Below are 57,671 nucleotides of genomic sequence, written 5' to 3' on the forward strand. Positions count from 1 at the left end.
GCCAGAACAGTCTTTGACGGTCCCTTGAGCTAAAACCGATCCTCGCCATCCGGCACGCGCTCGTGCCGGTCGTAGGCAGGAGAAGTGGAGGCAGGAATGCAGGGTCAAGGGGTGCTGTTCGGGCAGGTCGCGGTGGTCCTCGGCATGGTGGTTGCCGGGGTCTGGAGCGCGACCCAATGGACCGCCGCGGCCCTGGGCTATCAGGTGCGCCTGGGCGCGCCCTGGTTCGACCTCCACGGAATGCGGGTGTACCACCCGTGGCGTCTGTTCGAGTGGTGGTTCTTCTACGATGCCTACGCCCCCGGCGTCTTCGATATCGGAGGCGCGATCGCCGGCGGCAGCGGCTTGCTGGCCGTGGTGGTCGCCATCGCGATGTCGGTCTGGCGCTCCCGCCAGTCGCGCCTGGTCACGACGTATGGATCGGCACGCTGGGCGAATGCGGAAGACATCCGCAAAGCCGGCCTCACCCAGCCGGCCGGCGTGTTCCTCGGCCAGCATGATCGCCAGTACCTGCGCCATGAGGGCCCGGAACACGTTCTGACCTTCGCCCCGACGCGCAGCGGCAAGGGTGTCGGCATGGTGGTGCCCACGCTGCTGTCCTGGCCGGCGTCCGCCGTCATCCACGACATCAAGGGGGAGAACTGGCAGATCACGGCCGGTTGGCGCAGCCGCTTCAGCCATTGCCTTCTGTTCAATCCGACGGATGCGAAGTCGGCGGCCTACAACCCGCTGCTGGAGGTCCGACGCGGCGCGCACGAGGTGCGCGACGTACAGAACATCGCGGACATTCTGGTCGATCCCGAAGGCGCCCTTGAGCGCCGCAACCATTGGGAGAAGACCTCGCACGCGCTGCTGGTGGGCGCGATCCTCCACGTGCTGTACGCGGGCGAGGACAAGACGCTGCGCGGCGTTGCCAACTTCCTGTCCGACCCGGCCAGCCCGTTCGAGCTGACGCTGCACCGGATGATGACCACGCGGCACCTCGGTGATGGCCCGCACCCGGTCGTCGCCTCCGCCGCACGCGAAGTCCTGAACAAGTCGGACAACGAGCGTTCCGGCGTGCTGAGCACGGCCATGTCGTTCCTCGGCCTGTACCGCGATCCCACGGTGGCGGAAGTGACGGCGCGATGCGACTGGCGCATTGCCGACCTCATCTCCGCTGAGCATCCGGTATCGCTGTACCTGGTCGTGCCGCCCTCGGACATCTCGCGCACGAAGCCGCTCATCCGGTTGATCCTCAATCAGATCGGACGGCGGCTGACGGAATCGTTGGATGGCTTCGATGGTATCGAGCGTCGCCACAAGCTGCTGCTGATGCTCGACGAGTTCCCGGCGCTTGGGCGCCTGGACTTCTTCGAGACGGCGTTGGCCTTCATGGCCGGATACGGCATCCGCAGCTTCCTCATCGCGCAGTCGCTCAACCAGATCGACAAGGCGTATGGGCAAAACCATTCGATTCTGGACAACTGCCATGTGCGGGTGACGTTCGCGACGAACGACGAGCGCACCGCCAAGCGGATCTCCGAGACGCTGGGCACGGCCACCGAACTGCGCGCGCAGCGCAACTATGCCGGTCACCGTCTCGCGCCGTGGCTGGGCCACTTGATGGTGTCGCGCCAGGAAACGGCGCGCCCGCTGCTCACACCCGGCGAGGTGATGCAACTCCCGCCCGACGAGGCCGTGGTGATGGTCGGCGGCAGTCCGCCGATCAAGGCCAGGAAGCTGCGCTACTACGCGGACGCCAATTTCAAGCGCCGTGTGATGCCGCCACCGCCGCTGGCGCCTGGGCGCTACGCGGACGCGCCGCCGTCGCGACCGGACGACTGGAGCGGGCTGGCGATTCCCGCCGTGGCCGCCAGCGCTGCTTGCGGCCCGGTCGCCGCCGATGCGGTGGACGGCGGTGATGACGGCGGCCCGCGCCGGCAGCCCGAGCTCGCCGAGGTCACCGAATACAGCGCCGACCCGCTGCCGACGGGTAGCGACCTGGGGTTGCTCGACGACGACGACCCACCGCTGCCGCTTCCCAGCCAGCTCGATCCGGCCATGCAACGGACGGCCCGGCTTGCCTCCCTTGACCCTGACGACGGAATCGACCTATGACCCAACACCGCCTCAATCTCTTCATCCAACCCGAGCATGCCAAACGCCTCGATGAGCTGGCGGCGAAGAAGGGGGTATCCAAGTCTTCCATCGTCGCGGCGGCACTGGCGGCCTGGCTGTCAACGGATGCAGGAGAGCAGCGCGAAGCGGCCATCGCCAAGCGCCTGGACCGCCTGTCGCGGCAGTTGGAGCGCCTGGAGCGCGACCAAGCCATTCTGATCGAAACGTTGGCGCTGTACGTGCGCTACTTCCTGACTGTGAGCACGCCTCTGCCCGAGGCCCATCAAGAGGCGGCGCGGGCGCAGGGCAGGGCGCGCTTCGAGCAGTTCGTGGAGCAACTGGCCCGCCATCTGCTGCGTGGCCGCAGCCTGGTGCGCGACGTCGTGGGGGAAATGCAGCCCGACTCCGCGCGCATGGAGGATGCGGTGGCAGCAGCCGAGGTGCAGGAGCGCGCGTCGTGATGCCCGCGCCACGTACCTCGACGGCGACCACGCTCGATCGCCGCGTGCGCATGCTGCGCACCGCCATGGGGCCGGTGATTGGCGCCGCTCTGGCCGATGCGGACGTGGTGGAGGTGATGCTCAATCCCGACCGCTCCCTCTGGGTGGACAGGCTGTCCCGCGGTCGTGTCCCGTTGGGGGTCGAGCTGTCCGAGGCCGACGGGGAACGCATCATCCGCCTGGTGGCAACGCACGTCGGCGCGGAGGTGCATCGCGACAGACCGTTGCTGAGCGCCGAGCTGCCGGAGACGGGAGAGCGCTTCGAGGGCGTGTTGCCGCCGGCATCGCCGGCGCCGGTCTTCGCGCTGCGCAAGCACGCCGCGCACGTTATCGGGCTGGAGCGTTACGTGGCCGATGGCATCCTGGGCGCGGAGCAGGCGGACTTCCTGCGCCGTGCCGTGCGCGAGCGGCAGAACATCCTGATCGCCGGCGGCACCAGCACCGGCAAGACCACGCTGGCCAACGCGCTGCTCGCTGAAATCGCCACCACGGGCGACCGGGTGTTGGTGCTTGAAGACACCGTGGAGCTGCAATGCCTGGCACGCGACCACGTGCCGTTGCGCACGCGGGCTGGCGTCGTCTCGATGACGGACCTGGTGCGCTCCGCGATGCGCCTGCGGCCCGATCGCGTGGTGGTCGGCGAGGTGCGCGGCGGCGAAGCGCTGGACCTGGTCAAGGTGTGGGGCACTGGGCATCCGGGGGGCATCGCCACCATCCATGCCGGTTCCGCACATGGTGCGCTGCTGCGCCTGGAACAACTCATCCTCGAAGTGGCGTTGAACGCCCCACGCGCCTTGATCGCCGAGGCGGTGAACGTCGTCATCCACATCTCCGGACGCGGCCACAAGCGCCGCGTCGAAAGCATCGCCCGGGTCGTCGGCTTCGATGGCTCGGGCTACCGCCTGGCGGACGCGCTGGAAGCCCCGTTTCCGGAGCTGCCGCTGGAATCCTCCCTGTCCACTGAACCATCTGGAGAACTGCCATGACGCAGGCGCATCTTCCTGCCTTCCGTAATTCCGTACATCCGCACTCCCGGCCCGCGCGGCCGGATCACCTCGCCGTGCCAGCAGTGCGTGGCATGGCGCTCGCGGTCCTGCTGCTGGGGCTGGCCGGCGCGGCCCAGGCCGCCGGCTCGTCGATGCCGTGGGAAGGGCCGCTGCAGTCGATCCTGGAATCCATCCAGGGCCCGGTCGCACGCATCGTCGCCGTCATCATCATCATCTCGACGGGCCTGGCCCTCGCGTTCGGCGACACCTCGGGCGGCTTCCGCAAGCTGATCCAGATCGTCTTCGGCCTGTCCATCGCGTTCGCCGCGTCGTCGTTCTTCCTGTCCTTCTTCAGCTTCTCCGGCGGGGCCGTCGTATGACGGCGGCCCATGACGCAGCGCCGGGCACGGAGCAAGACGCCTTGCCGGGCTTCGAGGTGCCGCTGCATCGCTCCCTGACCGAGCCGATCCTGCTGGGCGGCGCGCCGCGCGCAGTCGCCATCGCGAACGGCACGCTGGCCGCCGCAGTGGGCATGGGGCTACAGCTCTGGCTGCCCGGGCTGCTCCTGTGGATCGCCGGTCATTCCCTGGCGGTGTGGGGGGCGCGCGTCGATCCGCAGTTCATGCAGGTCTTCGCCCGCCACGTGCGGCATCGGCCGTTGTTGGACGCGTAGGGAACCGTCGCATGCTGAACCTTGCCGAATACCGCAAGCGGCCGGCGATGCTGGCCGACTGGCTACCCTGGGCCGGGCTGGTGGCGCCCGGCGTGGTGCTCAACAAGGATGGATCGTTTCAGCGCACGGCACGCTTCCGTGGACCCGACCTGGACAGCGCGACGCAGGGCGAGTTGATCGCCACGTCGGCGCGCTTGAACAACGCGCTGCGCCGGATGGGATCGGGCTGGGCGCTGTTCATCGAGGCCGAGCGGCTGCGCGCCGCGGGCTACCCATCCTCGGTGTTCCCTGAGCCACTGTCGTGGCTCGTGGACGAGGAGCGCCGCGCCGCGTTCGAGGAGTCGGGCAGCCACTTCGAGAGCAGCTATCACCTGACACTCGTCTATCTGCCAGCGGAAGAGTCGCGCGCGCGAGCGGCCAGGCTGCTCTACGAGAGCCACGCCAGCAATGGCGTGGACTGGCGCGAGCGGCTGCAGGCTTTCGTCGCGGAAACCGATCGCGTTTTCGATTTGCTCGATGGCGTGATGCCGGAGATCGCGTGGCTGGACGACGCGGCCACGTTCACCTACCTGCATGCCACCGTCTCCACCCGGCGCCATCAAGTAGCCGTGCCGGAGGTGCCGTTTCATCTGGATGCGCTGCTGGCCGACGCACCGCTGGTCGGTGGTCTGGCGCCGATGCTGGGCGACCGGCACCTGCGTGTGGTGTCCGTGCGCGGCTTCCCGTCGTCCACCTGGCCCGGCGTGCTGGACGACCTCAACCGGCTTGGGTTCGCCTACCGCTGGTCCACGCGCTATCTCTGCATGGACAAGGCCGAGGCAGAGAAAGAACTGCGACGGCTGCGCCGGCAATGGTTCAGCAAGCGCAAGAGCGTCGTTGCACTGCTGCGCGAAACCATCTTCCAGCAGGAGACGCCGCTGGTCGATACGGATGCCAGCAACAAGGCAGCGGACGCCGACGCGGCCATGCAGGAGCTGGGCAGCGACCATGTGTCCTACGGCTACTTCAGCGCCACGGTGACCGTACTGGATGCCGATCCGGACGTGGCCGACGAGAAGCAGCGCATGGTGGAGCGCGCCATCCAGGCGCGAGGCTTCGTCACGATCCCGGAAACGCTCAACGCCGTGGATGCGTGGTTGTCGTCCATCCCGGGCAATGCCTACGCCAACGTGCGCCAGCCGATCGTGTCCACGTTGAATCTGGCGCACATGATGCCGGTCTCCGCCGTGTGGGCCGGGCCGGAAAAGAACGACCATCTGGATGGCCCGCCGCTGGTTGTCACTCGCACGGACGGCGCCACGCCGTTCCGGCTGGTGACGCACATCGGTGACGTGGGCCACACGCTAGTCGCAGGTCCGACCGGCATGGGCAAGTCGGTGTTGCTCGCAACGCTGGCGATGCAGTTCCGTCGCTACCGCGGCTCGCGCATCTTCGTGTTCGACATGGGGCGCTCCATGCGCGCCACGGTGCTCGGCCTGGGCGGCGAACACTACGAGCTCGGCGCGGAGGCCGCGGACCGCCCGGGCGGTGGCGTCGCTTTCCAGCCGCTGGCACGCATCGACCAGGAGGGCTACCGAGCCTGGGCGGCCGAGTGGATCGAGGGCCGGCTGCTGCACGAGGGCGCGGCTGTCGGCCCCGACGAGAAGGCCGCGATCTGGTCCGCCCTGGGCAGCCTGGCGGGCGCGCCGGTGGAGCAGCGCACGATGACGGGCCTGTCGGTGCTGCTGCAGTCCAACGCGCTGCGCCAGGCCATTGCGCCCTACGTGCTGGGCGGCGCGCACGGCCACCTGCTGGACGCTGACCGCGACCGTTTGGGCACTGCCGACGTGCAGTGCTTCGAGATGGAGGAACTGATGCATAGCCCCGCGGCGGTGCAGGCCGTGCTGCGCTACCTGTTCGCGCGCTTCGACGAGCACTTCGACGGGGCCCCGACGTTGCTGATCCTGGACGAGGCGTGGCTGTTCCTCGACGAGCCGGCCTTCGCCGCGCGCATCCGCCAGTGGCTCAAGACGCTCAGGAAAAAGAACGTCAGCGTCGTGTTCGCTACGCAGTCGCTGGCCGACATCCAGGAATCGAGCATCGCCCCCGCGATCATCGAAAGCTGCGCCAGCCGCATCTTCCTGCCCAACCCGCAGGCCACCGAGCCGCAGATCCGCGGCATCTACCAAGGCTTCGGCCTCAACGCGCGGCAGATCGAGATCGTCGCCAACGCCGCGCCGAAGCGCGACTACTACTACCAGTCGCGCCTGGGCAACCGGCTGTTCGACCTCGACCTGGGGCCGGTCGCGCTGGCCTTCGCCGGCGCGTCCATGCCTCAGGACCAACGCGACATCGACCGCGTCCTCGCCGAGCACGGCACGCCCGGCTTCGCGAGCGCCTGGCTGCGCCATCGCCGCCTCGATTGGGCGGCCGACTTGCTGCGTGAGTACCCGGGCACCGCACCGGGCGGTGCCTACACCTCCACCCATCCATAGGAGACCTCCATGAAAACCCATGCCCCCAAGATCGCGGCCCTGACGGCCGCCTGCATCCTCGCCCTCGGTGCCGCGCAGCCCGCGCATGCGCTGTTCGGTGCCGGTGACATCGTGCTGGACCCGACCAACCTGGTACAGAACACGCTCACCGCCGTCCGCACGCTGGAGCAGATCAACAACCAGACCCGGCAACTGCAGAACGAGGCGCAGATGTTGATCAACCAGGCGCGCAATCTCGCGAAGCTGGACTTCAATATCGTCAACCGGCTGCGATCCACGCTCGCTACCACCGAGCGCCTGATCGCCGAGGCCCAGGGCCTGGCCTACGACGTGCAGAACATGGACCGCGAGTTCGCTCGGCTGTACCCGCAGCAGTACGCCGCCACGGTCAGCGGAGACCAGATGTACCGCGATGCGCGCGAGCACTGGAAGAACACCCTGGACGGCCTGCACACCGCCATGCGCATGCAGGCGCAGGTCTCGCAGGCCCTGCGGGACGACGAAAGCGCACTGGCCGACCTGGTCAACCAGAGCCAGTCGGCCACGGGCGCGCTGCAGGCCATGCAGGCGACCAACCAGTTGCTGGCCCTGCAGGCCAAGCAGTCCATCCAGGCGCAGCAGTTGCAGATCACGCAGGACCGCGCGGCCTCGCTGGAGCTGGCGCGGCAGTCCGCCGCGGCGGAGCGCGGGCGCGAGATCACGCGCCGCTTCCTGGGAAGCGGTACGCCCTACACGCCGCAGTCGGTGGACTTCTACAGCCGCTGATGGGAGGCCGCGCAATGTCACGCATACCTGTTCTCTCCGCACTGTGCCTGCTCGGCGCCGCGCTCTCGGGCTGCGGCACGCCGCAACTGCCCTCGGTGGACGCGCTGGCCGGCGACGCCGAATTGCTCGACACCTTGCGGACACGCTGCATGCACGGTTCGTCGGTGCGCAGGGATGACGAACTGTGCGAGCGCGTCGCGCGCGCCGACCTGCAGCGGCTGCTGTCCGGCCGCAGCGATGCGGGCGAGTACCGCGAGCTGGCGGAGATCCCGCCGCTGCCTGCCACTTTTGAACCACCGACGTGGCCGTGCCATGAATGACGTCACGATCATCGACCGCATCCTCGACACCTTCTCGCGCTACATCGATTCGGGCTTCGGCCTGCTGCAGGGCGAGGTGGCGTATCTCACCGCCACGCTGGTCGCGATCGACATGACGCTCGCGGGCCTGTGGTGGGCGCTGGGGCATGCCTCGGGGCAGGGCGAGGACGTGATGGCCCGGCTGATCCGCAAGGTGCTCTATGTCGGGGCCTTCGCCTACATCCTGGGCAACTTCAATCAGCTGGCGGGGATCGTGTTCCGCTCGTTCGCCGGCCTGGGCCTTACGGCCAGCGGGACGGACATGGGCATGGAGAACTTCCTGCAGCCGGGCAGGCTGGCGAAGGTCGGCATCGATGCGGCGGCGCCCATCCTGGAGCAGGTCAGCGAGATGGCCGGATTCCCGGACGTCTTCATCAACATCACGCCCGTGGTCGTGATGTTCCTGGCCTGGCTCACCGTCATCATGTGCTTCTTCGTGCTGGCGGTGCAGCTGTTCGTCACGCTCGTGGAGTTCAAGCTCACGACGCTCGCCGGCTTCGTGCTGGTGCCGTTTGCGCTGTGGAACAAGACCGCGTTCCTCGCCGAAAGAGTCCTCGGCAATGTCGTGTCTTCCGGCATCAAGGTGCTGGTGCTGGCGGTGATCGTGGGCATCGGCACGGGTCTGTTCGCCGAGTTCCAGGTGCATCCCGACGAACCCTCGATCGACCATGCCCTGGTCATCATGCTCGCCTCGCTCACGCTGCTAGCGCTGGGCATCTTCGGCCCGGGCATCGCCACCGGGCTGGTGTCCGGCGCACCGCAGATGGGAGCGGGCGCGATGGCCGGCGCGGCGGTGGGCGCGGCCGGCACTGCCGTTGCCATCGGCGCGGCAGCGACCGGCGTGGGCAGTGCCGTCGCGGCCGGGGCGCGCATGGCGCCGGCCGCCGCCCGCGCACTCGATCGCGGCGCGAGCGCAGCGGCCTCCGCGGCCGGCCGCGCGTCTTCCGCCTTCCGGGCTGGTTCCGCTGCAGCTGGCGGTGGTCCGGAGGGCGTAGCCGCCGGCCTCGGGCAAGTGGCGAGGGCGGGCATGCGCGCGGCAGGCAACAAGGCCGCGGCTGGATTCCAGGCCTTCGAGCAACGGATGGGCGCGGCCTTCGATGCCGGCGCCAGCGGTGGCGCCGCTGGCGCCAGCGAGCCGACCGGTGATGCGGCCGGCGGCGATTCGCGCGCAGGGCGGGGCGCCGATTCGGCGCAGCCCGCATGGGCGAAGCGGCTGCACCGCCGCCAGCAACTCGGCCATGCAGCCGGCACGGCCGCCAACGCCCTGCGCGGCGGGGACGGCGGTGGGTCTTCGCAAGGCCCGAGCCTGCGCGATCCCGACGAGTGACACATCTGACCATCAAGGAGATTCCCATGCGATTCAAACGACCGCGGGTGCGCTATGGCCACACACCGCAGCCCGCCACTCCCTATCAGGCCGCGGCCCAGGCGTGGGACGAGCGCATCGGCTCGGCCCGTGTACAGGCGAAGAACTGGCGGCTGATGGCCTTTGGCTGCCTCGGACTGGCGCTCGCGCTGGCCGGCGACCGCATCTGGCATTCCACTCAGTCGCTCGTTACGCCCTACGTCGTCGAAGTGGACAAGGAGCACGTGCGGGCCGTGGGCGAGGCGGTCACCCCGTACCAGCCCACCGACGCGCAGATCGCCTTCCACCTCGCGCAGTTCATCACCCGTGTGCGCTCGCTGTCCGTCGATCCGGTCGTGGTGCGGCAGAACTGGCTCGATGCCTACAACTACACCACGGACAAGGGGGCCGGCGTGCTCAACGACTTCGCGCGCTCCAACGACCCGTTCGCGCGTGTGGGCAAGGAGTCAGTGACCGTGCAGATCACCAGCGTGGTCCGCGCGAGCGAGTCGTCCTTCAACGTGCGCTGGACCGAACAGCGCTTCGCCAACGGAGCGCTGACCGGCACCGAACGCTGGACGGCCGTCGTCTCCATCGTCCTGCAGCCTCCGCGGACCGAGCAGAAGCTGCGCAAGAACCCACTGGGTATCTACGTCAACGGCCTCTCGTGGAGCCGTGAACTCGATGCCCCCGAAGGAGCCAAGCCATGAAATCGTGTTTCCGTATTTCCGCATCCGTGCTTGCTGCAATGGTCGCCCTGGCCGGTTGCGCATCGCAGGGCCGGCCCGCGCCGCGTATCCCGCTCGACGAGCCGGTGCAGGCGCAGCCGCTGCCCGAGCCGCCGAAGCCTGTCGAAGTGGTGGAGGTGCCGAAGGTGCTGCCCATGCCGGCGCAGATGAAGCCGCTGCCGGCCGCCGACGATGCCAAGCCAGCGCCGGAGCCGGCGGATGAGGCGGTGCGCGTCTCCCGCGCCAACGCCGAGGCGCGCGTCGCGCCTACGCGGGAGGGTTACGTCAACGCGATCCAGGTGTGGCCGTACACCGACGGTGCCCTGTACCAGGTGTACACGGCCGCAGGGCGCGTCACCGACGTCGCGCTGCAGCCCGGTGAGGAACTGGTCACCGTGGCCGCGGGCGACACGGTGCGCTGGATCGTGGGGGACACTACCAGCGGCAGCGGCGCCGAGCAGCGCGTGAGCATCCTGGTCAAGCCCATCCGCGCGGGTCTGCACACCAACCTCGTCATCAAGACCAGCCGCCGCACCTATCTGCTGGAGCTGACCTCCACCGAGAAGGCGTGGATGGCGTCCGTCTCCTGGGACTATCCCAAGGACCGCATGCTGGCCTTGAAGCGCCAGGCCCAGGCCGCGCAGGCGGCTGCGCCGGTCGATGCCGGTCTCTCGCTGGAGCAGATCCGGTTCCGCTACGCGATCACCGGTGGCAATCCGCCATGGAAGCCGCTGCGTGCATTCGACGACGGCCAGAAGGTGTACATCCAGTTCCCGCCCGGCATCGCGCAGGGCGAGCTGCCTCCGCTATTCGTCATCGGCCCTGAAGGTGGGGCGCAACTGGTGAACTACCGCTTCCGGTCGCCGTACTACGTCGTCGATCGCCTGTTCGGCGCGGCCGAACTGCGCCTGGGCGGCGGCAAGAGCGCCGACGGAAAAGCCGGCGAGGGGGAGGTGGTGCGCATCGAACGCACGGACGGCTCGCGGAGGGACTGACGTGGTTCAGGACAATCTATCCAACGGCGGTGCCGCGCAGCGGCCCGCCAAGGTGGCGCCGGAGACCGTCGCGCTGCGCGCCCAGCCGCGCGCCGTGACCCGGCTCAACCGCCGCACGCTCGCGGTCCTGATCGGCGGCCTCTCCGCCGCCGTGCTCGGCGCGCTGATGTGGTCTCTGCAGCCGCAGCGGCGCGCAGCCACCGAACAGTCCGAGCTCTACAACGTCGATCGCGTCGCTAAATCGGAAGGGCTGGACGCGCTCCCGAAGGACTACTCGCAACTGCCGCCGGCTGCGCCCAAGGTACCGGAGTTGGGGCCGCCGCTGCCCGGCGATCTGGGGTCGGCCATCCTCAAGTCGCAGCAGCAACCCGTGGTGGCGACCTACTCGCCGCCTGGCCAGGACGCTGCGGCGGCCGAACGGGACGCGCTGCGCAAGGAGGCCGAGGCTGCCGCGGGATCGTCGGTGTTCTTCCGCACCGGCAACAACCGTCCGGGGACGGCCGCGGTCCCCGCGGCGCCATCAGCTGTGAGTGCTTCGGCGCCACCCGCATCCGCGCTCGCGGCCTTCGACCCGCTCGCCGCAGGACCGGCCTCGACCGCGCCGCACGCCAACGATCCAGCCACCGTGCAGAACCGGCAAGACCAGAAAGAGGCTTTCCTGAAATCCGGAACGCCGGATACCCACAATTCCGGAAAGCTGCAGATGCCCGCATCGCCGTACCAAGTCATGGCCGGATCGGTGATCCCCGCGGCCTTGGTCACCGGCATCCGCTCGGACCTGCCGGGCGACGTCATCGGCACCGTGACCGAACCCGTGTACGACACCGCCACGGGCCGGCACCTGCTCATCCCGCAGGGTTCGCGCATCTTCGGCCGCTACAACAGCCAGGTCAGCTACGGGCAGAGCCGCCTGCAGGTCGTCTGGCATCGGATCATCCTGCCCGACGCGTCCTCGCTCACACTCGACAACCTCGTGGGAACCGATCCGGCCGGCTATGCAGGCCTGGAGGATGGTGTGGACCGGCACTGGGACCGTCTGCTGGCCGGCGCAGCGCTCACCACGTTGCTGGGTGTCGGTGCCGAACTGGCCGCGCCGGAGAACCGGCAGGACGGCAACCGCATCGTGATCGCCGGCCGGGACGGGCTGCAGGACAGCGTCAACCAGGTGGGGCAGGAACTGACCCGCCGGAACCTCAACGTGCAATCCACCTTGACGGCCCGGCCCGGGCTGCCGGTGCGCATCATCGTCAACCGGGACCTGGTGCTGCGGCCGTACCAGCCGATCTTCTTCACCAATGGCAAACCACAGGGAGCATCGCAATGACCCAGGGCAACGACAGCATCCAGGCCAACGACAGCGGGACGAGCGAAGCGCGCGGCAGTGGCAGTAGCGCCGCGCGTGCGCCGCAGAACCGCAGCAAGCTGCGGCTGGGGCCGCTGCCCAGGACCGACAGCACCAAGATCACCTTCGCGTGTCCAGCCAGCCTGAAAGCTGACCTTGACCGCTATGCCGCGTTGCATGGACAAACCTACGGTGAGACGGTCGATGCGGCTGCGCTCATTCCGTACATGTTGGAAGCGTTCATGGCTGGGGATCGGGGGTTCCGACGAAGGGGATGAGGCGGTTCGCGGCTTGAGCGGAGAAAGGAAGCCGCCCCACGGGGTGGCTTATGTGAGACAAGCGTGGTACCCGGCCGATTCGTTCGCGTCCGTAGACAAGAACGGCTCGTCCCTCCTTGCTGGCGACGGTTTCGCGCAGTACGTTGTCTTTACCGCGATCTGAGGCCCAAGGAGCCGGACCATGGATAGACCAAGTCGCCTTTTTCTGCGCGCATTGATGCTGAGTGCTGCCACTGCAAGCATGTGCGCGATCGCAGCGGAGCCGGTACCGCCGTCTGGACAGCTCATAGAAGGCTTGGGCGACCGCGTGCCGGCCAACGCGAGGAATGTGAGCATGTCTCCCCGATTCAAGGTCTACAAGTTCGAACGCCATGGCGTCACCTATGTGCAGATCAATTCTGCGCAGGACGAAGTGCTCACCGCCATGATCGTGACCCCCGGGGCGCAACAGCAGTTGCCGATCGGATCGGCCGCCGGAACGCCGGTGGTGTTTGTTGAGTCAGCAGGCCAGCCTTGACCCCAACGATGCGCTGCGCAAGTAAGCCGAAGCGGCTGCGACATCGCCCATGTTCTTCCGCTCTGGCACGCAGAAAGCCTCGCCAGTGGCGTAATCGCGGGGCGCCGCCGCGCCGGGATTCGCCGCCAGTACGGCGTTCGACCCGATGGCGGCCGGGCCAGCCTCCGCCGTGCAGCGCGCCGACCTGACGGGGGTAAAGAACCGGCAAGACCAGAAAGAGGCATTCCAGAAAGCCGGAACCACGGAAACTTGTAATTCCGGCAATCTGCAAATGCCGGCTTCGCCGTATCAGATGATTGCCGGCACGGTCATCGCCGGTTCGCTAGTGACGGGTATCAAGTCGGATTTGCCGGGCGATGTGATCGCCGCGGTGACGGGGCTGGCCTATGACACGGCCACCAGCGCTTGCTGCTGATCCCGCAGGGTTCGCGCATCGTGGGCCGCTACAACAGCCAGGTCAGCTACGGACAGAGCCGCGTGCAGGTGGTGTCGAACCGGATCATCCTGACGGATACGTCTTCGCTGACGCTCGACAACCTGGCCAGCACCGACCCGGCCGGCTATGCCGGGCTGGAAGACGATGTGGACTACCACTGGGGCCGCATCTTCGCCGGCGCGGCGGTGACCATGCTGCTGGGCGTCGGTGCTGAACCGGCCGCGCCCGATAACCGCCAGGATGGCGATCGCATCATCATCGCCGGGCGCGACCGCGCACAGCACAGGCCAGCATCAATCAGGTCGGCCAGGAGACGACCCGGCGCAGCATGAACATACAGCCGCCCCTGACCGAACGGCCAGGCCTGCCGGTTCGCATCATCGTCAATCGAGATCTGGTGCTACGGCCTTACTAGCCGCTGTTCTTCAATCGGGGGACTTCACGATGAGCACGACCAAAAAGCTGCGCCTGGGGCCGCTGCCTGAGACCGAGAGCCTTATCCCGCACATGCTAGAGGCATTCATGGCGGGGAATCGGGGATTCAGGCGGGGTAGGGGCGACAGGTAAGGGGGTAGTGTGCTCGGCTGTACAAGCAGCGTGTGGTGACGTTCCAAGGCAATCGATGCAGTTCCTCCATTGCGCCTAGCGTGCCAGAAAAACGGATCAAACCCGGCTGAATCCTGTTAGATCAGGTTCTATTTGGCGTGATTTTATGCAACAATACAAAGTCGCCGGAAGTGCGAATTCGGGATTGGAAGGCTAGCCATGACAGATCGCTGGTTGTCGGTCGAGGAGATAGCGGGGTATCTCGGCGTGAGCAAAGACACTGTTTACGTCTGGATCAACAAGCGAAACATGCCAGCTCATCGAATCGGCCGACTCTGGAAATTCAAATCCCAGGAGATCGACGAATGGGTGCGCTCTGGTGGTGCGGCTGAAATCGAGGTGGGAGAAAAGGAATGAAGCACCTGGCCTCTGCTGGCTTCGATCGCCTCATGCCGCTGTTGAAACGAGAACAGGAAAATTGACGTGACGAAAAAGATTGCTTGTGTCGATTTATTCTGCGGCGCGGGCGGGCTGACGCATGGTTTTATTTTGGAAGGGCTGCCCGTCGTTGCGGGCATTGATCTTGATCCAGCTTGCCGCTTTCCCTACGAGCAGAACAACGGCCAGGCTCGATTCCTTGAGCGTGACATCGGCGCGGTTACGACCAACGAACTTAAAGTGTTGTTCGGCGACGCCGATGTGACGATCTTGGCGGGCTGCGCACCGTGCCAGCCGTTCTCTACGTATGCTCAGCGTTACGAACTCGATGGCAAAGATGGCAAGTGGGGTCTGCTCTACCAGTTTGCGCGTCTCGCTGAAGGCGCGATGCCTGATGTCATCACGATGGAGAACGTGCCGACCGTCGCCAAGCACGAGGTGTTTCACGACTTCGTCGATACGCTGAAACGACTCGGTTACGAGGTTTGGCACGACGTCGTCGATAGTTCTCTCTACGGCGTTCCGCAGACGCGACGTCGGATGGTGCTGCTGGCCTCCAGGCACGGCAAGATCAAGATGATTGAACCGACACTAAAGAAGCCCAAGACGGTGAAGCAAGCCATCGGACGTTTGCGTCCTCTCGGCGCAGGTGAGTCTGCGCCCAAGGACAAACTGCACGTCACCTCGACGCTGTCCGAAACAAACCTCAAGCGGATCAAGGTTTCAAAGCCTGGTGGTACTTGGCGCGATTGGCCGCAGAGCCTCGTCGCTGAATGCCACCGCGCCGACAGCGGTCGCACATATCCAGGCGTGTACGGAAGGATGGAGTGGGACAAGCCTGCGCCGACGATGACGACTCAATGCTACGGTTTCGGCAATGGCCGCTTTGGTCACCCCGAGCAGGATCGGGCGATCTCTCTTCGTGAAGCCGCGATCTTGCAAAGCTTCCCGCGCGATTACAAATTCATCCCGAAGCGTGGTGAGGTCAGCTTCAAGGTGCTCGGTCGGTTGATCGGCAATGCAGTGCCGGTCGATCTCGGTCGCGCCATCGCTCGCAGCATCGACCAGCACCTTGCGTCGGTGATGGGCTGACGAGGACTATTGGATGCCCGGACTCGTGCCCTCATCATCCGATGTCAGTCGCCGCATGGCGAAGGTAAGGCAGACGGGCACGGACGCTGAACTTGCGCTGCGGCAGGAAATGTATCGCATCGGTCTGCGCTACAGGGTCAACTACGAAGTGCTGAGGAAGCCGCGCCGCGTCGCCGATGTCGCTTTCCCCGGCCGCAAGATCGCCGTCTTCGTCGATGGCTGCTTCTGGCATGGCTGCCCCGAACACGCCACATGGCCGAAGCGGAACGCGGACTTCTGGCGGCAGAAGATCGAAGCCAATCGTCAGCGTGACGCGGATACGAATGCACGGCTTGAAGCCAACGGCTGGACGGCGCTGCGATTCTGGTCGCACGAGTCGCCGGTCGAAGCTGCCAAAACGGTCGCCCGCGTGGTTGCCAAGGTGGACGCGAAGCATTGCGCCCCTTCATCCGACGCGCAAGAGAAGAAGAATTGACAGGGAAGATGAGATCACCACATGGGCACCCAGAGCGAACGGCAACCTCAGACATATCGCGCTCGCCCCGAGCCAGGGCAGCTCGTCGAGGTGCGCCGTCGTCAATGGGTGGTGGCCGAGGTCGATGCCGCCGGGCTGGAAGCCGCCGTGCCCCAGCACTGCGTGACGCTCTCGTCGATCGACGAGGACGGTCTCGGCGAAGAACTGGAAGTCGTCTGGGAAATTGAGCCGGGCGCTCAGGTCATTGAGCGCGCCGGCCTGCCTTCGGTCACCGGGCAGGACGATTCGGGCATGCTCGAAGCCTTCCTTGATGCCGTGCGGTGGGGCGCAGCCACCAATGCCGACCGGGGATTTCTCCAAGCGCCGTTTCGTAGCGGCGTCAGTATCGAAGACTTCCAGCTCGACCCGCTGGTGCGCGCCATCGACATGGCTCGCGTCAACCTGCTCATCGCCGACGACGTCGGCCTCGGCAAGACTATCGAAGCAGGTCTGGTCATTCAGGAATTGCTGCTGCGGCATCGCGCGCGCACCGTGCTGATCGTCTGCCCCGCGTCACTTCAGGAGAAGTGGCGCATTGAGATGCTCGAGAAGTTCGGCCTCGACTTCCGCGTGGTGGATACGGACTACATTAAACGGTTGCGGCGCGAGCGCGGCATCCACGCCAATCCGTGGACATCACATCCGCGCCTCATCACGTCGATGGACTGGGCCAAGGGCGGCGAGGGCTTGCGCGCCATGCGCGACGTGATCCCGCCGCACGTCGGCCATCCGCGCAAGTTCGACCTACTGGTCGTGGACGAAGCGCACAACGTCGCGCCCGCCGCAGGCGTGCATTACGCGCTAGAGAGCCAGCGCACGCGCTTCGTCCGCACCATCGGCCCACACTTTCAGCATCGTCTGTTCCTTACCGCGACGCCGCACAACGGCTACACCGAGTCGTTCACCTCGTTGCTAGAACTGCTCGACGACCAGCGTTTCGCGCGCAATATCCTCCCCGACGAAAAGCGCCTGAGTCAGGTGATGATCCGTCGCCTGAAGAGCGATCTGGTCGATGCGGACGGCAATCCCTTGTACGCCCGGCGCACCTTGCAGGCGCTCGAAGTCCCTTACACAGCGCAAGAGCGCGAGATTCACCGCAAGCTCGACGACTACTGCGCCAGCCGCGAAAAGGATGCCGAGAAAGCGGGCAGCGGCTTCGGCACGGCCTTCGTGAACCGGCTCCTCAAGAAGCGTCTGCTCTCGTCGCCAGCGGCGTTCGCGTCCACGCTCGAAAAGCACGTCGCGTCGCTGTCCGAAGCACGCCCCGCCAAGCCGGACGCAATGACCGAGCGCATCCTGCACAAGGCCATCCTGAAGGCCGACGAGGACTACGCCGACGACAGCGAGGTCGAGAACGCCCAAGCCGAAGCCATCGAAGAAGCCACGCGCCGCGCGATGCCTCTGACCCCGGAGCAACGGGCGATGCTGGACGACTTGCGTGGTTGGGCGCAGCGCGCCCGAAATCAGGCCGACTCCAAGGCCCAAGCCATCCTCGACTGGCTCACGGCCAATCTCAAACCCGACGGCGAGTGGAACGGGCGCCGGGTGATCCTGTTCACCGAATACCGCACCACGCACCAGTGGATGCAACAAATCCTCGCCAGCCACGGCTTCGGCGGCGAGCGTCTCGGTTTACTCCACGGCGGCCTCTCCCAAGAAGAGCGTGAACCCATTAAGGCGGCGTTCCAAGCCTCGCCGCAGGATTCGTCCGTGCGCATCCTGCTGGCCACCGACGCAGCGTCCGAAGGCATCGACTTGCAGAGCCACTGCAATCGGCTCATCCACCTGGAGATTCCCTACAACCCCAACGTGATGGAGCAGCGCAACGGGCGTATCGACCGCCACGGGCAGCGCGAGAAGGAAGTGCTGATCTGGCATCCGGTCGATGGCGGTGGTGCGAACGGCGCATCGGTCGGTGGCCACGGTGAGGACATCCTGCGCGCCTTGCGGAAACTGGACTCGATGCGCGCCGACATGGGCAGCGTCAATCCGGTCATCGCACCGCAGATGTCCGGCCTCATCGAAGGCTCGCTGAAAGATTTGGACATCCGCATGGCCGAGGCGCGGATCGCCCGCGCCAAGAACTTCGTTCGCGCCGAACGCGAGTTGAAAGAGCGCGTCGCCAAGCTGCACGAGCGCCTGCTCACCACCAGGCAGGATTTCCACCTCACGCCTGACCACGTCCTGATGGCCGTGAAGACCGGCCTCGCGTTGGCGGGCCGTCCGCCGCTGGAACCCGTCGAATTGGCGGGCGCACCTTCGGGCGGCGTCTTCCGGATGCCCGCGCTGTCCGGCTCGTGGGCGCGCTGTCTGGAAGGGCTGCGCCATCCGCACACACAGAAGATTCGTCCCATCACCTTCGACCACGCCGTCGCCAGTGGCCGCGACGACGTCGTGCTCGTCCACCTGAACCACCGCTTGGTGCAGATGTGCCTGCGCCTGTTGCGCGCCGAGATCTGGGCGCAAGACGACGTGAAGAAGCTGCACCGCGTAACCGTCCGCACCGTGCCGGATGCGCAGATCGACGGGCCCGCCGTGGTCGTCGTCTCGCGGCTGGTCATCACCGGAGGCAACCACCACCGGCTACACGAAGAACTCACGGTATCGGGCGGCTACCTGCGCGACCAATCCTTCCGCCGGGAAGAAGGCGTCACCCGTGTCCAGCAATGGCTGGATGAATCGAAGCCGATCACGGCCGTCTCGTCGCTGTTCGACGCGCTGCGTGTCCGCTTCGACCGTCAGCAGGAAGCCGTCCTGAAAGCCGTGAGTGCCCGCTCAAAGGAGCGCCTCCGCTACCTGACCGACACGCTCCATACCCGCAAGCAGCAGGAAATCGACGACATCGGTAGCGTGCTCGACGAACTGGAGCAGGCTGTCCAGTCCGAATTAAAGAAGGGCGAACAGCCCGAACAGCTCGCGCTGTTCACCGAGGATGAACGCACGCAACTGCGGCGCGACATCGCCGCGCTCGAAGCGCGCCTCGCGCGTATCCCCGACGAGCGCGAGATGGAAACGCAGGCCATCGAAACCCGCTACGCTAGGCTCGACGACCGCACCTTCCCGGTCGCGGTGATGTTCGTGGTGCCTGAATCCGCATCGGGGGTGGCGAAATGATGACTTGGCAGGAGTATCAGGAGGCCGTCGCCGAGTTCTACGAACAAATCGACGACTTCGGTAACGTCAGAAGAAACGTCATGGTTCCGGACAAGATTACCGGCCAGCCACGGCAAATCGACGTGCTCGTCGAAATTGAGGTCAAGGGGCACTCACTCAGGATGGTCGTCGATGCGAAGTTTCATGCCACCCCAATTGATGTAAGAGAGGTCGAATCAGTCCTCGCCCTCGCAGAGGCAGTTGGTGCTCACAAATCCATCGTCGTTGCAGCGAATGGATGGACGGTGCCCGCTAAAAGGAAAGCAGACCACGTCGGATGTGGCCTAGAGCTTCTGTCGGTGGAAGAAGCTCTTGATCTGATTGTTCCGGACAAATGGAAGATGTGCCCAGCCTGTGGCGTGGACTGCATCGTTCTAGATCAAGACGGCGCAGTTCCACTTAATGGCTTGTTTTTCTGGTGGCTGGCAGGGCAGTGTCGAGGATGCAAATGCGCTCGTATCCATTGCCAGGAGTGTGGTTTGAAAACGTATATCGACCTCCATGCCTCCGTGGTTTGCGGATGTGGACATCGCTGGTCGAGCACCGATGACGGCGTCGCCATCACATTTTTCGTGGAAGAGCCCGAATAGTGATGCATATCCAACACCACGACTGGCTCTCGCTCATCGAGATTTCCGGCCCGTTCCTCGCCGTCCCCGTCTTGAAAGAAGCCTTCCCGCAAGGGCTGGAAGAACTCAATGCAGCCAAGCGCAAGCGGCTGCGCCAAGCCTACGACGAATGGCGCGAGGCGCTGGAAACCGACGATCCTCGCTTCGCCGATCTGCACACAGCATGGACCGACGAAGTCTTGTCGCGTGGGCTGGAACTCGACGAGGACGGTCGCGGCGACGTGCTCAAGCGCAAGGACTGGTGCGCAACGCACTTGACCGTCGCGCTGCCCGAGCACGCGGTGAGCCTCACGCCGGACTTCGCCGTCGTCGGCAACGGCGACCAGCCGCTGATGCTCGTCTACGCCTACGGGCAGGACGTCGATCTCGATGCCACGCAGAAGCTGGACGGCTGGACCAGCACGGCGACGGAACGCATGGTCAGGTTGTGCCGCGCCACAGGCTGTCGTCTCGGACTGGTGACCAACGGCGAACGCTGGATGCTGGTCGATGCGCCTGTGGGCGCGGTCACTACCTTCGCCAGTTGGTATGCGCGCATCTGGGCACAGGAACCCGTCACCCTCCAAGCCTTCGTCCATCTGCTGGGCATTCGGCGTTTCTTCGTGGATGAGTCCGAACGGCTGCCCGCGCTGTTCGATCGCTCGCTGAAATTCCAGGACGAAGTGACCGACGCTTTGGGCGAGCAAGTGCGGCGCGCGGTCGAAGTGCTGATCCAGGCGCTCGACAAGGCCGATCAAGACCGTGAGCGCGAATTGCTGCACGGCGTGAAGGAAGCTGAACTCTACGAAGCCGCGCTGACGGTGATGATGCGGCTGGTCTTCCTGCTTTCCGCCGAAGAACGCGGCCTGCTGCTATTGGGCGATGAACGCTACGAGGCGAATTACGCGCTCTCGACCTTGCGGATGCAGTTGCGCGCAGAATCCGACGAGATTCTGGAACGGCGCTGGGACGCGTGGTCGCGCTTGCTGGCCGTCTTCCGCGCCGTGTATGGCGGCATTGAGCACGAAAACCTGCGCCTGCCCGCACTGGGCGGTTCCTTGTTCGATCCGGATCGCTTCCCCTTCCTTGAAGGCCGCGCGAAAGGTTCCGGTTGGCGCACCGATGTTGCCAAGCCGCTGCCGATCGACAACCGTACCGTGTTGCTGCTGCTCGAAGCCATCCAGCAATTCCAAGGGCGCACGCTGTCGTATCGGGCGCTGGACGTAGAGCAGATCGGCTACGTCTATGAGGGCTTGCTGGAGCGCACCGTCAAGCGCACCGCCGAGGTTACGGTGGAAATCGACTCCACCAAGAGTGCGCAGTCACCGTGGGTCACACTGGCCGAACTCGAATCCGCGCGGCTGGATGGTGCCGCTCGCTTGGCTGAACTGCTACAGCAGCGTTCGGGTAGTTCGGCCAGCCGCGTGCGCAACGATCTGGCCCGCCCCGTGGAGGATGCGCTCGCCGATCGCTTGTTGACGGCTTGCCACGGTAATACTGAGTTGCGCAACCGTATCAAGCCCTTCGGCCATCTGGTGCGCACCGACCCTTGGGGTTACCCGCTGGTCTATCCTGCCGGAGCCTTCATCGTCACCACCGGCTCTGACCGGCGCGAGACCGGCACCCACTACACGCCGAAGTCGCTGACCGAAACCATCGTCGCCGAGACGTTCACGCCCATCACCTATGTCGGCCCGGCACAGGGCACGTCGCGGGCGGAGTGGGTGCTGAAATCGCCCGCCGAACTGCTCGACCTAAAGATATGCGACCCGGCGATGGGTTCGGGCGCATTCCTCGTGCAAGCCTGCCGGTGGCTGGGCGACCGGCTGGTGGAGGCGTGGGGGCTGGCCGAGGCGCAGGGGCACACGGTCGGAATCGACGGGCAGGTGGTGGCAGCCGACGCCAACGTCGAGCTACTGCCACGCGACATGGAGGCGCGCACGATCGTCGCGCGCTGCCTCATTGCCGAACGCTGTCTATACGGTGTCGATTTGAACCCGCTGGCGGTCGAACTGGCCAAGCTCTCCATCTGGCTGGTCACGCTGGCCAAGGGCCGTCCCTTCGGCTTCCTCGATCACAACCTGCGCTGCGGTGATAGCCTGCTCGGCATCCACCGGCTGGATCAGCTCACCCAGCTGTCGCTGAACCCCACCGGGCAAGGCCAGCTACGTCTGTTCGGCCAGAACGTCGAGCAGGCCGTGCGCGACGCCATCGAACTGCGCTCGCGTCTGCGCGAGATGCCGATCCGCGACATCCGTGACGTGGAAGCGATGGCGCATCTGGACGCCGACGCGCGCCGCAGGCTAGAAGTACCAGAAAGCATCGCCGATGCGTTCATCGGGGAGTTCTTAGCTTCGGGCGGCAACGCAAGCGCAATCGAATGTGCGACCACGATGCTGACCATCCAAGCCGGTCAGGCAGCATCTGGCGACCGTAATGCCCTTGATGTCATCATGAAGCGGGCACGGGAAACCTTGAGCGTCGCTCTGCCGCCGGGCAAGCTCATCCGCGACCCGTTCCATTGGCCGCTGGAGTTCCCCGAAGTTTTCGCCAGAACATCGCCCGGGTTCGATGCTTTTGTCGGCAATCCGCCATTTCTCGGCAATCGCCTGTGGAAAGGCGCGCTGGGCGAGAAGTTGCAGTGGCAGTGCCAGATGGTGCTCGGCGCGTCGCCGGGCAAGATCGACCTGTGCGTCGTTTTCCATCGGCGGGCAGTCGATCTGCTCCGTGCCAATGGCTGTTACGGGATGCTGGCAACAAGCAACATAGCCGAAGGTAGCGCGGTCGAAGTCGGCCTCGGCGTCATTGTCCAGAATGGAAGCATCTACTTTGCGCGGAAAGGAATGCCGTGGCCGGGTTCGGCGGCGGTCGTCGTCGCCATAGTCGGCTTCCTCAAGGGGGAGTGGCAGGCCGACTGCGATGCCGATGGTCGAAGCTGCGAGCGCATCGGGCCGAGGCTGGAGCCGGAAGCGGTCGACGTTTGGATGCCGCAGGCGCTTCCTGATGCTCCCTTCGCCTTTGAGGGCGTGAACAACAGCAAAGGCCTGGCCTTCGTCATCACTTCGGAAAGCCCGTGGTTCAACCGGCTCAAGAATGAACCAGGCAGCCTGTTGAGGCCCTACATCACGGGCGACGACATCACCAGTTCGGCGCTGAACCGCATCGAACGCTGGGCACTCGACATCGCCGATTTAGGCCTGGACGAAGTTCACCGTCGTTGGCCCGTGGCACATCGCTTCATCGTCGAGGAAGTGCTGCCGACCCGCACGGTCGCGGCACTCAAGAGCTACAAGGGGCTGATCGATCGCTGGTGGCAGTTCTGGAATCACCGGGCCGATTTGATGCGCAGGCTACGGCGTCAAGATCGATTCATTGCATTTTCAAAGGTCACGAAATACCCCTTCAGTGTTCTCGCGCCATCTGGCTGGATCTACACAAATAAGGTTCTCTTGATCGGTTTGGAAAGACCTGATCTATATCCAATTTGCTTGAGTTCCCTGTTTCGGAACTGGGTGTATGCGTACTCTGTTCGCAGCTTGGGGGGCGACACAAATACGCTCACCATCTCTATTCGGGAGGCCGTGTCAACGTATCCCCTCCCAGCGAATAGCGTATCGCAGACGGGTGTCGGAGCGGCGATGCAATTCAACCGTCTTGCGGTCGAGTTCAGCGCGGCACATGACTGTGGTCTTACCGATGTGATGAACGCCGTCCATTCGCCAGACAACGCGGATGCGACGATCGCCGAACTGCGGCACCTGCTGTTCGTTATCGACGCCGAAGTCGCCGCTGCCTATGGCTGGGACGATGTGGATTTGACCTACGACTTCCGTGAGTTCGGTGGTGGTCCCGCAAACGACAAACGGCGCTGGGAACTGCCCATCGACGTTACAACGATGCTCCAGGACAGGCTCGTAGCACTCAACCGCGAACTCTTCGAGGTGGCCGTCACCTCCAACGGTAGCGGACGCACAGCGTCGCGCGCGCGTCGTCCTGCCAGCGCCGAACATTTGCAGTCCTCGCTCGACCTCGAAGCATGAGCAGCTACTCCAATGAATACCCGTCGCCAACGGAGAACCCGTCCATGACTAAACCCAGCACAGACCTGGCTCAGGCCAGTCCGACGAAACAGTTCTTCGTTTCGATGCTCACGCGCGACATCAGCCTTGCCGATGCGATCCTCGACCTACTCGACAACTGCCTCGATGGTGCGATGCGTCTGGCGAACGGCGATGCAGTCGATTACGCCCAGCATTTCGTGAAGATCGAGATCGCCGAGGATCACTTTCTGATCGCCGACAACTGTGGCGGCATCCCGCGTGAGGTCGCCAAGAACTACGCCTTCAAGATGGGGCGTGAGCCGGATGACGATCGCGATTCGGATGCTGAAACCATCGGCATGTACGGCGTCGGTATGAAGCGCGCAATCTTCAAAATGGGGCGCAATGCGCTGGTGCGCACGCGCCACGGAGACGACACGTTCGAGGTGCCGATCACCTCACAATGGCTGGATGCCAAGAACTGGGACCCGCTGCCCATCAACGAGCCGACCGAAGCCAACGAACGACTGGCCGAGCCGGGCACCGAGATCAAGGTCACTGACCTCTACGAAGGCGTCTCGCGGCATTTCGCCAACGAAGCCTTTGAGAACGAGGTGCGCACCGCGATCGCGGAGCACTTCACCATGTTCATCCAGTGGGGCTTGAAGGTGGAACTCAACGGCAAGCCTGTGGAGTCCGTTCGCGTCGAGGTGCTCGTTTCGACGGACGAGGATCGCCCCGGCCCCTACGTTTTCCAGAAGACGATCGACGACGTGCTCGTCTCGATCACCGTCGGCCTGAACACCGGGAAGAGTCTGGGCGACGATGAGGAGGACGACGCGGGCTTCGAGCGTGATCGTTCATCGGCGACCGCAGGCTGGACGGTGCTCTGCAACGATCGCGCGGTCATCGTGGGCGACAAGGGCCGACTGACGGGCTGGGGCGACGGCATCCCGCTCTACCACCCGCAATTCGCCATCATCACCGGCATCATCGAGTTCCGCTCCAAACATGCCGACAAGCTGCCAGTCACGACGACGAAGCGCGCACTCGATACCTCGTCGAACGTGTGGCTGGAATCCCTCGTGAAGATGAAGGAGGGTATGCGCATCTGGATTTCGTACACGAACCAGTGGAAGAACCATCCGCGCGCCGACCAGTCGAGCCATTGGGAAACCGCCAAGCCCATGCCATTGAGTCGGGCCATCGAAGCTGTCGCTACGCGCAGGGCCACGAAAAAGGTGGGAGGCGTCATCGAGTTCAACCCCCAGAAGGAAAAGGTCTTGCCGCTGCCCGAGGACAAGAAGCCCTCGTCCAGAAAAGTCGTATTCTCCCGTCCTGCCGAGGAAGTGCGGCTCGTGTCGAAGATGCTGTTTGACGACCCGGACGAAAAACCCGGTATCGTCGGCGACAAGTGCTTCGAGATGCAGCTCACGAAGGCCAAAAAGCAGGGGGACTGAACGATGAGCGCAGGTTCTTCTCTGCCGTACCGCTTGCGGCCCAACAAGGCCGTGGATCGGGAATTATTCCTGTCATTGCTGATGCGGCTGGCTCCGGAACTCGCACTGGAAAGGTATCACTACGTCGGACTCGGCGGCCCTTTCCTCGAAGACTTCCGGCTGATCCACGGTAGGCTCGGCATTGAGAAGATGACGTGCATCGAGACGGAAGAACAGGTGCATAAGCGCCAACTTTTCAACCGCCCGATCGCTTCGATCGAGTGTGTCCACAAGAGTCTCGAAGACTACCTGGACGAAACCAATCTTGATTCCCCCGCCATCATCTGGTTCGACTACACGGAACCCAAAGGCGTCACCTCGCAAATCGAGAGGTTCGCGCGCACCATTGGCACCGTGCCGATCGGCAGCATTTTGCGGATTACGCTGAATGCAAATCCCAGCTCTCTTGGCAGGCCAGGCGGAAATCTTTCAGAAGCAGAGCTTATGGAGTGGCGGCTTCAGGCATTCCAAAGGCGACTCGGTGCGCTTTTCCCGAATGGACTAATTGCAGACGGGATGAAGCAGGAGAACTTCGGGAAATGCCTGCTACATGCGCTCAAGCTGGCAGTTGAAAAGGAAGCTCTCAGTTTCAGAGATCGCCGCATCGTCTGGGCACTGGCCACGCACTACGCCGACGGGCAGGCGATGGTGACGGCGGCCCTCGTGGTCTGCCGGCGCGACGACAAGACTGTCGAGGAAGTGGTGAAGGCATGGGAGTTCCATGCGACGGCCGATGCACCGCACCGGATCGATTTGCCTGCGCTCTCGACGCTGGAGCGGCTGACGATGGAATCGAACGACGACGCCCAGGCCAAGATGGGTTTTGAGTTGCCGACGTCAAACATGGGCGAAAACCCGTTCGAGGTTTTCAAGAAGTTCTATCGCATCTACCCGCATTTCTCGCGGGTGGAGCTTTAGCCTGTAACCATCAAGGTGGCTCGCAGCATGACGACAACACCCAGCGCATGGATCGCCGTCGATCACGGTCTCGGCACCGATCGCGGGCTCGCGCCCTACACCCTGGCCTTGAAGGGCGATCGTTCCCTGTATCAGGCCATTGCCGAGAACGATTGGGTGCTCGTGCTGAACCCTGCCGGGGAGATCATCCGCGCCGGGCGCGTGCTTCGGTTTCGTTCCGACCTCGAAACCACCACGATCTTCTTCGACCGGCTGTCCGTCGCCGATGCCCCGATGCCGGTCGCCGGTGTTTCGCTGATATCGCCGTCGTCGGGGAACGTCGGGCGCATCCAGTGGGACGAGTTCGTCTCCACCTTGTCCGCAGCGCTGCATCAGACCGTCGGCGGCGTGCCTCCGGTCGAGGATCGGGCCTACATCCGAGAACTGCTGCAACTGGCCGTGGTGGACGATCTGCTCGGCCCGGCGGGTGGGCCACACGAACGCATCGTGGACATGAGCGTGCGCGACCGGTATCTGGTCGGCAAGCTGGCACCGCGTGAGGATGTCCAAGGCGGCATCGAAGGTCTGGAAGGCCCGCTGGCGGAGGACGAGAGCGAGGAGCCCACCGACCCCATCGTGCCCGGCCAGCACGAACCCGGTGCCGAATTCGGCACGGCGACGGGGCGGGTGGAACCCGAATCGGATGCCTCCGACGAAATCGATGCTGCCAGCAATCAGTCACTGGTGCCAAGCAGCTTCGGCATGACCTTTTGTATCGATGGCGACGCCGAGCGCATTGAGGTCGAGGCGCGTTGGGGCTGCTACGAGCGAGTTCCAAATGGGGAACACGAGCTGACGCGGCCCAATGGGCAGAAGGCCAAGGTCTGGCAGCGCATCCCCTGCGGCGGGAAGCTGATGCTGCCGCTCACCGAAGGTGTGATCCCCCATCAGGCACCGGACGCGAACCGCCCGGCGGTGCGAATTCAGGGTTCCGTCCGTGCCAAGAACACCAACGGCGACCGCTTGGTGACACTGTTCCTGATCAACGCGCAGGAAGAACCCGACACCAATCGCGACACGGCATGGCTGTTCCAGCCAGAGCTGATCGTGCGCGCGGAAGCGGAGGCATCCAAGCGCGCCATCTTCCGCCGCCGCCCCGTGCTGGATGTGGACGGCATGGACACCGAACGCGAATCGCTGGAGATGATCTACCGCAACCGCGTGGAGTTTGCGGTCGGTCATGGCGTCGCCGTACACGCCCAAACGGCGGACGACGTGACGCTGGCCATCGAGGTGCGCACCACCGTGCTGCCGCAGTACGAAGTACAGGTCACGGAGACGCCGGGCCTCGACTCGGCCGACCGTCCGGCGATGAAGGAGATGGTGGCGAGCGGTCTGCTCGACATGCAAGGCCTCGCCTCGCTGGGCGTCACCGAGTTGGTCGATGCCCTGAACTTGCTGACCAAGGATTACGCGGCGTGGATCGCCGAACAGCGCAAGCGCATAGGTGAGGATGTGGTCGGATATGACGCACAGGCCGCGCAGGCGTTGGATCGCTGTCAGGAAATCCAATCGCGCTTGCAGCAGGCCATCGACACGCTGAAGAACGACGAAAAAGCGCTGGCAGCCTTCCGTTTTGCCAACCGAGCGATGGCAATCCAGCGCGTGCGCAGCCTGTACGCGCTCGAAGTGCGGCGCGGGCGTGACGTGACGGTCGATCAATTCGACCTGCCGAAGAATCGGAGCTGGCGCCCGTTCCAGTTGGCGTTCCTGTTGCTGTCGATCCCGTCGCTGGCCGACCCCATGCACCCGGATCGCGTCCAGCCAATGGAAGCCCATGCCGACCTGCTGTGGTTCCCCACCGGCGGCGGCAAGACGGAAGCTTATCTGGGTGTGGCGGCATTCACGATGGCGATCCGCCGCCTGCAAGGCAAGCTTGGCGGCTACGATGGCTCACGCGGACTGGCCGTCATCATGCGCTACACGTTGCGCCTGCTGACCTTGCAGCAGTTCCAACGCGCTACCGCGCTGATATGCGCGATGGAAAAACTTCGGCGAGATGCTCTCGTTCAAGGTGATGAGTCGCTCGGCAAGGTTCCTTTCACCATCGGCCTTTGGGTCGGCAACAAGGTGACGCCGGGCACGACCGAAGAAAGTCACCGCGCCATCCAAGATTTACGTGATTCGGGAAAGAATAAGGCAGGACGAACTTCGCCCCTTCAGCTCACCAGTTGTCCGTGGTGCGGCTCTACGATCGACCCCGGAAAAGATGTCGTCGTCGACAAGGACCGCGGCAGAACGATCGTGTACTGTGGTGACAAGAAAAGCAGTTGCACGTTTTCTCGTGGCAGGTCGAGCAGTTCGCCATATCCAGGCATTCCGGTGCTGACAGTGGACGTGGAGATCTACCACCGTCCGCCGACGATGATGATCGCCACCGTGGACAAGTTCGCCATGATGGCTTGGCGCGGTCAGGTACGAACTCTGTTCGGTCGCGTGAATCAGGAATGCGAGCGTCATGGCCTGTTGTGGCCTGAGTGCGATTGCACGGGCAATCACACCGCGTCGAAAACTTCGCCAGCGGTCAAGGTCAAGAACGTCGCACGAATCCGTCCGCCCGATCTGATCATCCAAGACGAGTTCCACCTCATCAGCGGCCCGTTGGGTACGATGGTTGGCTTGTACGAATCCGCCGTCGATGAACTGTCCGGCTGGACGCTCAATGGCAAGACGGTCAAGCCCAAGATCGTCGCCTCCACGGCGACGGTGCGCAAAGCCAAGGAACAGGTGAACAACGTGTTCATGCGGCGCGTTTCGGTGTTCCCGCCGCATGGCTTGGACGTGGAGGACAACTACTTTTCGGTGCAGCGCCCGATTGAGGAGCGGCCCGGACGGCGCTATCTGGGCGTGTGCTCGCCCGGCAGTTCGCGCCCCGCGATGCTGATCCGCGTCTATACCGCCTTCCTCACCGCCGCCCAGTCCCTGTTCGACCGTTTCGGCGAACCCGCCGATCCGTACATGACGATGGTCGGCTACTTCAATTCGCTGCGCGAGCTGGGCGGGATGCGGCGCTTGGCAGAGGACGACGTGCAGACACGTTCCTACCGCGTGCAGATGAGCATGGTCGAACGGCCCGCGCTCGCGCAACGCAGCGTCAACAACATCCGCGAGCTGACCTCGCGCGTCTCCAGTCAGGACATCCCGAAGTACCTCGACGATCTGGAGGTCAAATTCAAGGTCGCGCTTGATGCGGCCACCGGGAAGTACGTGACGAAATGGAACCAGGGTGATACCCGCGCGATCGACGTGGTGCTGGCGACCAACATGCTGTCGGTGGGCGTGGACGTGAATCGCTTGGGCCTGATGGCGGTGAACGGTCAGCCCAAGGACACAGCGGAATACATCCAGGCCACCAGCCGCGTGGGCCGTTCCTTCCCCGGCTTGGTCTGCACGGTGCTCACATGGGCGCGTCCGCGCGATCTCTCGCACTACGAGACCTTCGAACACTACCACGCGACCTTCTACAAGCATGTGGAGGCGCAGTCGGTGACGCCGTTCTCACCACGCGCGATGGATCGCGGCCTGACCGGAGCGCTGCTCGCCCTGATGCGTCTGGGAAACGACGCCTTCAGCCCGAACGAGGGGGCGAGCGTGTTGGACAAATCCGACAAGCCGGAGATCACCGAAGCCATCGACGTGCTGGTACGGCGGGCTTGGAACGTCAGCGAGACGACCACCATCAAGCATCTGGCCGAGCGTGAACTGAAGGAACGTGCGGACGAATGGGCCAAGGCAGTGAGCGTTCCCGGTCGCACGTTGGCTTACGAAAAGCGAGGTGCGCAGGCCGCGACGATGTTCGGGCTGGTCAAGTCACCGGGCATCCATGCGTGGGACAACTGGACGGTGCCGATGTCGATGCGCGAAGTGGAGCCGGGCGTGCGCCTGATCATGAACACGGGACACATCTCGGACGACCAAGGGTGGAAGCCGCGTCCGGTGCCAAAGGACGAGTACTGACCATGACCACCAATAGAACACCCGTCGGGGAAGTCCGCCCCAGTCAACTACTCTGGACATATGGGCCGGGCGCGCTGATCGATTTGCCGAGCCTCTCGGTGGTGACACTGGGCATCGACCAGTGGGAGAAGGACCGCTGTCAGCCCATTGGTGAGCCGCGCCTGCTCGCCGCCGTCCGTAAGGTTCTCGGTGCGCAGGTGGAGAGCCTGCGCATGCCGCCGTTCCAGAAGAGCGAACTCGTCGATCCGTGGTCGGCGGAGTCTAACATCGGTGTTCCCGTGCGTCCGTTCCCGCGCTGGATGCGCTGTGTGAAGTGTGGCCTGCTGTCGCCCTTCGACGCGGGGCTGTTCGAGATCAAGGAAAACCGCTTCCGCCCGGAGCGCACCCGCTTCGTCCACAAGGCATGCCGAGGTTCCAGGGGCGACCAGCCCGCGAAGGACGCCGACGCCGTTCCAGCGCGTTTCCTCTTGGCCTGCCGCGATGGCCACCTCGATGACTTCCCGTGGCACTACTTCGTTCACGGTGGGAACAGCTCGTGCAAAGGAACGTTGCGCTTCTTCGAGAGTGGCGCTTCTTTGCAGACGGAGAACCTATGGGTGAAGTGCGATGCCTGCGGCGCGTCGCGCAGCATGGCGCACGCCTTCGGCAAGGCTGGGAAGGAAAACCTGCCGAGCTGCCGGGGCAGGCATCCACACCTTGATCACTTCGACGAGGAGTGCGACGAGGAGGCGCGTGCCGTTCTTCTGGGTTCAACCAACAGTTGGTTCCCGATCACGCTTTCGGCGCTCGCCATCCCGCAGGCTAGTGACCCGCTTGGTCAACTGATTCAGGATGGGTGGGAGTTCTTCGACGATCTGGATTCCGAGGCTGCCGTTGCGGTGACGGTGAAGACGTTGAAGAAGGCCGGAGCCTTGCCGGGAATCGACAAGTACCCGGCATCGTACATCTGGGCGGTCATCGAAGCCCACCGCAACGGCGGCGGGCAAGAGGTCGTCGTCGAGGCCGACATCAAGGGGCCAGAATGGGAAGTGCTGACGGCGACCAACCCGCCTGCCGACTACCCGCACTTCATGAGCAAGAAGGTGGGCACACCAACGGACTTCGAGAAACGTATCGCCAGAGTGCTGCTGCTGGAGCGGCTGCGCGAAGTCAATGCTTTGTTGGGCTTCACCCGCGTGGAAGCGCCCGAAGAGACGAGCGATCCGAACGAGCGCCCGCAGATGGCGGGCCTCGCGCGCCGCAAGCCCGATTGGGTGCCCGCGAACCAGGTTCATGGCGAAGGCATTTTCATCCAGTTCGATGAAGCGGCGCTGCGGACGTGGGAGGCGCAGGCTGGCGTCAAGCGAGTGGATGGAATGCTCGAAGGCGGGCATCGTGGATGGCGCAATTCGCGCCACCTCGATCCGAACGATGGCTACCCTGGTATCCGGTATGCCATGCTCCATACCCTGTCGCACCTGCTCATCCGCGAACTGGCGCTGGAATGCGGCTACAACGCGGCGAGCGTTCGCGAACGCATCTACGCCGACGTTTCGGGTGCGAATCCACAAGCAGGCATCCTCATCTACACGGCGGCTGCCGATTCCGATGGGACGCTGGGCGGCCTCGTCGATCTCGGCAAGCCTGAAAACCTCGGTCGGTTGCTTCGGCAGGCGCTGAACCGGTCGAAGATCTGCTCGTCCGATCCACTCTGCTCGGAACACGATCCGGCCAAAGACCGCTCATTGCACGCGGCGGCCTGTCATGCGTGCAGCTTGGTCGCCGAGACTTCCTGCGAACGGGGCAATCGTTACCTCGACAGATCGTTGCTGGTGCAGACCCTCGACCGAGGGGATGCCGCGTTCTTCACGGGGCTGTGACATGGAAAGGCTGCTGGAAGCCGTCACAGCCGTGGTCTGTCTCGTTTCGCCGGAGAAGGTTCGAGCACTGGCGGGCAGGATTCGGAAGATTGAGGACGTGAAGGCGAGCGTCTTCCTGTCGGATGTCGTCAGTACGGCCACGGCAAGAGCCGTCGTCGATCGGCTCGTTGATGCGTGGCGGGCCACGTCGGTCGGTTCCGACGAGTTGGCCTTGATGCTGCTCGCCGCGGGCCATGCATTCGAGAACGTGTCGAGGCACCAGTCCACCGAACTCGTGTGGACGGGACCGACGACGCCATTCGTCTCCGCACGTCGAACGGAGCAAGCGCTCCTGCAAGTCATCAATGCTGCCAAGCAAACTCTGTTCGTCACGAGCTTCGTGGCCTATGACGTCTCGACAATCGTGAAGGCATTGAACGAAGCAAGCACCCGGGGCGTGGACATCTCCATGCTCCTCGAAGCGTCCCAAGATCATGGCGGCAGAATCTCGTTCGATGCGATCGGCAAGATGGGGTCCCTCGTGCCCAATGCTCATCTCTATACGTGGCGGGATCAAGGCGAAATATTTTCTGAGGGACGAGTACATGCCAAGGTGGCTGTGGCCGATCGACACACTTGCTTTATTACCAGCGCAAACCTGACGGGATTTGCCATGGACAGGAACATGGAGGCAGGACTACTGCTTTCTGGAGGGAATATTCCGCAGATGCTGGAGGAGCATCTGCGCGCATTGGTCTCCATGAAGATCGTTTCCCGGGTATGAAAGACTCAGTACGCCTCCTTCAGGATGCCATTGAGGGCGAACGGTATGTCCTGCGGGGCTACCAGAAACCTTCGGAGGCATTGTCCTTCGAGACTCTGCGTGCCATTGATTACGTCTTCTGTCGAGAGCTGATTCCAGAGTTAAAGGAGTTGGAAGAATCAGAGCGACGGATGGAGAGCGTCCGCAAGTATTCAATCAATGCAGCCTTGAAGCGAGTCCTGCCATCCGAGCTGAAGGCAGATGCTCCCCGACTTTTCACCTCCAATGCCAGCACTGCGGAGCAAACGGACGAGTTTCTGTGGCGGATGGGCTGCCTGACGATGGCTGAGAGACAACTGACTCTACTGCGCTCGGGGGCGCTGAAAGGCGAGGTCGACAAGCGCAAGTTGAAGGGAATGACGCTACTTGTCTTGTCGATACAAGACAACACAGCCTACCGAGAACAGATTGGGTTTCAAGGGTTGAACTGGCTCAGTGACATGACGGTGGCGGAGGATCGCTCCAAGGAGGTCGCCTTGGAGCATCGCCACATGGAAATAATCCCCCGCTTGACCGATTATCTTCGTGGTAGCCCGTCGTCTGAGAACCTACCTTTTGACGGCGTCGATGACTACTTCAAGGAATGGGCAGTCCTGTATCTGAGAAGGATGTCTTTCAGGGATATGCTGGCAGACGACGACCGCTTTGGAGGTCGCGCCTATTCGGCGTATGTGGCTGTTCTCGAAGCGCTCTCAGCTATGTCGCAGCAGAGGCTTTGCTATGCCGGACTGCTGAACGCTGATGATCCACGCATTGGAATCAGGAATCTTTTGACTGGCGGAGCACTTCATGAAGAACTGATTGAAGGGGTAGCCAATTTTCTTGATGCATCCCGGCAAGAAGTGTCAGAGCTTTTGGATCACCTGACGTTGAGCCCTGAGAACGCCAAGGACCATCTGGAGCGCGGAACACAAACACTCGCTCCGGCTGTCCGGACGAGCCAGCAATTGGTGGCGCTCCCAATGTACGGTCTGGAGCTAAACCCATTTCTATTTCTCTGGACAGAGCTGCGCAGGCGGTATGAGAAGGACTGGTTCGATGCTGCCAATCGACGAGAAGGCAGATGGGTTGCCGAACTGCGTGCACAGTTCCCAGCGCCACACTGGCACTGCCTTGATGGTGTCAAGCTGAAGCGGGATGGTAAGGCGGTCACAGACATTGATTTCGTCGCTTACGACACTCGCTGCAGCAGCGTCATTCTCTTCCAGCTCAAGTGGCAGCAGCCATTCGTGGGTGATGACAGAGTGCGTCGGAACAATGCGAGTAGCCTGGTCGTTGACAGCAACAGGTGGATCACTGATGTCGTGGGCTGGATGGAGGTGGCGGGAGTCAATGGCTTGAAGGAGCGCCTCGCGATCAAAACCGATGTTGCTCTCTCCATTCACCTCATTGTGCTAGGGCGGTACCATGCCCATTTCACCTCCGCAAATGGCCATGATTCTCGGGCTGTCTGGTGTGACTGGGGCAACTTCCTACGTGAGCGAACTCAGCGACCCAGCGATTCAGCCGATGAGTTCGTGGCATTTCTTGGGAAATCGGTGGAGCGGGTGACAGCCGAGGTGGAGCCAGAATCGTTTTTTATTCCTCTCGGTGAAATTCTGATGCTCGTCAATCCAACGCGCATACCTTCGATGAACTCATAGTCTTTGAGGTCAAGCCTTGATGAGCTTCCCATACCACCAGATAGCTTGGGGAGTTAAGATGGATGGCGATTGACAATGAAGTCGAAAGAGTCGTCACCCCGTAAATCGCTCCATCTTCCGCGCCGGCAAAAGATGTGCGCTTCTGACGGTAAAAGCGACGGTAAGACCCCATGTCGATCCCAGCCATTCCCTTTAACCACGCGGGTTTGGACGGCTTGTTGATGATCGAGTGGGAGTGAGCGTTACCGCAGGAGTCGGAACCGACTGATGCGTCAGTCAACCGGCCCGACCTGATGGCCGATCGAACGGTTCTCGATCCAACAGACAGTCGATGAATGCACCGAGCAGCGCCGGTCGATGCTGCCGGTTCGGGTAATAGAGGAACAGGCCAGGGCGCGAGATCGTCCAGTCCGACAGGACCTGGACCAGCCGTCCCTGGGCCAAAAGCTCGCCCACGCCATCGCGCTCGAAGTGGTAGGCGATGCCTAGTCCATTCAGTGCCGCGGCAATGCCGATGTCGGCATGATTGGTGACGATGGGGCCGTCCACCGCCACTTCGTGGCGTTGCCCGCGTTTCTTGAACTCCCACCGATATTGCCGGCCGTCCATCTGGAGCCGCCAGTTGATGCACGCATGCTCATGCAACTCGGCCGGTGATTGGGGTGTTCCGCGACGCGCAAGATAGTCCGGTGACGCCACCGCAACCATCTTCAAGTCCGGCGTGAGGCGGACGGCGACCATGTCTTTTTCGAGCTGCCCGCCCACGCGGATGCCAGCGTCGAAGCGGCCGACGACGATGTCCGCCAACGCGTCGTCGACCACGATGTCGAGCACCACCTCGGGGTGTGCTTGATGAAAGCGGGAGAGCCTGGGCGCAATGATGGTTCTCGCGGCGATTCCCAGCGTGTTGATGCGAAGCGTGCCTTTCATCTGGCCTGTCGCCTCACTGGCTTCAGCGACCGCAGCGGCCATCTCGCGGAACAACGGAGCGATGCGCCCGTAGAGCAGTTCGCCACTGGCCGATGGCGCCACGCTGCGCGTTGTGCGATTCAACAGGCGCGCGCCGATGCGCCCTTCGAGCTGCCGGATGGTCTGGCTGAGTGCCGACGGCGACAGGCCGAGCTGCTCTGCGGCACGGGCAAAGCTCCGGCGCTCCACCACCGCCACGAAGGCCTTCAGTTCGGCGAAGTCGGATCCACGCATTATGTGGCGATTCCTACATAACCCATCCGGATTCTAAGGCATTCACTGAACTCAAGGCGGCGCGCATCCTGAGGCCTCACCGCCCCCTGAGCCGACACCATGGATACCTTGCCCCTTCCCGAGCCGATTGCTGCGTACTTCGCGGCCGAACACACCCCCGACGCCTTGACGCATTGCTTTGCCGCGCATGCGGTCTTCCAGGACGACGGTCGCACCTATATCGGAATCGACGCCATCAAGACCTTCATGGCCGAGGCGTCGGCCAAGTTCGGCGCGACGAGCGAGCCGTTCGCCGTCGAGCAGGACAACGGCATTCACTGCGTCCGCGCCAACGTCGCCGGCAACTTCCCTGGCAGCCCGGTCGTGCTGTCCTATCGCTTCCGCCTGGAACACGGCCTGATCGCAGCGCTGGAGGTGACGGCATGAACTTCGACCTACAGCTGAGCGGCCTGCGGGCCCTGGTCACCGGCGGCACGCTGGGCCTTGGCGCCGCCGTCGTGACCACCCTTGCCGAGGCCGGCGCAAGGGTGACGACATCTGCGCGCACCTTGCCAGCGCAGCGGGTAACGGGCGTCGACTACATTGCTGCCGATCTGGCGACCGCGGAAGGGACGAATCACCTCGCACAACGTGTCTTGCAGGACTGGGGCGGCGTCGACATCTTGATCAACGTACTCGGCGGCTCGAGCACGCCCGCTGGCGGTTTCGCTGCGATCAGCGATGCGCACTGGTTCGCCGAGTTGAACCTGAACTTGATGCCGGCCGTACGCCTGGATCGCGCACTGCTGCCGGCGATGTTGGCTCAGGGTGCAGGCGTCATCATCCACGTCAGCTCCATCCAGCGCGTGCTGCCTCTGCCCGAATCCACGACCGCATACGCCGCTGCCAAGGCAGCTCTCACCACCTACAGCAAGTCGCTGGCGAGAGAGGTCACGCCGAAGGGAGTTCGCGTGCTGAGCGTTGCGCCTGGTTGGATCGAGACCGAGGCGTCCGTGGCGTTTGTGCAGCGAATGGCCGAAGCGGCCGGAACGGATGACGAAGGCGGCAAGCGCCTCGTGATGGATCGTCTCGGAGGCATTCCAGTGGGCCGACCTGCCAAGCCACTCGAGGTGGCCGACTTGATCGCTTTCCTGGCGTCTCCGCGGTCTGCTTCGATCGCAGGGGCCGAGTACCGGATCGACGGCGGCACCGTCCCCACGCTGTAGCCGACGGCTGCCACCGGCTGAGTGTTCGCGGATTGTTGGTCCCGAGCTTTCGCGCGATGGCTTAGCCGCTTGACACGGATGCGCTCGCGTTAGGGGGTGCAGGATGGAGGACACCCAGCGTTACGCGAGCGAGTGCGAGGGGGCGCTAGCGGCGCGCGCCTCGCTGGCGTTGTGCTCCCAGCGCAACTCGCCGGTGTAGCGCGACGCCATGCGCCCTTCGTCGTCCAGCGCGAACAGATGCAGCCACCGATTGTCGAACAGCGCGCGGACCTGCGGGTGGCGTTCGAGGATGTTGCTGATCGCCTCGGTCGGCGCCTCGATCAGCACCGAAAGCCGCAGCGGTTCGTGGATCAGCCGTTCGCCGTCGTGCACCGACTGCCACGGCAGTCCGCCGCGCAGCAGGCCGCCGTTGCCCTCGACCACGCCGATGCCGCCGGTGACGTTGTGCAGCAGCTTGTTGCCCGCGCCGAAGACCTCGGGTGCGACGGTCGAGCCGTAGTACTGCAGGCTGATCCAGCTGGCGACCACGACCGGGGCGGTCAGGATCAGCTCCAGCACGCCGAAGCCCTCGTCGCGGCGCCAGTCGTAGTCGTGGAGGAAGGTGCGTCCCGCCAGGTCGCGTCCTGCCGTGCGCGAGCGCGGCGCGGCGATGAAGGCCTGGCAGCCGGCCAGTGCCCACTCGGGGCGCAGTTCGGCCCAGTCGCGGGCGCGGTGCGCGATGTCCTGGCTGTGCTGCGCGCGCGGCAGGCGCAGGGCGCGCTCGCCGCGCGCCAGCGCGCCGGCGGAGTGCAGCCAACGCGCCGCCTGCTCGAGATCGGCGGCATGCGTGGGCGCGGGATGGTCGGCACTGTAGAGCGTGACCGCATCGGTCGTGGTGTCGTGCAATGCGCCGACGAACAACGTGTCTGCGGGGATGACGATGCCGCGCTCGGCGAGCCCGGCGCGCACGTCCAGGTCGTTGAGCAGCGCAGCGAGCAGCCGCGCATTCACTTCGCCCGAGTAGCCGCCGCAGGCACCGCAGTGCAAGGCGCTGGCATGCGGGTTGTTGACGACGTTTGCGCCATGGCCGGCGATTACCACCAGCCGGGCGAAGCCGCTGGTGAGCGACATCGCCTTGAGGATGCGCGTGGCCATGGTCAGCCGCGTGTCGAGGTCGAGCGCCTCGGCCGGGTGCGGCGCGGGATCGTTCGGCACTGAGTGCCGCGTCAGTCCCAATCCATCGCGCAGCAGCTTGGCGACGTAGATCGGACCGGTGGCCTCGACGAAGGCGAACGAGGAGATGGCGGCCAGCTTGAAGCGGCCCCAGGCGCGCTTCGCACGCGCCGCGATCCGCGCGGCGAGGTCCGCCTCGGTCACCGACGAGGTGGCCGCTCCCGCGCAGGTGTGCACCCCCGGCGTCAGCAGCACCGGAAGGCGCGCCTCGACCACGTCCGAAGCGAAGCGCCGATGGCCGATGCCCAGCCCGAAGAAGCCGGCGAATCCGAGCGTTTGGATGCCCGCATCGAGGCTTTCCAGTGCGCGGCGGAACACTTCCGAGCGCACGTCGATGCAGAAGGCCATCTGCAATGTCATCCGGGCAGGGGCGACCGGGGCCGGGGCGGGCGCTGCAAGCACGCTGCCGAGCCGCCGCTGCGCAGCCCGTTCGGCCGCTTCCTGCAGGATGCTGTCGACGACGTCGTCCGAAGTCGCCGCCACCGGCATGGCGTAAGCGGCGATGGCGGTTCGCCACGCGGGCGCGATCGCCGCACCGAACTTGCCCAGCAGGGCGGCTTCCCAACTGATGCGGATGGCGAGCAGATCGGTGACGCAGGCATCGGTTCCGCCGCTCAGCTCCGCTTGCCAGAGCCGATAGCGGGCGACCTGGCTCCAGCCGCCCAGCGTGGTCAGCAGTCGGTGGAAATAGCCGTCCAGCGCCTCGGGCGAGAGGCCGAGGCGGGCGACCCCCTCGACGATCGCCTCTTCGGCAGTCGCTGGCGCGTCCGCCACCTGCTGTGCGAATCGGGTGAGCCCGGCGATTTCCGGCGTCAGATCGTGGGTCGCGACGAGGCGCCATGCGTTGTAGGCGCCGCCTGACTGCCCGGCGACCCACAGCGCCTGGCCCTGGTCGAAGTAGCTGGCGGCCCAATGCCCGATGCGCTCGTCGACGATACCCTGCCAGTCGATCGCCGAAACGTCGCGGGCCAAATCGGCAACGGTCGGAATTGCCTGCGGGGCAGGGCGCATGGCATCGACGGCGAGTTCGAGCGCGGACACCGTCGGCGGGCGCAGCGCCGTCGGCGCGTTGTGCCAGGCCGCCTGCAGATCCGCCTCGTCGATCTCGCCGGACTGCAGCCGCTCCGCATACCAGGCGCGCGGCATGGTCAGGGCGATGCCGGCCGCGCGCCGCAGCCGTGCCGCCGCGATCGGCAGCGGTTCGCCGGTCTGGCCGAGGAAGGGGTTGACCGCCACGCTCGAGGCGAGCGGCCACAGCGGGGGAATGGCCCGTGCCGCACGCTCGGCGGCGGCGATGATCAGCTCGTGAGACAAGGACGGTACGTTGGTCGCGGTCATCAGCATGGGGGTGTCCTGGCGGTTAAGGAGTCACGCGGTCTTGCGGACGGACCAGCCGCCGAGCAGACGGTCGAGCGTGGCGTTGGCATACAGGCCATTGGCGAGATGCACGCGCAGCCCGGCGGCGGCCGGGTGTGTCGCCCACAGCGGGAACAGCGCCTGCGCCACCGCCACCAGGCCGAAGCTCAGCACCGCCAGCGCCATCAGCGTCCACTCCAGACGGCCCGGCGCCGGCGTCGCCGGCAGCACCCCGGTGGTCAGCCATTCGGCGGCGGTCTGCAGGGCGAAGTAGCCGACCGCGGCGGCGCTGGCGTAGAGCGCGGTCTTTCGGGTAAGCGGGCGCGGCGCGGCATCGGCCAGGCCCTGGGCCAGCAGATAGGCGACACCGAAGATCAGGATGGCGCCCAGGGCCAGCGCCTGCGGCGACTTGTGCCCGAAGCCGAAGGCGAACCCGAAGGCGGCGCCGATCCCGACATAGATCGCCAGCGCGATCAGGAAGGCGCGGCACACCGCCGCCCCATCGGGCACCGCGACCGGCCCGGGCCGGCGAATGGACGCCACCTGCTCGACGGCGCCGCCGGAGGCCAGGAAGGCATGCGCCTTGTAGAGCGAGTGCGCGACGATGTGCAGCAGCGCCAGCGGGAACAGCGCAAGCCCGCACTGCAGGATCATGAAGCCCATCTGCGCGACCGTGGACCAGGCCAGCGAGGTCTTGACCGCGGGTTGGGTCAGCATCACCAGCGCACCGAACAGCGCGGTGAACCCGCCCAGCATGGCCAGCGCGGCGAGTACGCCGGGGGCCGCCAGCATCAGGTCGGCGAAGCGGATCAGCAGGAAGCCGCCGCCGTTGACCACGCCGGCATGCAGCAGCGCCGACACCGGCGTGGGCGCCTCCATCATCTCGGTGAGCCAGCCATGGGTCGGGAATTGCGCCGATTTCAGCACCGCGGCCAGCGCCAGCAGAGCGGCCGCCGCGGTAAGAGCCCAGCCATGCTGGCCGTTCCGCGCCAGCGTGTTGATGGTGGCGATGTCGGTGGTGCCCAGGCTCTTCCAGACAAGCAGCGTTGCGGAGATCAGGGCGATGGCGCCGATGCTGGAGAACAGGCGCTTCTTGCGCGCGGCGCGCTGCGCCGCCACACGCTGGGGATAGAACAGCAGCAGCCGATTGAGCGCGATGCTGGTCGCGATCCAGGCCACCACGACCTGGACCAGGTTGCCGGCCTGCACCAGCAGCAGCACCGCAGCGAGCGCAACGCACAGCCAGCCGGTGAAATAGCCCTGCCGCGCCTCGCCAGCAAGGTAGGTGCGGGTGTAGCGCACCACGATCCAGCCGACGAAGGCGACCAGGAGCAGCATCGTCGTGCTCACCGCATCGAGCCGGACCGACAGGCCGATGCCGCTCCATCCGATCGATGCGCTGCCACCGGCGCCGCGGGCGATCAGCAGCGCCAGCGAGGCGAAGGCGACGAGCAGTGCGCCGAGCGCGGCGCCTTCCGCAAGGACCGGGACCCCGCGGGGACGTCGGCCACTGCGAACGAAGCCGCATAAGGCGGCGAGAAGCAGCAAGAGCGGGGCGGACAGCGGCAGCAGATAGAGCGACAAGGCAATCCCCTTGGATCGAGCGCAGTGGCGGGCGGCGCCACGATAGCGATCGGCGGGGTCGAACAAAAATTGATTGTTTTCACGATATCGTTCGTTATTATCGAACGATGGCCGTTTTGAACTACAACCACCTGCGTTACTTCTGGGCCGTGGCCCACGACGGCAACCTGACCCGCACCGCCGAGCGGCTCAACCTCACGCAGTCGGCCTTGTCGGTGCAGATCCGCAAGCTGGAGGAGCGCCTGGGCCATGCGCTGTTCGAGCGGCGCGGGCGGCAGTTGCACCTGACCGAGGCCGGGCAGATCGTGCTCGACCATGCCGACGCGATCTTCGCCACCGGCGACGAACTGCTGGGCACGCTGCGGCAGACCGGCGCCGCCCGGCAGGCGCTGCGGGTCGGCTCGCTGGCCACGCTGTCGCGCAACTTCCAGCTGGAGTTCCTGCGGCCGCTGCTCGGTCGCACGGACATCGACCTGATCCTGCGTTCGGGCAGCGCCGGCGAACTGTTGCGGGCGCTGGAGGCGCTCAACCTCGACGTGGTCCTGCTCAACCAAGCGCCCGCCACCGATGCGCTGACTCCGTTCGTGACCCATCGGCTCGCCGAGCGCCCGGTCAGCCTGGTGGGCACACCGGACCGGTTGGGTCATGCCGCCAGCGTCGCCGATCGCCTGCGCCACCACCCCATCATCCTGCCGACGGTGGACAACAGCGTGCGCGCGGGTTTCGACGCCCTGGCCGACCGCCTGGGCGTGCGACCGCAGATCGTGGCGGAAGTGGAGGACATGGCGATGATGCGCCTGCTGGCGCGCGAGGACATCGGCCTGGCCGTGCTCCCGCCGATCGTGGTCAAGGACGAGATCGCCGCGGGCGTGCTGGTGGAAGGCGATCAATTGCCGGACATCGTGGAGACCTTCCACGCCGTCACCATGTCGCGGCGTTTCCCGAATCCGTTGGTGCGGCTGCTGCTGCAGCCTGCGGCGGTACGAGGCGACGTCTAGCGCACGCGGCGGCGCCGGGAATGACGCAGCGCTGTTGCGGTGTCTTCTGCAGGGCTGCGGCGCTGGTGCAGAAGCAGGCGTGCTCCACCGCCAGACCGTCACCGATGTGCATGTGCCAGTTGATGTTGCAGACGACATGAGCGCTGCGGTTGAGTAGGCTTGCACAATGACGAATCGATCGGTCCGGTAGGCCGCGATCATCGGCTTCGATCGGGAGTCGGCTCGCTTGCAGGACCGACCCGCGCCCCTCGGAACAAGAAGGTCTCGGAACCACAATGAGTGACTATCCCCATGGGGTCCGCGCGCCGGCACGCCTGATTCCCTTCCCGTCGTCGATCAGCCCTGAGGCGCGCGCGAACCTGGAGCGCATGGTGGATGCGGATGGCATTCCTCGGAACGCCAGCTACACGATGCCATTGCCGCACGACCGCGCCGGATGGATGAAGGTCAAGGCGGCGGCGGATGCGCACTATGCGGCCTCCCTCGGCGGTGTGGACGGGAGGCTGCGCGCGAGCGCGGAGACGATTCGTGTCGGTGATGCGACCATCCATGTCGCGATCCCGGATACCCTCTCGATGCAGGACTGCGCCTATCTGGATTTTCATGGTGGTGCGCTGGTGTTCGGTGGCGGCGAGGCTTGCCGCGTCCAGGCCAGGATGCAGGCGGAGCAGCATGGCGTGCCGTGCTACGGCGTCGATTACCGGTTGCCGCCCGAACATCCGTATCCGGCGGCGTTGGACGATGCCATGGCGGCGTACCGCCATGTACTACAGCACCACGCGGCCTCGCATATCATCGTGGGTGGCCGATCGGCCGGTGGCAATGTGGCCGTCGCCATGCTGCTGCGCGCAAAAGACGAGGGGCTTGCGATGCCCGCCGCCTTGATCCTGCTTTCGCCGGAAGTCGATCTGACCGAGTCCGGCGACAGCTTCCAGGTCAACCAGATGGTCGACGTCGTGCTGCCGGGCTCGCTGATGCGAAACAATCAGCTCTACGCCGACGGAGCCGACCTGTCGCATCCCTTTCTTTCGCCCTTGTTCGGCGATCTGGCCGGTCTGCCTCCGACGTTTCTGCAATCGGGTACCCGTGACCTGTTCCTGTCCAACACGGTGCGCATGCACCGCGCCTTGCGCAGGTCTGGCGTCGCTGCCGAACTGCATGTCTTCGAAGCGATGCCGCATGGCGGGTTCATGGGCAATACGCCCGAGGACAGCGAGTTGGCCGACGAGGTTTCCCGATTCGCCCGGACGCACTGGAACAAAGGTCTGGGCGAGCAGCCGTGACCCCGATAGCCGTCGGAGGCTGCCGCCTCGCACTGCACCGCGGCATGGCGGCGCGGACGCCATCGGGCCTGGCAGGCATTCGAACACGACGGGCCCGCCGAGCTGTGCGCTGAGATGCTGTTTGTCCGCTTCGTAGGCGGGCTGTTCCCCGGGGATGCGACGACATGCAACACGATCGCGGCATGCACTTCGGCGACGCCGGTGCCCTGCAGGCCCGTCACCTGTTCGCGCAACCGATTGTGGTTCGCCCTCAGGATCGCAGCGATCTGGTGCAACGTCTTGTCGGACACCAGGGTGAACTCCACTGGGATGTTTCCATGGACGGTGGGCAACGCGCGGATGGCGGGCACGGGCCCTGCGTCAGGCCCAGCACGAGCTGGAGGCCCTCGGGCCATCGTCCCAGTACGCGCTGTCCAGGCGATCAGCATAGCGCGATTAGGATGCCTCCCTCTGCGGCCGTGCGAGGACCTGTCTGAGTTGCAGGCAGCGCGCGGCTTCCGTTGCTCGACGCCAGGATTCTTTGCGTAGCTCCTGGAAATCACGTCCAGCTCATCCGCCGGCTCGCAGGTTCAGCCTTTGCGTTGCCGGAAAGCGCGACGGCCAAGGCAGTTGCGGACAGCAATGCACGCATGTGTGGAGGGCGATGACGGATTGCGGTGCTGCGGGAACGGTTGCCTGCCAGTGTCGCGGTGGAACTGCTGGAGGTGAACAGGCAGCGCCAGAGAGCCGGTCTGCGCATTGGCCGCAGTTGCCTCGTACCGCGTCCATGGCGGTGTTTACCGCTTCCGCGTCCGTACCACGTACCTTGATCCCGCCTGAGATGCAGGCGGAATTCCCCGGGTGGGAAAGGATCGATGCAATGGAAACGAAGGCGAAGGGCTTGGCAATCGTGGTCGCGGCGGGGTTGGCGCTGTCATTTCAGGCGCAGGCGCAGTCCTGCTGCCCCTCCGGAGGGCATGGGGTTGTGGGCAAGGGCCTGGGCGAAAGCGTGCCCAAGGCGCTGAATCTCGCGACGGATTCGGCCTGGCGCGTCTATGAGTTCTCGCGCGATGGCGTGAACTACCTGCAGATCAACGACGCCAGCGGCGTGGTCCGTGCCGCGGTCGGCCGCATCGGCAAGACCTTGTGGGTGCTGCCGATGGGCAGCGACGTGGGGCGGGTCTCGTTGACGGCATCGCCTGCGATGCCGTCGCGCGTGATCTACCGGACGGCCGATGTGGTGGTGCGCCTGCGCTCGGATGCACGCGGTGACGCGTGGGAGGTCACGGCGGTGGAGTGAGGCTGCTGGAGGCCGGGCTTTCGGACACCAGAAAGCTGAAGCTCAACGCATGGCGGCGCCGGCAGGTGCCGCCATGCGCCTGCAGGCGGACCGCCAGTTCCCGCTCGGGCGCTTCCGGACGGCGCCGCAACGCGCTCAGCATCGCCGCATCGGCGGTGATGCGGATGGCGATGCCCTGTCGCCCCCGTGCACGCCATACCCGCGCCTGCAGCAGGTGGGTGTGGGCGACGGGCAGCGTCTCGAGGGCGTCGAGGATGCAGCGATAGGCGACCAGTTGCAGGCCCAGCGACAGGCGTCGCGGGTCGCCATGCAGGCGGCAGCGGAACTCCGTGGCGCACAGGTTGGCGAAGGTCGGCGAGTGCAGCGTGTGGTACAGGCCGTGCGTCTCGATGCCGAGCGGGTAGAGCGCGGTGACGTATTCGTCCAGCAACTGCGCCTGGATCACGCCGGTGCGGGTCATCTGCATGGCCGCGGCGTAATGTCCGCGTGCGCGCAGATCCTCCACCACATCGCGGCGCAGCTTGTTGATCTGGGTGCTGAGGTCGGTGTAGTCGACCACCCGTCGGCGCAGCGTGCGTTCGGCGGAGAGGTAGCCGGCCTGTGCGAAGGCCAGCGCCTGTTCGCGCAGGCGTCCGTCGTCGCGCATGTGCCGATAGGCGGCGGAGATCCGTGATCCGAACGCGAACATCACCGTGGCGGTGGCGGCGAGCAGGATCTGCACCACGAACGCATCGGCATCGTGCATGCCCGGTGCGACGACCTTGGGCATGGACAGGGCCACCGCAACGTTCGCCATGACCACGCCGAGCGCCGCGCCTCGCCAGCCATGGCGAAGCGTCAGTACGATCGCCGGGACCACCAGCAGGACCATCAGCAACTGCCGCAGCAGCGCGTCGCCGGCCACGGCGATGGACGCCGACAGCACGACGACCACGGCGATCGACGCCAGCCCCTCGCGCAACAGCGAGGCCTGCAGTCGCGTGGGTTCGTCCCGGCGCAGCCACAGCAACGCCGGCAGCACGAACATCAGGGTGCCCAGGTAGTCGCCAAGCCAGTAGCGCAGCAGCACATCGAGCGGCGCCGGCCCGGCGGGGCCGCCCAGCGCGGTGTTGATCGCGATGTTGCAGAGCGTGCTCCACAACGCGGTCGCCAGCGTCAGCGGCAGCAGCCAGTGATCGTTGCGTGCCAGGTCAGGCACTCGCTGACGCGCCAGGACCGGCAACAGCGACACGGCGGGCATCAGCAGGAACGGACTCAGGTATGTCCAGATGGCACTCGCGCCCCAGGTCTCGCTCATGGGAATGCGTAATGTCAGCAGCGCAGCGGCATCGCCGGCCAGCAGCCACGGCCAGCGCCGTGCGGGCAGGAACAGCAGGCTGGCGACGCGCACGCCGGCCGGCAGATACCACTGGTCCACGGAACACCGCCAGGCCAGCAGGAACGTGGCGCAGTAGGTGGCGCTCAGTAGAACGCCTTTGGCGATATCTCTTGCCGCGGCCATTCCCGCCATCCGTGGTGTGTCGCGGCTACTGTATAAGCCGGATCGGCGGCGAGGGTAGACAGTTGGGGGTGTCGACGACAGTGTGAGATGCGTCGCAAGTGCGCGACGGATGCAGGCGAATGCCGGGTGTTCTTTCGCCCCGGATTCGCGAGCCGGAAAGGCTGGCACCTGCAGTAGTGCCTGTGTGCTCCTGCGCGTCGCTCGTGCAGGCGGCAGCATGTCTTCCACCGCTTCGATGTCGAGCCACGCGAACATGGCTGGTACGGTGATGCATGGCCATGCGCTCCTCGAAGGTGAGCGCGACAGCAGAGCAAGGATGTGCGCCAGCAAACCTGGGACGTCCTGCCATGACGGATGCAGCATGATGGCCGCAGGTGTGCCGCGGGGCATTCCGAGGGCGTCCGATACTTCTGCGCGACCGGATCGGGTCGATGCCGGCGACGTGTGGCCGAGCCTGTGCGACAGCGCCCGATCATCGGGTCGGGAGTGACGGCGGAGGCGTGTCGTCGGGCGGACTACCGACGGGGCCGGTGGCAGGCGTAGCATCGCGCCATGGCGTCCATGCATCGACCTCCCGTTTCCGCATTGCGCGGTCTGGTGACAGCGGTGTGGGCGCACGAGCCCGCACCGGTGTCGGCGGCCGTGCGGCTGCCTGCGCGCGAGCACGTGCTGCCGACCGGTGCCACGCACCTCGCCGTGCGGATCGGCGGTGCGCCGTTGCGGGTGTTCGACCACGCGGCCGACCTGCGCGGCCATTGCCTCGGCCACGCGGTGGTGGGTGGGGTGCGCACGGCGTATCACGTGCGCGATGTCACGCAGCCAGCGGTCTCGGTCGGTGCGATGTTGCGTCCAGGCGCCACCAGCGTGCTGCTCGGCGTGCCCGAATCCGCGTTGGCCGGGCATCACACGCCGCTGGAACTGCTGCTGCCTGCCGGCGAGGTCGATGCGCTGCTGGAGCGGTTGCACGCATGCGCCGAGGCGCCGGCACGCCTGGCGGCCTTCGAACGGTGGCTGATCGACCGCGCCGGTGGCCGTCCGCCGGTGCGGCATCCGGCCCTGCGCGTGCTGCTTTCCGGTGCCTGGCACCCGGACTTGCGCGTGGAGACCCTGGTGCGCGCCAGCGGGCTCAGCCATCGGCATTGCATCGCCATGTTCCGGCAGGCGACCGGTCTCGCACCGAACGCCTGGCTGCGGCTGCAACGCTTCTCGCACACGCTGGACCTAGCGTGCGACCGCTCGCTGGGCTGGGCCGAGATCGCCGCCGCCAGCGGCTTCGCCGACCAGGCGCACCTGACCAACACCTTCCGCAGCGTGGCCGGTGTCACCCCGTCCGCCTGGCGTCGGGCGGCCGATCCCGCCGCTCCCCGGCATGTACCGCGCTGATCGCGGCGCAGGTCAATTTCCTGCAAGACGCGGCGCACCCAGGGTTCCACAATGGGCGCCTGGCCCACACGAGGACATGCCATGGCGATCCACGAACTGTATGCCTATCTGTGCGTGCGCGACGCCGCCGCCGCGATGGCGTTCTACGCCCGCGCGTTCGGTGCGCGCGAACTGTTCCGCCTTACCGAGCCCGATGGACGGATCGGCCATGCCGAGGTGGATCTGGATGGCCACATCCTGATGCTGTCGGAGGAGTATCCGGACATGGGCGTACGCAGCCCCGAACACCTTGGCGCCACGCCGGTCACGCTGCACCTGCATGTGGACGATGCCGACGCGCTGGTCGCCCGCGCGCTCGCCGCCGGCGGCACGCTCGAGCGCGGCATGCAGGACCACTTCTACGGCGAACGCTCCGGCACCGTACGCGATCCCTTCGGCCACCGCTGGCTGATCGGCCACGCGATCGAGTCGGTGACGCCGGAGGAGATGCAGCGGCGTTATACGGCGCTGTTCGCGAAAGCACCGACAACCTGAGAGGGCGCGAGATCGTCAGCGCCCGTGCATGCCGGTGCGCGCCGGCAGGAACTCGGGTTTCGCCGTCACTGCCGATGTGCGAGACGTCTGTATCGGGTCGTTGCAACGCTTGCGTGCGTCGTCGGTCGCTCGCACGGCGAGCCGCTGACGCGTGTACGCAGGCGCGACACAGGCGACGCTAGGTTGGCGCCATCTCGACAGTTCCCAGCCAGAGGAGGCCATCCGATGACCGAGGCGAACCAGCATGTCCTGCAGGCCGCGAACGCCGCCATCGCCGCAGGCGATTACGAAGGCTTTCTCGCCCATTGCACCGAAGATACGACCTGGCGCTTCATCGGCGAGCGCACATTGCGGGGCAAGCAGGCGGTCAGGGAGTGGATGGCCGAGGCCTACCGGCAGCCGCCGCAATTCGACGTTCGCAAGTACATCATCGGCGACGGCCACGTCGTGGCCCTCGGCCAGATCACGCTCGATACTGGCGACGCCGGGACGGCGCTGTTCTCCTACTGCGACGTCTGGCGGTTTCGCGATGGGCGGATGGCGGAACTGGAGGCGTACGTGGTTCCGCTGTCTGCGGCCCAGGACGGCTAGCGACGCGCATGCGCCTCGGATGTCCGTTCGCAGCGCGGCCATCCCGCGTCTCCGCACGGCGTCGGCGGCGGGATCGCTCAGTGCAGCAAGGTGTCCGCCAGCAGCTTCAGATTGAGCACCACGATCAGCGCGGCGATCGCCCAGGCCAGCCAGGCCAGCCCGCGGCGCACCACCAGTGGTCCCATCCGCTGCTTGTCGGTGACGAAGCGCACCAGCGGGATCACCGCGAACGGCAACTGCATCGACAGCACCACCTGGCTCAGCACCAGCAGCCTGGCGTTGCCCTGTTCGCCGTACAGCGAGGTCACCGCGACCACCGGCACGATCGCCAGGCCGCGGGTCAGCAGGCGCCGCGCCCACGGCGGCAGGCGCAGGTGCAGAAAGCCTTCCATCACGATCTGCCCGGCCAGCGTGGCGGTGACGGTGGAATTGATGCCGGAGGCCAGCAGCGCCACCGCGAACAGGGTCGAGGCCAGGCCGACGCCGAGCATCGGCGCCAGCAGTTCGTGGGCCTGTTCGATCTCCTGCACGTCGGTGCGGCCGTGCGCATGGAACACCGCGGCGGCCAGGATCAGGATCGCGGCGTTGACGAACAGCGCCAGGCTCAGCGCGATGGTGCTGTCGGCCAGCGCCCAGCGCAGCGCCGAGCGGCGGCCCTGGTCGGTGCGCTCGTAGGCGCGGGTCTGCACGATCGAGGAGTGCAGGTACAGGTTGTGCGGCATCACCGTGGCGCCGATGATGCCGATCGCCAGGTACAGCGCGGCCGGATCGGTCACCACCTGCGCACGCGGGATGAAGCCTGACAGCACCTCGCGCAGCGGCGGCGCGGCCAGCACGATCTGCACCAGGAAGCAGGCGAAGATCACCGTCAGTAGGGCGATCACGAACGCTTCCAGCGCGCGGAAGCCGCGGCGCATCAGGAACAGCACCAGCAGCGCGTCGATCGAGGTGATGATCGCGCCGGCGGTGAGCGGGATGCCGAACAGCAGCTTCAGCGCGATCGCCGTGCCGATCACTTCGGCCAGGTCGCAGGCGACGATGGCCGCTTCGCAGGCCAGCCACAACAGGAAGTTCACCGGCTTGGAGTAGTGCGCACGGCAGGCCTGGGCCAGATCCAGGCCGGTGGCGATGCCCAGACGCGCGGCCAGGCCCTGCAGCACGATCGCCATCAGGTTGGACAGCAGGATCACCGACAGCAGCAGGTAGCCGAAGTGCGAACCGCCGGCGATGTCGGTCGCCCAGTTGCCCGGATCCATGTAGCCGACCGAGACCATGTAACCGGGGCCGAGGAAGGCCAGGAAGCGGCGCCAGCCCAGGCCGCTGCGCGGCACGGCCACGCTCGCATGCATCGCGCCCAGGCTGGGACGCGCCTCGCCACGGCTGGCGTGCGCGGCAGCGGAACTCGGCAGGGGCAGGGGGGCGGCCATGGCAATGACAGGTGGGGCGGGGTGCAAACGAGTATATAGCAGGTGCTATATGAATTAGCATTGGCAATTCAGATCGCTGCGATAGCCCGGATTCGGCCAGAATAGGCGGGTGGCCGGCGGGCGCCGGCACAGGACAAGGGCGTTGCGATGCAGAAAAGCGGGAAGTCGATGGCGCCGCCGGCGGTGCTGCTCGACGCCGAAGTGCAGGTCGAAAGCTTCCGCCAGGTGCGCGAGGCGCACCGCCTGGAGCTGATCGAGGACTACGTGGAGTTGATTTCCGACCTGCTGGCCGACGGTGGCGAAGCGCGGCAGGTGGATATCGCCGCGCGCCTGGGCGTGGCCCAGCCGACCGTGGCCAAGATGCTCAAGCGCCTGGTCAAGGGTGGCTGGGTGGTGCAGCGGCCCTACCGCGGCGTGTTCCTGACCGCCGAGGGCGAGGCGCTGGCCGCCGCCAGCCGGCAGCGCCACCAGACCGTGGAGCAGTTCCTGCTGGCGCTGGGCATCGACGCCGACACCGCACGCCGCGATGCCGAGGGCATCGAGCACCACGTCAGCGAAGCGACGCTGGCGGTGTTCGCTGAGTTCGTGCGCAAGCACAACGCGTCGCGATGAACGCCGGCGACGACGCGCAACGGGCGCGCGATGCGCATTGGATGCGCCACGCCCTGGCCCTGGCCGAGCGTGCCGAGCGCGAGTTCGACGAGATCCCGGTCGGCGCGGTGCTGGTCTCGGCCGAGGACGAGGTGCTGGGCGAGGGCTGGAACCTCAACATCGCCGAACACGACCCCAGCGCGCACGCCGAGATCGTCGCGCTGCGCCAGGCCGGCCGCCGGATCGGCAATCACCGCCTGGTCGGCAGCCGCCTGTACGTCACCCTGGAGCCGTGCGCGATGTGCGCGATGGCGGTGGTGCATGCGCGGGTGGCGGAGCTGGTCTATGCCGCCACCGATCCCAAGACCGGCGCCTGCGGCAGCGTGTTCGACCTGCTCGCCGATCCGCGCCACAACCACCGCGTGCAGGTCCGCGGCGGGGTGCTGGCGACAGAGGCCAGCACGCGCCTGACCAACTATTTCCGCGCCAAGCGCGGCAAGCCGCCGCTGGGCGCGTGAGCGGCCAGCCCCTGCCGGTCGCGCAGGCCGCGCGGTATCATTGAAGCCTGATACGACACTTCCGCGCCGGCCTCGCCGCCGCGAACGACAGGACGGTGATATGGCGCAAGCGCACGTGGCGAACGATCGGCTGATCTGGATCGATCTGGAAATGACCGGCTTGGATACCGATCGCGATTCGATCATCGAAATCGCCACGGTGGTGACCGACGCGCAGCTCAACGTGCTCGCCGAAGGCCCGGAGTTCGCCATTGCCCATCCGCTGCAGACGCTGGAGGCGATGGACGAGTGGAACCGCAACCAGCATCGCCACTCGGGCCTGTGGCAGCGCGTGCTCGACAGCCAGGTCACGCTGGCCCAGGCCGAGGCCGAGACCATGGCGTTCCTGACCCAGTGGTGCAAGCCCGGCACTTCGCCGATGTGCGGCAACTCGATCTGCCAGGACCGGCGTTTCCTGCACCGGCAGATGCCGCGGCTGGAGCGGTTCTTCCACTACCGCAACCTGGACGTGTCGACGCTGAAGGAACTGGCGCGGCGCTGGGCGCCGACGGTGTCGGCCGGCCTGACCAAGACCTCCTCGCACACCGCGCTCAGCGACGTGCACGATTCCATCGACGAACTGCGTTACTACCGTCCGTTCATGGGCACGTTGGGCGGGCAGGGCGAGGGCTGATCCGCGATCCGGACGCTGTCAGAGAGCATGCGGCAGGCCGCCCGACGATCGTCGGGCGGGGATACAGTCGCGCAGGGAATGCAGGTGCTGACGCCGCCGCTCAGCGCGCCAGCGGCGGTCCCGGCTTGGTCTCGCCGTCGTCGGTGACGCCCTTGGTCAACAATTCCGCGATCGGGCGCCCGTCGGCATCGTGGTGGTACACGTGCAGGTCGCGCTGCGGATACGGAATGCTCAGCCCGTTCTCCAGCAACTGGTTGCGGATCTGCTCCAGCGTGCTGCTCTTGGCCGCGCCGAAATCGCTGTTCTTGGCGTAGCCGAACAGCATCAGGTCCACCGTGCTCTCGCCGAGGTTGGTGACCTGCACGAACGGGGCGGGCGTCTTCAGGATGTTCGGATTGTCCTGCGCGATCTTCAGCAACAGGTCCTGCGCCTTCTTCAGGTCGTCGCCGTAGCCGACGCCGACGGTGATCTCCAGGCGCCGGTTGGGCAGGGTGCTGTAGTTGACGATCGGCGCGGTGGTGATGGTGCTGTTGGGCAGGGTCACCATGCGCTCGTCGAAGGTGCGGATGCGGGTCTGGAAGATCCGGATCTCGTCGACCACGCCTTCCTGGCCGGCCACCACCACGTGGTCGCCGTCGCGCATCGGCCGCAGCACGATCAGCATCACCCCGGAGGCGATGTTGGACAGCGAGTCCTTCAGCGCCAGGCCCACCGCCAGGCCGGCGGCGCCGAGCACGGCGAACAGCGAGGTCGGCGGCACGCCGATCTTCTGCAGCGCGGTGACCAGCACCAGCACCAGCATCAACGCATAGGCGACGTTGCGCAGGAAATTGCTGAGCGTGGCTTCCACCCGTGCGCGCAGCAGGGCGCTGCGCAGCCATTCGCTCAGGCGCTTGGCGATCCACATCCCGACCACCAGGATCAGGATCGCCACGCCCCAGTTGAGCGCGTACTGCGCCCAGTCCAGCGTCCGCCAGTCGAACGGGCGCGCCGCCCGCGTCGCCGGTGCAGCGGTCGTGGCCGCCGTCAGTGCCGTCAGCCACGACTGCATCGGCATCACCCCTTGCTCTTGAGCTTGGCCAGGCGCAGCCAGGTGTCGACCACGGTGTCGGGATTCAGCGACACCGACTCGATGCCTTCCTGCATCAGCCACTCGGCCAGGTCCGGGTGATCCGACGGACCCTGGCCGCAGATGCCCACGTACTTGCCCTTGGCACGCGCGGCCTTGATCGCCATCGACAGCATCTTCTTGACCGCCGGATTGCGCTCGTCGAACAGGTGCGCCACGATCGAGGAGTCGCGGTCCAGGCCCAGGGTGAGCTGGGTCAGGTCGTTGGAACCGATCGAGAAGCCGTCGAAGATCTCCAGGAACTCCTCGGCCAGCAGCGCGTTCGACGGCACCTCGCACATCATGATGATCTTCAGGCCGTTCTCACCCTGGCGCAGGCCGTTGCTTGCCAGCACCTCGACGACCTTGCGGCCTTCCTCGAGGGTGCGCACGAACGGGATCATGACCCACATGTTGTCCAGGCCCATCTCGTTGCGGACCTTGAGCACGGCCTTGCATTCCAGCGCGAACGCGGCGGCGAAGCTCGGATCGACGTAGCGGCTGGCGCCGCGGAAGCCGATCATCGGGTTCTCTTCGTGCGGTTCGTAGTTGCTGCCGCCGATCAGGTTGGCGTACTCGTTGGACTTGAAGTCCGACAGGCGCACGATCACCGGGTGCGGCGCCACCGACGCGGTCAGCGTGGCGATGCCTTCGGCCAGGCGGTTGACGTAGAAGCTCACCGGGTCCGCGTAACCGGCGATCTTCGCGTCGATCTTCTTCTTGGTCGCCGCGTCCTGCTTGGCGTATTCCAGCAGCGCGTTGGGATGGATGCCGATGTGCGCGGCGATGATCATCTCCAGGCGCGCCAGGCCGATGCCGGCGTTGGGCAACTGGCCGAAGTCGAACGCGCGCTCCGGGTTGGCCACGTTCATCATGATCTTCAGCGGCGCCGGCGGCATGTTGCCCAGGTCCGTGGTGGTGCGCTCGAACGGCAGGCGCTCGCCATAGATGTAGCCGGTGTCGCCTTCGGCACAGCTCACCGTGACTTCCTTGCCGTCCTCGACCAGCTCCATCGCGTTGCCGGTGCCGACCACGGCCGGCACGCCCAGCTCGCGGGCGATGATCGCCGCGTGGCAGGTGCGGCCGCCGCGGTTGGTGACGATCGCCGAGGCGCGCTTCATCACCGGCTCCCAATCGGGATCGGTCATGTCCGCGACCAGCACGTCGCCGGGCTGCACCCGGTTCATGTCTTCCAGGCTGCGCACCACGCGGGCGACGCCGGCGCCGATCTTCTGGCCGATCGCACGGCCTTCGGCGATCACCTCGCCGCGCTGCTGCAGCGCGAAGCGTTCGATCTGGGTGGCGTGGCCGCGCGACTTCACCGTCTCCGGGCGCGCCTGCACGATGAACAGCTTGCCGCTGACGCCGTCCTTCGCCCACTCGATGTCCATCGGCCGCTGGTAGTGCTGCTCGATCACCAGCGCCTGCTTGGCCAGTTCCTGCACGTCCTCGTCGCTGATCGAGAAGGTGTTGCGCAGTTCTGCCGGAGTGTCCTCGATACGCACGCGCTCGCCCGGCACGTCCGAATACACCATGCGGATCAGCTTGCTGCCCAGCGAGCGGCGCAGGATCGCCGGCTTGCCGGCCTTGAGGGTGGGCTTGTAGACGTAGAACTCGTCGGGATTGACCGCGCCCTGCACGACCATTTCGCCGAGGCCGAAGCTCGAGGTAACGAACACCACGTCGCGGAAGCCCGACTCGGTGTCCAGGGTGAACAGCACGCCGGAGGCGCCGACGCCGGAGCGCACCATCAGCTGCACGCCGGCCGAGAGGAACACGTCCTCGTGCTTGAAGCCGTGGTGCACGCGGTAGGCGATGGCGCGATCGTTGTAGAGGCTGGCGAAGACTTCCTTGACCTTGTGCACCACGTCGTCGGCGCCGGTCACGTTGAGGAAGGTCTCCTGCTGGCCGGCGAAGCTGGCGTCGGGCAGGTCTTCGGCGGTCGCCGAGGAACGTACCGCGACCGCGATGTCGCCACCGCCATTCTCGCTGCACAGCTGCGCGTAGGCCTCGCGGATCGCTTGGTCCAGCTCCGGCTGCAGCGGCGCATCGATCACCCAGCCGCGGATTTCCTTGCCGGCGGCGGTGAGCGCGCCCACGTCTTCCACGTCCAGCGTGGCCAGCTTGTCGAAGATGCGCTGGTACAGATCGTTGTGGGCAACGAAGGCCTTGAACGCCTCGGCCGTGGTGGCGAAGCCGCCGGGCACCGACACGCCGAGCCCTGCCAGGTTGCCGATCATTTCGCCAAGGGAGGAATTCTTGCCACCGACGCGAGCCAGGTCGGCCAGGCGCAGCTCATGCAACCACAGGATGTTCTCGTTCAAGCGCGATGCTCCGTTAGGCCATCGCCCGAGGCGGGCTGAATGGCCGCGTCCGTGAGGGAAGAAGCCGATATGATGCAGTGCGCACCCGAGCCGGCACAAGCGAAGCGGGCGCATCCGTTGGGTTTCAGCCAGGAGAATGCAGGCAATGTCGACGATCAGACCGGTGTTCTACGTGTCCGATGGAACCGGTATCACCGCTGAAACCATTGGGCATAGCCTGCTCACCCAGTTCAGCGGTTTCAGCTTCGTCACCGACCGAATGTCGTTCGTCGACGATCCGGAAAAAGCCCGCGACGCCGCGCAGCGGATCCATGCCGCAGGGGAGCGCTATCAGGTTCGGCCGATCGTGGTCAACTCCTGCGTCGATCCGCAACTGAGCATGCTGCTGGCCGAGAGCGGGGCGCTGATGCTCGACGTGTTCGCGCCCTTCATCGAGCCGCTGGAGCGCGAATTGAACGCGCCGCGGCACTCGCGGGTGGGGCAGGCGCACGGTCTGGTCGACTTCGAGACCTACCACCGCCGCATCAACGCGATGAACTTCGCGCTCGCGCACGACGACGGCATCGCGCTCACCTACGACGAAGCCGACGTGATCCTGGTGGCGGTGTCGCGCGCGGGCAAGACCCCGACCTGCATCTACCTGGCGCTGCATTACGGCGTGCGCGCGGCCAACTATCCGTTGACCGACGAGGACCTGGAGAGCGATCGGCTGCCGCCACGCCTGCGCGCCTATCGCAACAAACTGTTCGGGCTGACCATCGATCCGGAGCGGCTGCAGCAGATCCGCCAGGAGCGGCGGCCGAATTCGCGCTATTCCAACGCCGAAACCTGCCGACGCGAAGTGGCGGCGGCCGAAACCATGTTCCGCATGGAGCGGATTCCGACCCTGAGCACCACGCATACCTCGATCGAGGAGATTTCCAGCAAGGTGCTGGCGACGCTGGGACTGCAGCGCGAGATGTTCTGAGAGAGGGTGCAACTGGCCAGCGCGCGCCGGTCGGGCGGGGCCGTTCCTGGCGGCGACGGCATTTCCGCACGTCCTCGCAGGAGATTTCCACGGTAGGACGCTGGCGCCGATCCGTCAATGCTGCCGCCGGCGCGATCCAGCGTGTAGGATCGGTCCATGCAGCACGCCATGACCCGCAGCGAACGTATCCCCCGGCTCAGCCGTTTCGGCTGGCTGATGGGGCTGTACGCCGAGAACTATCTGCACCTGAACCGCCTGTTCGTGCCGGCCGACCTGGCCGCCGGCAGCTACGTGTCCAGCATCGGCGACGGCCTGGACCTGCGCCTGGACGTGATCGAGCGTCACCGCTACACCGTCGAGCTGCGCCTGACCTACGATCTGTGCGACCCATTGACCGGCGAGCCGGACCCGTCGGCCTACGTGCGCCTGTACCTGGACGCGCGCCAGGCCGAGACCACGCATTGCTATGTCGGCCGCCGCTGGCAGGACGTGATGGGGCTGTACCCGCCGCCGGCGGAACTGATCAGCCACCGCATGCGCATGAACACCTTCCTCGGCAAATGGCTGGAATATCTGGCCGAGCGCGGCCACGGCGTGGCCACGCTGCGGCCGGCGCCGCCGCTGCCGCGCGCCTCCCAGGACGCGGCGACGCCCGCCGTCTAGCCACAGGCTGGACGAAGCGGCGGCGCGGTTGCGGCATACTGCGCGCCCGTCGCCCTCCGCCTTCTCCGCATGCCTTACACCCCCATCGTCGCCACCTTGGGCTACGTGCTCTCGCCCGACCGCAGCCAGGTGCTGCTGGTCCATCGCAATGCCCGGCCCGGCGACCATCACCTGGGCAAGTACAACGGCCTGGGCGGCAAGGTCGAGGCGGACGAGGACGTGCTGGCCGGCATGCGCCGCGAGATCCTGGAGGAAGCCGGCATCACCTGCGAGGCGCTGCAGTTGCGCGGCACCATCAGCTGGCCGGGGTTCGGCAAGCACGGCGAGGACTGGCTGGGCTTCGTGTTCCTGATCGAGGCCTATGCCGGCGAGCCGTTCGCCGAGAACGCCGAGGGCACGCTGGCCTGGGTGCCGATCGCGCAGATGGACACGCTGCCGCTGTGGGAGGGCGATCGCCATTTCCTGCCACTGGTGTTCGACGGCGACCCGCGCCCGTTCCACGGGGTCATGCCATACCGCGACGGACGCATGCAGTCCTGGCGCTATTCGCGGGTCTGACGCGCTAAGCCCCTCTCCCATCGGGAGAGGGGTTGGGGTGAGGGTACGGCGCGAAAGCGACTCAAGGAGTTTGGGGGTGCGGCGCGAAAGCGACGCGCGGAGTTTGG

At 65.6% G+C, this 57,671-nt stretch carries 48 protein-coding genes and 1 pseudogene (1 of these 49 only partly in view); 42 read left to right on the plus strand and 7 right to left on the minus strand.

The genetic code is table 11. The features are described from left to right. The first annotated feature begins 96 nt into the window (after positions 1 to 96). From AC1PMG_RS09845 to AC1PMG_RS09975, 27 genes and pseudogenes are all read left to right on the plus strand, one after another. On the plus strand, positions 97 to 2,100 hold the full coding sequence (locus AC1PMG_RS09845) for a conjugal transfer protein TraG (protein ID WP_481111478.1): 2,004 nt from the start codon (positions 97 to 99) through the stop codon (positions 2,098 to 2,100). Then, positions 2,097 to 2,561, plus strand: a complete 465-nt coding sequence (locus AC1PMG_RS09850; protein ID WP_481111479.1) for a CopG family transcriptional regulator — start codon at positions 2,097 to 2,099, stop codon at positions 2,559 to 2,561. Before AC1PMG_RS09845 ends, AC1PMG_RS09850 begins: the two co-directional genes overlap by 4 nt. Positions 2,562 to 2,611: 50 nt before the next feature. After that, entirely contained in the window at positions 2,612 to 3,586 is a 975-nt protein-coding gene (gene trbB / locus AC1PMG_RS09855; RefSeq protein ID WP_481111647.1) for a P-type conjugative transfer ATPase TrbB, read from the plus strand. Then, entirely contained in the window at positions 3,583 to 3,966 is a 384-nt protein-coding gene (locus AC1PMG_RS09860; RefSeq protein WP_267092293.1) for a TrbC/VirB2 family type IV secretion system protein, read from the plus strand. Before trbB ends, AC1PMG_RS09860 begins: the two co-directional genes overlap by 4 nt. After that, entirely contained in the window at positions 3,963 to 4,259 is a 297-nt protein-coding gene (locus tag AC1PMG_RS09865; protein ID WP_267092292.1) for a VirB3 family type IV secretion system protein, read from the plus strand. Before AC1PMG_RS09860 ends, AC1PMG_RS09865 begins: the two co-directional genes overlap by 4 nt. 11 nt (positions 4,260 to 4,270) lie before the next feature. After that, on the plus strand, positions 4,271 to 6,733 hold the full coding sequence (gene trbE / locus AC1PMG_RS09870) for a conjugal transfer protein TrbE (protein ID WP_481111480.1): 2,463 nt from the start codon (positions 4,271 to 4,273) through the stop codon (positions 6,731 to 6,733). 9 nt (positions 6,734 to 6,742) lie between these two features. Continuing rightward, positions 6,743 to 7,498, plus strand: coding sequence for a P-type conjugative transfer protein TrbJ (trbJ, locus tag AC1PMG_RS09875; RefSeq protein WP_481111481.1), 756 nt, complete (start codon positions 6,743 to 6,745; stop codon positions 7,496 to 7,498). Positions 7,499 to 7,512: 14 nt separating this feature from the next. Beyond that, positions 7,513 to 7,818, plus strand: coding sequence for a hypothetical protein (locus AC1PMG_RS09880; protein ID WP_481111482.1), 306 nt, complete (start codon positions 7,513 to 7,515; stop codon positions 7,816 to 7,818). Further along, positions 7,811 to 9,184 carry a P-type conjugative transfer protein TrbL gene (gene trbL, locus AC1PMG_RS09885; protein WP_481111483.1) on the plus strand — a complete coding sequence of 458 codons (1,374 nt, stop codon included), beginning with the start codon at positions 7,811 to 7,813 and terminating at the stop codon, positions 9,182 to 9,184. Before AC1PMG_RS09880 ends, trbL begins: the two co-directional genes overlap by 8 nt. Before the next feature lie 26 nt (positions 9,185 to 9,210). Continuing rightward, complete coding sequence (gene trbF / locus AC1PMG_RS09890; protein ID WP_481111484.1) at positions 9,211 to 9,912, plus strand: conjugal transfer protein TrbF; 702 nt, start codon at positions 9,211 to 9,213, stop codon at positions 9,910 to 9,912. A gap of 38 nt (positions 9,913 to 9,950) precedes the next feature. Beyond that, a complete protein-coding gene (gene trbG / locus AC1PMG_RS09895) occupies positions 9,951 to 10,925 on the plus strand; it encodes a P-type conjugative transfer protein TrbG (RefSeq protein WP_481111485.1) in 975 nt (324 codons plus the stop codon). A gap of 1 nt (position 10,926) precedes the next feature. After that, positions 10,927 to 12,249: a TraB/TrbI/VirB10 family type IV secretion system protein gene (locus tag AC1PMG_RS09900; RefSeq protein ID WP_481111486.1), complete on the plus strand. Its 1,323-nt coding sequence runs from the start codon at positions 10,927 to 10,929 to the stop codon at positions 12,247 to 12,249. A 104-nt stretch (positions 12,250 to 12,353) separates the two neighbouring features. Beyond that, positions 12,354 to 12,545 carry a DUF2274 domain-containing protein gene (locus AC1PMG_RS09905; protein WP_481111648.1) on the plus strand — a complete coding sequence of 64 codons (192 nt, stop codon included), beginning with the start codon at positions 12,354 to 12,356 and terminating at the stop codon, positions 12,543 to 12,545. A gap of 334 nt (positions 12,546 to 12,879) precedes the next feature. Then, positions 12,880 to 13,062, plus strand: a complete 183-nt coding sequence (locus AC1PMG_RS09910) for a hypothetical protein (RefSeq protein ID WP_481111487.1) — start codon at positions 12,880 to 12,882, stop codon at positions 13,060 to 13,062. After that, a pseudogene (locus AC1PMG_RS09915) lies at positions 13,061 to 13,913 on the plus strand (TraB/TrbI/VirB10 family type IV secretion system protein); the annotation flags it as partial. The gene AC1PMG_RS09910 and the pseudogene AC1PMG_RS09915, both read left to right, overlap by 2 nt. A gap of 350 nt (positions 13,914 to 14,263) precedes the next feature. After that, positions 14,264 to 14,461, plus strand: a complete 198-nt coding sequence (locus tag AC1PMG_RS09920; protein WP_481111488.1) for a helix-turn-helix domain-containing protein — start codon at positions 14,264 to 14,266, stop codon at positions 14,459 to 14,461. A gap of 66 nt (positions 14,462 to 14,527) precedes the next feature. Next, entirely contained in the window at positions 14,528 to 15,574 is a 1,047-nt protein-coding gene (locus AC1PMG_RS09925; protein WP_481111489.1) for a DNA cytosine methyltransferase, read from the plus strand. 13 nt (positions 15,575 to 15,587) lie between these two features. After that, positions 15,588 to 16,049 carry a very short patch repair endonuclease gene (locus AC1PMG_RS09930; protein WP_481111490.1) on the plus strand — a complete coding sequence of 154 codons (462 nt, stop codon included), beginning with the start codon at positions 15,588 to 15,590 and terminating at the stop codon, positions 16,047 to 16,049. A gap of 21 nt (positions 16,050 to 16,070) precedes the next feature. After that, positions 16,071 to 19,202, plus strand: a complete 3,132-nt coding sequence (gene drmD / locus AC1PMG_RS09935) for a DISARM system SNF2-like helicase DrmD (RefSeq protein WP_481111491.1) — start codon at positions 16,071 to 16,073, stop codon at positions 19,200 to 19,202. Next, positions 19,199 to 19,831 (plus strand): restriction endonuclease, encoded by a 633-nt coding sequence (locus tag AC1PMG_RS09940; protein WP_481111492.1) that lies wholly within the window; start codon positions 19,199 to 19,201, stop codon positions 19,829 to 19,831. The genes drmD and AC1PMG_RS09940 overlap by 4 nt, the downstream gene beginning before the upstream one ends. A 2-nt stretch (positions 19,832 to 19,833) precedes the next feature. Then, complete coding sequence (locus AC1PMG_RS09945; protein ID WP_481111493.1) at positions 19,834 to 23,889, plus strand: Eco57I restriction-modification methylase domain-containing protein; 4,056 nt, start codon at positions 19,834 to 19,836, stop codon at positions 23,887 to 23,889. Then, positions 23,886 to 25,349 (plus strand): ATP-binding protein, encoded by a 1,464-nt coding sequence (locus AC1PMG_RS09950; protein WP_481111494.1) that lies wholly within the window; start codon positions 23,886 to 23,888, stop codon positions 25,347 to 25,349. Before AC1PMG_RS09945 ends, AC1PMG_RS09950 begins: the two co-directional genes overlap by 4 nt. A 3-nt stretch (positions 25,350 to 25,352) precedes the next feature. Then, positions 25,353 to 26,306: an O-methyltransferase gene (locus tag AC1PMG_RS09955; protein WP_481111495.1), complete on the plus strand. Its 954-nt coding sequence runs from the start codon at positions 25,353 to 25,355 to the stop codon at positions 26,304 to 26,306. Positions 26,307 to 26,333: 27 nt separating this feature from the next. After that, positions 26,334 to 30,302, plus strand: coding sequence for a DISARM system helicase DrmA (gene drmA, locus AC1PMG_RS09960; RefSeq protein ID WP_481111496.1), 3,969 nt, complete (start codon positions 26,334 to 26,336; stop codon positions 30,300 to 30,302). A gap of 2 nt (positions 30,303 to 30,304) precedes the next feature. Then, the gene (gene drmB / locus AC1PMG_RS09965) at positions 30,305 to 32,161 is read left to right on the plus strand and encodes a DrmB family protein (protein WP_481111497.1); all 1,857 of its coding nucleotides are present in this window, start codon (positions 30,305 to 30,307) and stop codon (positions 32,159 to 32,161) included. A 1-nt stretch (position 32,162) separates the two neighbouring features. After that, positions 32,163 to 32,924 carry a DISARM system phospholipase D-like protein DrmC gene (gene drmC, locus AC1PMG_RS09970; RefSeq protein ID WP_481111498.1) on the plus strand — a complete coding sequence of 254 codons (762 nt, stop codon included), beginning with the start codon at positions 32,163 to 32,165 and terminating at the stop codon, positions 32,922 to 32,924. Further along, on the plus strand, positions 32,921 to 34,606 hold the full coding sequence (locus tag AC1PMG_RS09975; protein WP_481111499.1) for a hypothetical protein: 1,686 nt from the start codon (positions 32,921 to 32,923) through the stop codon (positions 34,604 to 34,606). Before drmC ends, AC1PMG_RS09975 begins: the two co-directional genes overlap by 4 nt. Positions 34,607 to 34,882: 276 nt before the next feature. Here AC1PMG_RS09975 and AC1PMG_RS09980 read toward each other — a convergent pair whose 3' ends face one another. Next, positions 34,883 to 35,809 (minus strand): LysR family transcriptional regulator, encoded by a 927-nt coding sequence (locus AC1PMG_RS09980; protein ID WP_481111500.1) that lies wholly within the window; start codon positions 35,807 to 35,809, stop codon positions 34,883 to 34,885. 99 nt (positions 35,810 to 35,908) lie between these two features. Between AC1PMG_RS09980 and AC1PMG_RS09985 the strand changes: the two genes are divergently transcribed. Together AC1PMG_RS09985 and AC1PMG_RS09990 are read left to right on the plus strand one after the other, a co-directional pair. Further along, the gene (locus tag AC1PMG_RS09985) at positions 35,909 to 36,235 is read left to right on the plus strand and encodes a nuclear transport factor 2 family protein (RefSeq protein ID WP_481111501.1); all 327 of its coding nucleotides are present in this window, start codon (positions 35,909 to 35,911) and stop codon (positions 36,233 to 36,235) included. Next, on the plus strand, positions 36,232 to 37,014 hold the full coding sequence (locus AC1PMG_RS09990; RefSeq protein ID WP_342071911.1) for an SDR family oxidoreductase: 783 nt from the start codon (positions 36,232 to 36,234) through the stop codon (positions 37,012 to 37,014). The genes AC1PMG_RS09985 and AC1PMG_RS09990 overlap by 4 nt, the downstream gene beginning before the upstream one ends. A gap of 120 nt (positions 37,015 to 37,134) precedes the next feature. On the opposite strand, the gene AC1PMG_RS09995 is transcribed toward AC1PMG_RS09990, so the two are convergent. Both AC1PMG_RS09995 and AC1PMG_RS10000 read right to left on the minus strand, forming a co-directional pair. Beyond that, on the minus strand, positions 37,135 to 39,570 hold the full coding sequence (locus AC1PMG_RS09995) for a YbcC family protein (RefSeq protein ID WP_481111502.1): 2,436 nt from the start codon (positions 39,568 to 39,570) through the stop codon (positions 37,135 to 37,137). A 24-nt stretch (positions 39,571 to 39,594) separates the two neighbouring features. Beyond that, positions 39,595 to 41,166: a proton-conducting transporter transmembrane domain-containing protein gene (locus AC1PMG_RS10000; RefSeq protein WP_481111503.1), complete on the minus strand. Its 1,572-nt coding sequence runs from the start codon at positions 41,164 to 41,166 to the stop codon at positions 39,595 to 39,597. A gap of 107 nt (positions 41,167 to 41,273) precedes the next feature. On the opposite strand from AC1PMG_RS10000, the gene AC1PMG_RS10005 reads away from it, so the two are divergent. The 3 genes from AC1PMG_RS10005 to AC1PMG_RS10015 all read left to right on the plus strand — a co-directional run bounded on the left by AC1PMG_RS10005 (position 41,274) and on the right by AC1PMG_RS10015 (position 44,726). After that, a complete protein-coding gene (locus tag AC1PMG_RS10005) occupies positions 41,274 to 42,164 on the plus strand; it encodes a LysR family transcriptional regulator (RefSeq protein ID WP_481111504.1) in 891 nt (296 codons plus the stop codon). A 275-nt stretch (positions 42,165 to 42,439) separates the two neighbouring features. Next, a complete protein-coding gene (locus tag AC1PMG_RS10010; RefSeq protein WP_481111505.1) occupies positions 42,440 to 43,447 on the plus strand; it encodes an alpha/beta hydrolase in 1,008 nt (335 codons plus the stop codon). Between the two features lie 859 nt (positions 43,448 to 44,306). Then, positions 44,307 to 44,726, plus strand: coding sequence for a hypothetical protein (locus AC1PMG_RS10015; RefSeq protein ID WP_017917148.1), 420 nt, complete (start codon positions 44,307 to 44,309; stop codon positions 44,724 to 44,726). Here AC1PMG_RS10015 and AC1PMG_RS10020 read toward each other — a convergent pair. Further along, positions 44,710 to 46,227: an MASE1 domain-containing protein gene (locus tag AC1PMG_RS10020; protein WP_481111506.1), complete on the minus strand. Its 1,518-nt coding sequence runs from the start codon at positions 46,225 to 46,227 to the stop codon at positions 44,710 to 44,712. The genes AC1PMG_RS10015 and AC1PMG_RS10020 overlap by 17 nt on opposite strands. Positions 46,228 to 46,788: 561 nt before the next feature. On the opposite strand from AC1PMG_RS10020, the gene AC1PMG_RS10025 reads away from it, so the two are divergent. The 3 genes from AC1PMG_RS10025 to AC1PMG_RS10035 all read left to right on the plus strand — a co-directional run bounded on the left by AC1PMG_RS10025 (position 46,789) and on the right by AC1PMG_RS10035 (position 48,735). Beyond that, positions 46,789 to 47,610, plus strand: coding sequence for a helix-turn-helix domain-containing protein (locus AC1PMG_RS10025; protein ID WP_481111507.1), 822 nt, complete (start codon positions 46,789 to 46,791; stop codon positions 47,608 to 47,610). 81 nt (positions 47,611 to 47,691) lie between these two features. Then, positions 47,692 to 48,144, plus strand: coding sequence for a VOC family protein (locus AC1PMG_RS10030; protein ID WP_481111508.1), 453 nt, complete (start codon positions 47,692 to 47,694; stop codon positions 48,142 to 48,144). A 225-nt stretch (positions 48,145 to 48,369) separates the two neighbouring features. Beyond that, positions 48,370 to 48,735, plus strand: a complete 366-nt coding sequence (locus tag AC1PMG_RS10035; protein WP_481111509.1) for a nuclear transport factor 2 family protein — start codon at positions 48,370 to 48,372, stop codon at positions 48,733 to 48,735. Between the two features lie 77 nt (positions 48,736 to 48,812). Here the strand turns inward: AC1PMG_RS10035 and AC1PMG_RS10040 are convergent, their stop codons facing one another. After that, complete coding sequence (locus AC1PMG_RS10040) at positions 48,813 to 50,162, minus strand: Nramp family divalent metal transporter (protein WP_481111510.1); 1,350 nt, start codon at positions 50,160 to 50,162, stop codon at positions 48,813 to 48,815. Positions 50,163 to 50,309: 147 nt separating this feature from the next. On the opposite strand from AC1PMG_RS10040, the gene mntR reads away from it, so the two are divergent. From mntR to orn, 3 genes are all read left to right on the plus strand, one after another. Beyond that, positions 50,310 to 50,774, plus strand: coding sequence for a manganese-binding transcriptional regulator MntR (gene mntR, locus AC1PMG_RS10045; RefSeq protein ID WP_267087214.1), 465 nt, complete (start codon positions 50,310 to 50,312; stop codon positions 50,772 to 50,774). Further along, entirely contained in the window at positions 50,771 to 51,271 is a 501-nt protein-coding gene (gene tadA / locus AC1PMG_RS10050; protein ID WP_342071901.1) for a tRNA adenosine(34) deaminase TadA, read from the plus strand. Before mntR ends, tadA begins: the two co-directional genes overlap by 4 nt. Before the next feature lie 100 nt (positions 51,272 to 51,371). Continuing rightward, positions 51,372 to 51,944, plus strand: coding sequence for an oligoribonuclease (orn, locus tag AC1PMG_RS10055; protein ID WP_017909493.1), 573 nt, complete (start codon positions 51,372 to 51,374; stop codon positions 51,942 to 51,944). A gap of 100 nt (positions 51,945 to 52,044) precedes the next feature. Here the strand turns inward: orn and AC1PMG_RS10060 are convergent, their stop codons facing one another. Next, on the minus strand, positions 52,045 to 52,995 hold the full coding sequence (locus AC1PMG_RS10060; RefSeq protein ID WP_481111649.1) for a mechanosensitive ion channel family protein: 951 nt from the start codon (positions 52,993 to 52,995) through the stop codon (positions 52,045 to 52,047). Positions 52,996 to 53,000: 5 nt separating this feature from the next. Continuing rightward, positions 53,001 to 55,376 (minus strand): phosphoenolpyruvate synthase, encoded by a 2,376-nt coding sequence (gene ppsA / locus AC1PMG_RS10065; protein ID WP_481111511.1) that lies wholly within the window; start codon positions 55,374 to 55,376, stop codon positions 53,001 to 53,003. Between the two features lie 145 nt (positions 55,377 to 55,521). Here ppsA and ppsR point away from each other — a divergent pair, with 145 nt between their 5' ends. The 4 genes from ppsR to AC1PMG_RS10085 all read left to right on the plus strand — a co-directional run. Continuing rightward, positions 55,522 to 56,343 carry a posphoenolpyruvate synthetase regulatory kinase/phosphorylase PpsR gene (gene ppsR, locus AC1PMG_RS10070; protein WP_010342958.1) on the plus strand — a complete coding sequence of 274 codons (822 nt, stop codon included), beginning with the start codon at positions 55,522 to 55,524 and terminating at the stop codon, positions 56,341 to 56,343. A 156-nt stretch (positions 56,344 to 56,499) separates the two neighbouring features. After that, positions 56,500 to 57,006, plus strand: coding sequence for a DUF1249 domain-containing protein (locus tag AC1PMG_RS10075; protein ID WP_342071899.1), 507 nt, complete (start codon positions 56,500 to 56,502; stop codon positions 57,004 to 57,006). A gap of 69 nt (positions 57,007 to 57,075) precedes the next feature. Next, positions 57,076 to 57,564: an NUDIX hydrolase gene (locus tag AC1PMG_RS10080; protein ID WP_148828211.1), complete on the plus strand. Its 489-nt coding sequence runs from the start codon at positions 57,076 to 57,078 to the stop codon at positions 57,562 to 57,564. Between the two features lie 103 nt (positions 57,565 to 57,667). Further along, positions 57,668 to 57,671 carry the 5' end (the start) of a hypothetical protein gene (locus tag AC1PMG_RS10085; protein ID WP_481111512.1) on the plus strand. Its footprint extends 173 nt past the window's final position, so the window shows 4 of its 177 coding nt (coding positions 1–4); its start codon is at positions 57,668 to 57,670; its stop codon lies beyond the right edge, outside the window.

The sequence above is a fragment of the Xanthomonas sp. NCPPB 2250 genome, assembly GCF_056725265.1.

What these genes read in the sequence shown, in the direction of transcription:
- AC1PMG_RS09845 (WP_481111478.1), top strand. Translation starts at nt 97, where the DNA reads ATGCAGGGTCAAGGGGTGCTGTTCGGGCAGGTCGCGGTGGTCCTCGGC.
- AC1PMG_RS09850 (WP_481111479.1), top strand. Translation starts at nt 2,097, where the DNA reads ATGACCCAACACCGCCTCAATCTCTTCATCCAACCCGAGCATGCCAAA.
- trbB (WP_481111647.1), top strand. Translation starts at nt 2,612, where the DNA reads ATGCTGCGCACCGCCATGGGGCCGGTGATTGGCGCCGCTCTGGCCGAT.
- AC1PMG_RS09860 (WP_267092293.1), top strand. Translation starts at nt 3,583, where the DNA reads ATGACGCAGGCGCATCTTCCTGCCTTCCGTAATTCCGTACATCCGCAC.
- AC1PMG_RS09865 (WP_267092292.1), top strand. Translation starts at nt 3,963, where the DNA reads ATGACGGCGGCCCATGACGCAGCGCCGGGCACGGAGCAAGACGCCTTG.
- trbE (WP_481111480.1), top strand. Translation starts at nt 4,271, where the DNA reads ATGCTGAACCTTGCCGAATACCGCAAGCGGCCGGCGATGCTGGCCGAC.
- trbJ (WP_481111481.1), top strand. Translation starts at nt 6,743, where the DNA reads ATGAAAACCCATGCCCCCAAGATCGCGGCCCTGACGGCCGCCTGCATC.
- AC1PMG_RS09880 (WP_481111482.1), top strand. Translation starts at nt 7,513, where the DNA reads ATGTCACGCATACCTGTTCTCTCCGCACTGTGCCTGCTCGGCGCCGCG.
- trbL (WP_481111483.1), top strand. Translation starts at nt 7,811, where the DNA reads ATGAATGACGTCACGATCATCGACCGCATCCTCGACACCTTCTCGCGC.
- trbF (WP_481111484.1), top strand. Translation starts at nt 9,211, where the DNA reads ATGCGATTCAAACGACCGCGGGTGCGCTATGGCCACACACCGCAGCCC.
- trbG (WP_481111485.1), top strand. Translation starts at nt 9,951, where the DNA reads ATGGTCGCCCTGGCCGGTTGCGCATCGCAGGGCCGGCCCGCGCCGCGT.
- AC1PMG_RS09910 (WP_481111487.1), top strand. Translation starts at nt 12,880, where the DNA reads ATGTCTCCCCGATTCAAGGTCTACAAGTTCGAACGCCATGGCGTCACC.
- AC1PMG_RS09920 (WP_481111488.1), top strand. Translation starts at nt 14,264, where the DNA reads ATGACAGATCGCTGGTTGTCGGTCGAGGAGATAGCGGGGTATCTCGGC.
- AC1PMG_RS09930 (WP_481111490.1), top strand. Translation starts at nt 15,588, where the DNA reads ATGCCCGGACTCGTGCCCTCATCATCCGATGTCAGTCGCCGCATGGCG.
- drmD (WP_481111491.1), top strand. Translation starts at nt 16,071, where the DNA reads ATGGGCACCCAGAGCGAACGGCAACCTCAGACATATCGCGCTCGCCCC.
- AC1PMG_RS09940 (WP_481111492.1), top strand. Translation starts at nt 19,199, where the DNA reads ATGATGACTTGGCAGGAGTATCAGGAGGCCGTCGCCGAGTTCTACGAA.
- AC1PMG_RS09945 (WP_481111493.1), top strand. Translation starts at nt 19,834, where the DNA reads ATGCATATCCAACACCACGACTGGCTCTCGCTCATCGAGATTTCCGGC.
- AC1PMG_RS09950 (WP_481111494.1), top strand. Translation starts at nt 23,886, where the DNA reads ATGAGCAGCTACTCCAATGAATACCCGTCGCCAACGGAGAACCCGTCC.
- AC1PMG_RS09955 (WP_481111495.1), top strand. Translation starts at nt 25,353, where the DNA reads ATGAGCGCAGGTTCTTCTCTGCCGTACCGCTTGCGGCCCAACAAGGCC.
- drmA (WP_481111496.1), top strand. Translation starts at nt 26,334, where the DNA reads ATGACGACAACACCCAGCGCATGGATCGCCGTCGATCACGGTCTCGGC.
- drmB (WP_481111497.1), top strand. Translation starts at nt 30,305, where the DNA reads ATGACCACCAATAGAACACCCGTCGGGGAAGTCCGCCCCAGTCAACTA.
- drmC (WP_481111498.1), top strand. Translation starts at nt 32,163, where the DNA reads ATGGAAAGGCTGCTGGAAGCCGTCACAGCCGTGGTCTGTCTCGTTTCG.
- AC1PMG_RS09975 (WP_481111499.1), top strand. Translation starts at nt 32,921, where the DNA reads ATGAAAGACTCAGTACGCCTCCTTCAGGATGCCATTGAGGGCGAACGG.
- AC1PMG_RS09980 (WP_481111500.1), bottom strand. Translation starts at nt 35,809, where the DNA reads ATGCGTGGATCCGACTTCGCCGAACTGAAGGCCTTCGTGGCGGTGGTG.
- AC1PMG_RS09985 (WP_481111501.1), top strand. Translation starts at nt 35,909, where the DNA reads ATGGATACCTTGCCCCTTCCCGAGCCGATTGCTGCGTACTTCGCGGCC.
- AC1PMG_RS09990 (WP_342071911.1), top strand. Translation starts at nt 36,232, where the DNA reads ATGAACTTCGACCTACAGCTGAGCGGCCTGCGGGCCCTGGTCACCGGC.
- AC1PMG_RS09995 (WP_481111502.1), bottom strand. Translation starts at nt 39,570, where the DNA reads ATGCTGATGACCGCGACCAACGTACCGTCCTTGTCTCACGAGCTGATC.
- AC1PMG_RS10005 (WP_481111504.1), top strand. Translation starts at nt 41,274, where the DNA reads ATGGCCGTTTTGAACTACAACCACCTGCGTTACTTCTGGGCCGTGGCC.
- AC1PMG_RS10010 (WP_481111505.1), top strand. Translation starts at nt 42,440, where the DNA reads ATGAGTGACTATCCCCATGGGGTCCGCGCGCCGGCACGCCTGATTCCC.
- AC1PMG_RS10015 (WP_017917148.1), top strand. Translation starts at nt 44,307, where the DNA reads ATGGAAACGAAGGCGAAGGGCTTGGCAATCGTGGTCGCGGCGGGGTTG.
- AC1PMG_RS10020 (WP_481111506.1), bottom strand. Translation starts at nt 46,227, where the DNA reads ATGGCCGCGGCAAGAGATATCGCCAAAGGCGTTCTACTGAGCGCCACC.
- AC1PMG_RS10025 (WP_481111507.1), top strand. Translation starts at nt 46,789, where the DNA reads ATGCATCGACCTCCCGTTTCCGCATTGCGCGGTCTGGTGACAGCGGTG.
- AC1PMG_RS10030 (WP_481111508.1), top strand. Translation starts at nt 47,692, where the DNA reads ATGGCGATCCACGAACTGTATGCCTATCTGTGCGTGCGCGACGCCGCC.
- AC1PMG_RS10035 (WP_481111509.1), top strand. Translation starts at nt 48,370, where the DNA reads ATGACCGAGGCGAACCAGCATGTCCTGCAGGCCGCGAACGCCGCCATC.
- AC1PMG_RS10040 (WP_481111510.1), bottom strand. Translation starts at nt 50,162, where the DNA reads ATGGCCGCCCCCCTGCCCCTGCCGAGTTCCGCTGCCGCGCACGCCAGC.
- mntR (WP_267087214.1), top strand. Translation starts at nt 50,310, where the DNA reads ATGCAGAAAAGCGGGAAGTCGATGGCGCCGCCGGCGGTGCTGCTCGAC.
- tadA (WP_342071901.1), top strand. Translation starts at nt 50,771, where the DNA reads ATGAACGCCGGCGACGACGCGCAACGGGCGCGCGATGCGCATTGGATG.
- orn (WP_017909493.1), top strand. Translation starts at nt 51,372, where the DNA reads ATGGCGCAAGCGCACGTGGCGAACGATCGGCTGATCTGGATCGATCTG.
- AC1PMG_RS10060 (WP_481111649.1), bottom strand. Translation starts at nt 52,995, where the DNA reads ATGCAGTCGTGGCTGACGGCACTGACGGCGGCCACGACCGCTGCACCG.
- ppsR (WP_010342958.1), top strand. Translation starts at nt 55,522, where the DNA reads ATGTCGACGATCAGACCGGTGTTCTACGTGTCCGATGGAACCGGTATC.
- AC1PMG_RS10075 (WP_342071899.1), top strand. Translation starts at nt 56,500, where the DNA reads ATGCAGCACGCCATGACCCGCAGCGAACGTATCCCCCGGCTCAGCCGT.
- AC1PMG_RS10080 (WP_148828211.1), top strand. Translation starts at nt 57,076, where the DNA reads ATGCCTTACACCCCCATCGTCGCCACCTTGGGCTACGTGCTCTCGCCC.